Origin of the sequence: Idiomarina zobellii (assembly GCF_900100855.1) — a bacterium.
Taxonomy (GTDB): domain Bacteria; phylum Pseudomonadota; class Gammaproteobacteria; order Enterobacterales; family Alteromonadaceae; genus Idiomarina; species Idiomarina zobellii.
On sequence record NZ_FNCB01000006.1, the window covers coordinates 1 to 56,821 of the forward strand.

Below are 56,821 nucleotides of genomic sequence, written 5' to 3' on the forward strand. Positions count from 1 at the left end.
TAAGTGGGCGACACTCTCAGCGTATTTTAAATATCCGGATTATGTTCGGACCGTTATCTACACAACCAATGCCGTTGAGGCGGTACACCGCCAGTTCAGAAAACTGACCAAAACCAAAGGCGGTTTTAGCAATGAGAGTAGCTTGCTTAAGCTGCTGTACGCGGGTATGTTAAAAGCAACTGAGCGCTGGTCGCACCCGGTGCAGAACTGGAATCTGACACTGTCTCAGCTAACCATCCACTTTGAAGGTCGACTGGATGGCCACATAGATTTATGAAAACTTGGCTGACACAGAATATTGAACACTCTCGCAAATGCAATTCACATTTGGTCATGAGTATAGTCACTACTTATGCGGCCATTTAAAAGAAGCAGAAGTAGTATCCTTTTCGCTTAGAAACAAAGACCGTAATGTTGTTATATACAATCATGAGTTGGAGTTTGAGGCAGATTATTTTTCACTAAAAAATATTATTCATAATAAAAAGTCATTTACTAAAATATCTCACGGTGCTTTCTCTACCTTACTTTATCTGCATTTTGTTGAAGAGTGCTTGGAAGAGCTTCATATAAGAAAATTTTCAATTTCAAATACTCATCCAAGAGCTCGGGATAGGTTGTCCAGATTGCATGACCGACTTGGGGAAGATTCGCCATTAGATGATTCCATGATAGAGCATATGCTAAATGTATCTGAGCAATTAATGGAAATAATAAAAGTAACCAAGAAAGATCAAAGAGAAGATCTATTTACTTTTCATGGCTCAGTGTCAATGTCCAATTACGTAAATAGGCGTATTGTCGATCGTGTTGAAAACTAAAGGTAATTCTAACAAGGCAATTAAAAATCGCCCACAAAAGGCGTGGGCTGGACTCGCTAACGCTCGCCTTTTATTGCAGCGTTGTGCATATGGGTGAGCAATGAAAGCAAGAGAATGGTTGCAACGATCACGCGAGGCTAAAGATCCTATCGATGGATTCTCAAATGCTTGGCGCGCCTTCAATCATTTGTATTTCCGGTTAAACGGACAAAATGAAAGAGATAAGATTCGGCGTTATATCGAAGAGAGCGTTGATGAGGTGGTGGCTGAGCGCATACTAGAAGAGCATAAGGGTGAACTGGGTTACCTTACGGCTGTGCCTGTGATCGACATGCGCGGCAATGGTCGAGATACTGCCGGTAACATTGAAGAATTTCAGCGTGAAGGCGCAGCTGTCGGGAAACTTCAGGAGATTTTTATGATTATTTACCAAGTTAGGTGCAATCTTGAGCACGGCCAGAAATCACCGTCTAGGGAGCGAGATGTTGAGCTTTGCAGGTCGACGTTCCCGCTGATTGAACGCATCGTGGATGAAAATGCATAACTCAGCGCTCAAGTTCGCTCCCTGCGGGCGTTATGCACTTACAGAAAGTCGAGGATTGGATGGAAGACAAAACATGGATTGACTACTTAACAGCCATTGGCTCTGTTGCAACTCCTTTGCTTGTAATATTGCTTTCGGCTGTTGGCTGGAAATTTAAGGCAAGCGTTGAGCGAAAGATTGACCTTGAAAATAGGCTGCGTGATGACAGAATAGAAATTTACAACCAAATCTTGGAGCCATTTATCATCTTGCTTATGACAGATGCTGCCTGGGCCCAAGACAAGAGAAATAAAAATAAAGACAAAAATGAGTTTGCAATTAGCAAAATGTTAACTTTGGATTATCGAAAGCTAGGATTTAAGCTTTCTCTTATGGGAGCAGACCCTGTAGTCAAGTCCTATAACAATTTAATGCAATACTTCTATAACATGGAAGAAAAAAAGTCTGCCGAAAGCCCAAATTTTTTAAAAGAGATGCTAATTCTACTCGGTACTTTTTTGCTTGAAATACGGAAGAGTATGGGTAATGAGGCAACAAAGCTAGATCACTGGGATATGTGCGAATGGTGGATGTCTGACACGCGGAAAATCAAAGATGGAATTTACAACAATGTATAACCAATCAATTAAATTCGCTCCCTGCAGTCGTCGGACGTTCGTTCCTTGCGCCATTTATTGCGGGCGTTATGTGAAAGGGTGTCATCAGATATGAGCAACACCCAATTAGAACAAGCCGCCCAAGGTGAGGATTCGAACGAAAAAGATGATCGATTATACGAGGAGTTTTGCGAGTTCATCGAGGAATTCAAAGGTGAGAGTGATCGCGCCTGCGTAATATTAGGAGCATCAAAGCTGGATCAGATTTTGGGACTGATTCTGGAACGATTTCTTTTGCCTTGCCCAAATAGCCAAGATCAGATTTTCACTAACAATGGTCCGCTTGGAACCTTCAGTGCAAAGATAGACATGACATATAGGTTAGGCCTAATAGATTCTGAGGCTTGCCGTGCAATTCATATGGTTAGGAAAATACGAAACACATTTGCCCATGAAGTATATGGCGCGAGTCTTGCGAGTGGCAGTCATAAAGACCGAATTAAAGCACTGGTTCTGCCGGCTAAAGAAGACCACCATTTTAAGTGGCTTCGTGATAATTTCTTCAGCGGAGTGCCTGCTTCACGTGCAAATTTCTCGACCATGCTAGGCCTTTTAGTTGCGCGCCTCGAAGGGCTCGCCGATAAATTGGAGCCGGTTTCAACAGCGCAAATCCAGCATTTACTACCGCAATCACATAACAAGAAAATGCAGCCAGCGCAAAAAACGCGCGGCTGATTTGGGAGTTAATTGTACACGAGAAGTTGAATTTAGATGATTGAGCCTTGGATTCGGTACGAAGACCTAGAAGAAAAGAGACGTGGATATTATGTTGAATACAGCCCTGTTTTTACAGGGCAAGAGTTCGCAATACTAAAACTGAATCTTTACGATTCTAAGGTTGCAGATGATATAAAAAATATTGCTGAATCTGAGTTGGCGTATTGGGCATTAAAATATCATACGCCAATCATGCTGATGGTCTCGAACGTGACCGATGAAAATTGGACGACTAAGGAAAAGATCGGTCACGATTACTTGTTAGGGTACGCAAAATCTGGGAGAGTGGTAGCGTACTGGGATAAGTATCCTGAGTCTGAAGAGCCAGAATTTGATCTCTCAAAAGACTACTTAGCCAAGGTATACTCTGGGCTAAAATTATAGAGTGTCAACTATCTTGACCGACCGGTCAGGTTAATTGTCGCTTAATAGACTCTAATCGGGATAATCCAGATATTGACTCCTGCGGATTTAAGCAAGGCAACTATTGAGGCAATAACAAGTAATACATTTGATGAGTGTAGACGAGGATCAGTCCAAGAATACCGTGTCATGCAAAACGACTTTTGAATACTATGAAGTAGTAGTGGTCCTGGAAAATGTCTAAACGTTAGACTTTTAGACATTCAAGCTTGCCCAATGAGCTAAATGAATGAGTTGAAGAAAACTAATCTCAAGCGGTAGTTACAGCGGAAGTTAAGATCAAAATCGTCAAAACCGCCGTCGGATCAAAAACATCGATAAAACACATAACCACATGAAAATCTGAGGATTTTCGTCCGAAACCGTATATTAGAAAAACCACCAATACAGGACTCATAATCGGTTGGTCCCCAGTTCAAATCTGGGAGGGGCCACCATCCTGCACTTAAAAGCACTATGTTAAACAACTCCGACATTGATCTGCGTCGACCACATTGCCCTATAGTTATTTAATAACGCCTTAAAAGTAGTACCATGCCAGCACACTACTGAAAACTAGGTGAGTATAATGTCAGCTGATATAAATAGCCGTTATGGTCTAAACCCCGCGCACAGTGAAATTGTGAAAACAAGCGAGGTTGTAACTCCGTGTAAGGCGTTGGATATGGGCTGTTCTAATGGCCGTAATGCTTTGTATTTAAGCGAGCGTGGCTTCAATGTGACTGCAGTAGACAATAATCCTGACGCTATCAATATGCTACACCAAATTGTCAGTGAAGAAGGCATCGACAATATCGACGGGCGAGTCTACGACATTAACGATGCAGCTTTAGGCGACGACTATGGGCTTATCGCCTGCACGGTCACTTTAATGTTTCTGAACCCTATGCGTGTTGATGCAGTTATTGAAAATATGCAGTCGCATACCTTACCGGGTGGTTACAATTTAATTGTTTGTGCTATGAATACTAATGAGCACCCATGCCCGGTTCCTTTTCCTTTTACGTTTAAAACTGAGCAGTTGCGTGACGCCTATAAAGGGTGGGAGTTACTGAAGTACAACGAAGATCTTGGAACCATGCACAACGGAGCGCAACTTAAGTTTGCAACCATGCTAGCGCGTAAACCCAGCCAGTAAACTGCGCAAGGCTATTTTATTAAGGAGTTCTTATGAAATATTATCGGAAACTCGTTTCTGTCGGTTTGGCATTGACCGCAATTGGTTTGTCTTTAGCTGCTTTGGCGGCAGAGCCTGTCACTCCCAAGCTGACCGATAAGTTAAGTCGGTTATTGCAACAAGAAATGCGCTCGGTTCAGTCTGCAATGGCCACTATCCATGTTTCTATGGTGACCGGTGACCATAAACAGGTAGAAGCTCAGGCACAGCAAATACATGACAGCTTCATACTGAAACAGTCTTTAACTGAGCAGGACAAAAAAGATTTAATGGCAGCTGTTCCTGAGGGCTTCGTAACACTGGATAAAGACTTCCATCGACTGGCAGCTGGTTTGGCGGACGCAGCCAAAAACAAAGATACACAGAAGCAATACAAGCTTTATAACAAAATGACGGGTAGCTGTATTGCGTGTCATAGTCAGTATGTTTCTGATCGCTTTGATGGACTGACTGAACAGTAACTGTTGCGATGGTTGCTGTAGCCGAATAGTTTGCACTGACTCATGCCGTTGAGTTAATAGCCATTAAACTGCAACAAAAACCCGTCTAAAATGTAACAATCCTAAATCAACCAATCCTTATAGGTGTGAATGTGGCGAACCAATTAGTCAGGGAAACCGGCTTAGGTGGCGCATTAATCATTGGCCTAGGCTCTATTCTGGGTACCGGCGCCTATGTCAGCGTAGGACTCAGTGCGACCATAGCCGGCGATATGCTGGTTTGGGCAATTGTACTGGCAGCGATAACTGCACTGTTTAATGGATTGTCTTCTGCGCAGCTGGCAGCTGCCCACCCTGTCAGTGGCGGCACTTACGAGTATGGTTATCAGTTTTTGAATCCAGCCAGCGGTATCATTGCAGGCGGACTCTTCATTGTGGCGAAAAGCGCTTCGGCGGCAACGGCGGCATTGGCGGTGGCATGGTACATCAGTGCCAGTTTTGAGGTGTCAGAAATCACGGTAAAAGCGGTTGCCATAGGCCTCTTATTGCTGTTTACCGTATTTGTGTTATCTGGGGTGCGCAGAACCAACTGGCTGAATATGCTGTTAGTCACAGTCAGTATTATTGGCTTAATTGTATTTATTGGCGTCGCTTTAGGAATTGAGTCAGCAGCACCGGCAGTTGGTAATGAGTCGGTTTCAACTAGCCATTTGTCGCTTTTCCATGCGGCGGCTTTAATGTTCGTTGCATTTACCGGCTACGGACGCATAGCCACAATGGGGGAAGAAATAACCGAACCCAGACGCAATATTCCCAGGGCGGTGGTATTGACGTTAGCGGTGGTCAGCGCATTATACATTGCTGTTGGTTTGGCTATTCTGCATGTAGGGGGCCTTAATACATTTGAAGAGAGCCACTTCAATATCGCTAACCTAATCAGTGACTCTCCGTGGCAGTGGGTGGTGATTGTCGGCGGAATACTAGCTATGGGCGGCGTGGTTTTAAACTTATTACTCGGTGTCTCGCGTGTCATTTTAGCTATGGGACGCCGTGGTGACTTGCCTCGCGTTTTGGGCGGCCTCGATAAAGCCCAGAAATCGGCACCTGCTGCAACCTGGCTAACCTTCCTGATCATGGCCGTTATCGCTGGGTTTGGGGGGATAGAATCTGCCTGGACGTTAAGCGCATTTACCGTGCTTATTTACTATGGCATCACTAACGTTGCTGCCCTTAACGTCAGTAAAGAGCAGCGTTTTGTTCCTAAATTTGTGTCTGTGCTTGGGCTAATAAGCTGCTTCGGGCTTGTTGGGTTAGCGGCTATTGCTTAGCCGCTCTTTCAGCCCGAGCACGATGTAGCTTTTTGTAGCTGTCCAGCAGCTTCAAGTGACGGTCGATGCCTTCCAGTTGCATATTGGTTGGCGTCAGGCCGTAGAAGCGTGTGGTGCCTTGTACGGAGCCGATAACCGCTTCAATCACTTCTTCACTATACATACGGCCCAAGTTATAGCGATAATCATCCAGCTCTAGTTCGTCATCCAGCGTAATTTCCAGTACGGCTTCAATCGCACGATAAAACAGCACGCGCTCTGGTGTGTTGTCGTTATACTGCAGAAACATTTCAACGTACTCTTGAGCGTCTTCATGACGTTGCAGTGCCAGATAAATAAGCAACTTAAGCTCTAAAATAGTGAGCTGACCCCATTCGGTATTTTCATCAAACTCAATACCAATCAGCGTAATAATATCCATATAGTTATCGAGCTGGCTGTCTTCTAATCGCTCCACCAAGTCTTCCAGCTGCTCGTCTGACAGGCGGTGCAGGTTCAGAATGTCCTCACGGTACTGCAACGCGATATTGGTGTTATCCCAGACGAGATCTTCAACCGGATACACTTCGGAGTAACCCGGCACTAATATGCGGCAAACCGGAGCGCCAAGGTCTTCGTGCACCATAATGTAGGCTTCTTTGTCCAATTCCTTCAGAATACTGAACAAGGTATCGGCTTCTTCATCATTGGTTGGGGATGCAAAGTCCCACTCTACAAATTCAATGTCTGACTTGGCACTGAAAAAGCGCCAGGACACGACACCAGAGGAGTCAATAAAATGCTCTACATAGTTGTTTGGCTCGGACACCGCCATAGAATTAAAGGTTGGCGGTGGTAAGTCGTTCAGTCCTTCAAAGCTGCGACCTTGTAATAGCTCCGTTAAGCTGCGCTCTAATGCCACTTCAAAGCTCGGGTGCGCGCCAAAGGAAGCAAATACGCCGCCGGTACGTGGGTTCATCAGCGTCACACACATAACCGGGAATTGTCCGCCAAGTGAAGCGTCTTTTACCAATACCGGGTAGCCTTGCTCCTCAAGTGCATTGATACCGGCAACAATATCCGGGTATTTATTCAGAACGTCTTGTGGCACGTCGGGTAGAGTAATCTCATCTTCAATAATTTGCTTCTTAACAGCCCGCTCAAAAATCTCTGACAAGCACTGCACTTTAGCTTCCGCCAATGTATTGCCGGCGCTCATACCGTTACTTAAGTATAAGTTCTCAATGAGGTTTGACGGGAAATAGATAGTTTCTCTGTCGGAATGACGCACAAACGGTAGTGACACAATGCCTCGATCGACACGTCCTGAATTGGTGTCAATTAAGTGAGAGCCGCGTAGTTCGCCTTCAGGATCATAAAACTCGCGCGTTCGCTCATCGAGTATTTCGGCCGGTAGTTCATCATTTGGCCCGGGCTGAAACCATTTTTCTTGCGGGTAATGAACAAAGTCGGCATTGGCAATTTCTTCACCAAAATACTGGTCATTATAGAAAAAGTTGCAGCTTAAGCGCTCTATAAATTCACCCAACGCCGAGCATAATGCACTTTCTTTGCTGGCGCCTTTGCCGTTGGTAAAGCACATGTGCGACGCGGCGTCACGAATATGCAGTGACCAAACGTTTGGCACAATGTTGCGCCAGGAGGCCACCTCTATTTTCATGCCCAAGTCAGCTAACAGCTTGGTCATGTTGTTAATGGTGTCTTCTAAAGGCAGGTCTTTGCCTTCAATGTAGGTTTTCTCGTCACCGCTGGGGTCAATAGTGAGTAATGCCTGAGCGTCCTGCGTGATGCTTTCCACAGCTTCAACGTCAAACGCCAATTCGTTCTCAATAACCCGCTTAACCGCGCAGCGTTCAGCCGCACGAATAATGCCTTTGCGATCTTTCTCGTCGATGTCCGCCGGCAGCTCAACCTGAATTTTAAACAGCTGTTGATAGCGGTTTTCCGGGTCGACAACATTGTTCTGGGAAATGAGAATGTTCTCGGTTGGAATGTCGCGCGCATCACAATACAGGCGAATAAAGTGAGCCGCGCACATGACCGATGACGCTAAGAAATAGTCAAACGGCCCGGGTGCTGAACCATCGCCTTTATAACGAATGGGTTGGTCAGAAATGACGGTGAAGTCATCAAACTTCGCCTCAAGGCGCATGTTTTCGAGAAAACGAACATTGATTTCCATAGAGAGGGACTTTCGCTTGTAAATAGAAGAGCTGAGAAAGTGCGGGATTATCCCACACTTTCAGTCATTGATCATTATCGGCGTAGCCACTGCCATAGGCGGAGTTACTCAAAGTCGCTGGCGCTGTGACGCTCGCGTAATTGTTCGCTTTCTTCGCCCCAAACTTTGTTCACACGACGACCGCGTTTTACGGCCGGACGCTCGTTGATGCGCTTCGCCCAGGCCACCACGTTTTTGTACTCATGCGCTTGTAAAAATTCAGCAGCCTCGTAGACCTCGTTTAACACAAGCGCACCGTACCAGGGGAAAATTGCCATGTCGGCAATAGTGTAATCGTTGCCGGCAATATAGTCGTTGTCAGCCAGTTGCTTGTCGAGCACATCAAGCTGGCGCTTTACTTCCATTGTGTAGCGATTGATGGGGTACTCCAGTTTTTCCGGTGCATAGGCATAAAAATGGCCAAAACCACCACCTAACATAGGTGCACTGCCCATCTGCCAGAAGAGCCAGTTTAGGCACTCGGTACGTTTGGCAGGCTCATTGGGTAAAAACTCTCCAAACTTTTCCGCTAAATAGAGCAGTATTGAACCTGACTCGAATACGCGGGTTGCTGGCGTTGTGGAGTTGTCGAGCAGTGCCGGAATTTTTGAATTCGGGTTTATCTCTACAAAACCACTGCTGAACTGTTCACCCTCAGTAATATCGATAATATAGGCGTCGTATTCGGCAGCATCTATGCCTTTCTCCAACAGCTCTTCAAATAAAATTGTGACCTTCTGTCCGTTCGGGGTTGCCAGCGAATACAACTGATGCGGGTGCTTACCCACAGGTAATTCTTTGTCATACGTAGCGCCAGCCACAGGGCGATTAATACTGGCAAACTTGCCGCCACTTTCTTGCTCCCACTTCCACACTTTAGGTGGTTGGTAGTCATTTCCTGATACTGTATTTCCCATAAAGCCTCCAAAATAGCGTTTAAGTGACTGCCAGGCGCTCTGCGTAACGTGACTCTTTATACGCATCTGTTTGCATGACGTTTCGTATTTGCTCAACAGCGCTCCATACATCTTTATAGCTGTTATAAAGTGGCGCAAAGCCAAAACGAATAAAGTGCGGAGCTCGATAGTCCGCAATGACGCCCCTGTCTATCAGCGCCTGACACAGCTCGTAAGCATACGCGAACGAGTAACTCAGTTGGCTACCTCGCTCTTCAGCTGATGCCGGAGAAAGACGTTGTAGCTGGTCATTTAAACCGTATTGATTGATTAAGTCGTCAAACAATGTCGTTAATGTCACTGACTTTTTACGCACGGTTTGCAAATCTAGATCGTCAAACAGCTCCAATGCAGCATCGATTGCTGACATTGAAATAATTGATGGTGTACCAGCGAGGAACTGTTTTATGCCGCTTTTAGGTTGGTACTGTGGGTTAAATGCAAACGGGTTTTGATGACCAAACCAGCCGGTAATGGGTTGTTGTAATTTATTTTGCAAGGCGTTGTTTACGTAAACAAACGCCGGAGCACCTGGCCCACCATTGAGGTATTTATAGGTACAACCGACGGCCATATCGACGTTCCAGTTATCCAGGTGAACAGGCATAGCACCGGCACTGTGCGCTAAGTCAACAATAATAAGCGCACCATGCTGATGAGCCCTTTCGGTTAACGATTTAATGTCCAGCCGTTTACCGCTGCGGAAGTTCACTTCGGTGACCATAACGACAGCGGTTGAGTCGTCGATACTGCGAAGCAAATTATCTTCCTGAACGTCAACGAATTGGCAGCGCTGTTCACCCAGAAGCCCCTGCAACCCCTGAGCTATGTAAAGATCCGTAGGGAAATTGTCGTGGCTTGAAATGACTTTGTTGCGGCTGTTTGTGCCGTTAAAACTAAGCGCAGCGCTTAGCAGTTTGAATAAATTGACAGAAATAGAGTCGCAGCATATTACCTGACCTTCCGACGCGCCTATAATTGGCGCAATTTTTTCGCCAACTTGTTGAGGTAAATTGACCCAGTTATGTTGGTTCCAGCTGCTTATTAAGTCGTTACCCCATTGTTGCTCGGTAACCTCTTTGACCCTTTGTTTGACCCGTTTGGGTAGCGCACCGAGTGAATTGCCGTCCAGATAAATGGTGTTTTCAGGAAGGTGAAACTCATCACGATATTTGGCCAACGGGTCATTGCTATCTAAGACTTCTACATCAGTTACATTCATGGTTTCAATTCTTTGTTCAGCTGCTGAATAATGATTGTCCAGGTATCGGTTTTAGGGTGAATCATGTCGAAGTGGCCTGCGTCGTTTTTCGCTGGCCAATACTCAAAGAACTGAGAGGGGTGGGTGCCATAACTGTGTTTTTTAACGGAACTACCTGAGGAAAGTTCAAGCACCTCTGAAAAGGAGACTTGTTTAAGTTTCTCTGCTTGAGCGCTGAGAGCAAAAGAGCAAGTTAAAAAAATGGCCAGAACGATAAATATTAAGCGCTTCATTAAGTCATACCAATATTTTCTATTAATCAGTTTTAGGTGTTGTTGGAACCATACAAGTTTAAAATTTTAAGGGCAATAAAATACTTGATTGATTACTAAAGAGATTTAGTTGAGGCGAAAAATTGAGCAGATTCTATACTCAGTAATGAGCGGTTTAGACTGTTCAGGAGGTAATTATGTGTATTGGGTGAACCCACCGAGAAAAGAGAAAAGCTTAAACACCGAAGACAACTAAGTCATTAGTGAATATTCAAGGCTGACTTTAACCAAGCCAGCCTTGGGACTTATTGTTCTAATTGACGCTCAACGTCGGCTTTTAACTCTTTTCGCAAGCCCAGCATAAATACAACTTCGGTCACGACAAATAACGGACCGACGGCTAAGCCCATAATGTCATCAACAAAAGCCGGTTTGCGACCTTCGAAGTAATGGCCAATAAACTGGAATACCCAACCTACAACAAACAAGCCAATGGCCCAACTGAGCCATAGCTCAGTTGGCATAGCCGCAAAGTATCGGCCGGCAGCCAACGCAAACCATAGCAAAACCGTCATAAGCAGGCCTAACGGGATATCCAGCCGAACATAAAAAATAATCGACAGAAAAACGGCAATGCTGGCAGGCGTAATAATCATAAACTCCATGGGCAAAACTGGCCGCGAAAGCAGCGTTAAAATACCCACAACAATCATCGGAATACCAATTAAGTGTGTTGCAACGTTCTTACGGTTGCGGTGGTAAGCGGCGTATTGAGCTAAATGTTCTACAATTGTTTTCATAGCTTTTCGTTTAGGAAGAGATTCGTTTTAGATTGATACGCATCGTTACCATTGTCAATTAGCTGTCTACATACTAATGTGAGTTGACTTTATGGGTTGAGTCACCTATTCCCAACGAATCCAATGTTCGCTCAACCTGATGTTGGGCTTTACCAAACTCATAGCAGAACTTGTTGAAGGGCACTATCTCGGTGTCGATATGTTCGCTTAAAACCGACTCCTTTAGCGTTTTTTTTATTTCAGCAGGAGGAAGGTGTGCATTTTTTTTGTTATTTGCTAAAAAGAAGCTCATTTCATCTGCAATCATAATAGCAGTTAATAACTGTCTGTTTTCTTTCGACAAGGCTTTACTATTAAATACTTCGGGTGTGTGATGGTACTGAACGGCTATACCGATAACCCTTGGTAAATGAAGTTTTTTACAAGCGCTCAACCCGACTTCAGCATGAGTGTGTCCTGTTATTTCTTTTTCGACATCAATAAGCTCATTTGCTGTGTGCCAACCTTTTTCTTCTGTTTTGTCTATGGCGTGAGGTGCTAACTGCAATATGACAAAACGGCCAATGTCGTGAAGTAGACCCGCCATATATACTTGTTGAGGGTCGACATATTGGTGCTCTGATCTCTCGACTAAATAACTGGCGAACTGAGCTACTTGCAGTGAATGCTTCCAAAGTTCTCGGTGTTCTGCTTTGCGTGGCAGGAAAACCCGGGTCACTGACTGTGCAAAGAGAAGCTCAAATAAACGTTTGGCGCCGACGCGAGAGAGAGCGGCTTTAACACTGGAGACTTTTGTCGCTTCATGTTGCGCGAAAGCGGCAGAGTTGGCGTACCCTAGCAATGCGGTGGCAAGCGGCGGATCGGCTTGAGCGAGTTTTAAAACAATATCGTAAAAGTCTTTGCTATCAGGGTTGTACTTCATGAGTTCATAGACAACCACTGGCAGCATTGGCAGCTTTTCTATATTTTTGCGTATACTTTCAATATCGACATTATTAATGCTACTAAGACTCCGGTTTGAAGGTGATGTTGTCATAAACTCATTATTGACTATTCTGAGTGGTTGTAAACTGCGAAATTAATGTTGATTACCCCTGCGACAATATGTCTCAAAAATTCCAATAGAACTAAACAGTATAAACATATAACCTAAACGTAAAATTCAACTGAGAGGTTAACTATGTTCACTGTATCGCGTCTTATATCTGCAATAGTGTTTCTTAGTATATCAACATCCGCGTTTGCTAGTGAAGAAAATTACGAAGAGGCGGCGAAGCAGTTGCAACAGCGTTTAGGTAAGGTGCTTATGTCGACCATTCAGAAAGACGGTCATGTTGCTGCAATTTCTGTTTGTAACGAGCAGGCACCAGAAATTGCCAGTGCGGTGAGTGATGAACTAAACCTAAGCGTTGGACGTACATCTTTGAAAGTGAGAAACCCGCAGAATGAACCGACTAAAAAGCAAGAGCAGGTTCTAAAAGAGTTCGAGCGGTTATGGAACAAAACGAAAGAAAACGTACCGACTCAGCGCTACACGAATGAAGAGGGGCAAACGGTTTGGATGAAAGCCATCGTTATGCAGCCACAGTGTGCGGCGTGTCATGGCTCGAGCATTGAGCCTGAGCTAAGAAAAGTAATTACCGACAAGTACCCAAACGATAAAGCGACTGGATTCGAAGTTGGGAAGATTCGAGGCGCTTTTTTAGTTAGATCAAAAAATTAAAGCCAATAACCCTTGATATTGTAAGGTTATTGTTTAGAATGACTTAAATCCTTAGTTAGGAGATGATGTGATGGAACTTGACCCGCTGTTCCTCTCGCGAATTCAATTCGCATTTGTTGTGTCTTTCCATGCCATTTTCCCGGTATTTACTATCGGACTGGCGTCTTATATTGCACTCATTTACGGCCTTGCATTCAAAACCAATAACCCGAAATGGGAACGTTTAGGCGCGTTCTGGACGCAGGTTTTCGCTGTTGTTTTTGGCATGGGAGTTGTGTCAGGCATTGTCATGTCGTTTCAGTTTGGTACGAACTGGAGTAATTTCTCTCTGGCAACCGCAAACTTCCTGGGGCCTGTGCTTAGTTACGAGGTTGTGACAGCATTCTTCCTTGAAGCTGCGTTTCTAGGGGTATTGCTATTTGGTCGAGGCAAAGTGCCTAACGGTGTGCATTTCTTTGCGGCGTTGATGGTCTCTATTGGTACCTTTATTTCGTCATTCTGGATCCTCTCGGCTAACAGCTGGATGCAAACGCCTGCAGGGGTAGAGATTCGTGACGGTATCTACCATGTAGTCGATTGGTCGGCGGCCATCTTTAACGAGTCTTTCTGGTATCGATTTGCTCACATGGGCTTGGCTTCATTCTTGACCGGTGGTTTTGTGGTTGCAGGTGTTAGTGCCTGGTTCCTGATTCAAAAGCGGGACACGGAGTTACATCGTAAAGCATTATCGATGACGCTTTGGCTGCTATTATTCCTGACGCCACTACAAGTCTTTATTGGCGACCTGCACGGCTTAAATACGCTTGAGCATCAGCCAACTAAAGTGGCGGCGATGGAAGGTAACTGGGAAACGCAAAAAGGCGCGCCTTTGTTATTGTTTGCAATTCCAGATCAAGAGCAGCAAACCAACCACTTTGAAGTGGGCATTCCGAAAATGGCTAGCTTCATATTAACTCACGACTGGGACGGTGAAATTCCTGGTGTGAAAGAGCAGCCACCGGAGTTACAGCCAAATGTACCTATCGTATTCTGGTCCTTCCGGATTATGGTGGCTATGGGTTTGTTAATGGTGTTGGTTGCTGTTATTGGACTGTTCCTGCGACGTAACAAAGCCTATATGCATAAGCGTTGGTACTTACAAACACTGCGTTTAATGACGCTAAGTCCGTTTATTGCTGTATTGGCCGGCTGGTTCGTCACCGAGGTGGGTCGCGCGCCTTATTTGATTTATGGGCAAATGACGCACGCAGAGGGAGTTACTCCATCGTTAACGGGTGGGATGGCACTGTTTACTTTGATTGGGTACTTCTTAGTTTATGCGTTTGTTTTCGCTGCTGGCGCTTACTATCTGACGCGAGTTATTCGTACAGGTACAGAAGGTACCGAACAACACGATGATGAGAAACATCGTCCGAAACGCCCACTGTCTGCTGCTGAAGCAAGCTTTGATTAAGGATGTCAGTTATGAGTGAACCCGTTTTTGACTTAACCTATATTTGGGCTGCAATCATTGCCTTTGGTGTCATCATGTATGTACTGATGGACGGCTTTGACTTGGGGCAGGGTATCCTGTTTATGTTCGCACCGAGCGAACAAGGTAGAGATATTATGATGAATTCGGTTGCCCCTGTTTGGGACGGCAACGAAACCTGGTTAGTGCTTGGTGGAGCCGGGTTGTTGGCTGCTTTTCCTTTAGTCTATTCAATCTTCTTACCTGCACTTTATATTGGTGTGTTTTTACTTCTGGCAGGGCTCATTTTCCGTGGTGTAGCCTTTGAATTCAGGTTTAAAGCGCATTCGTCCAGGTACTTATGGAACTGGTCATTCGCTATTGGCTCCACCGTTGCAGCGTTTGCACAGGGCGCGGTAGTGGGCGCTTACATTCAAGGTTTTGAAACAGAGAATATGCGGTACGTTGGCGGTGCATTAGATTGGCTAACACCTTTCACTGTTTTGACCGGTGTAGGTTTGGTTGCGGGTTATGCACTGCTTGGTGCAACCTGGTTAGTGATGAAGTCAGAAGGAGCGACTCAAGATTGGGCTTACAAGCTTGTTAAACCACTATTGGCAGCTGTGTTAATCATTTTCCTTGTCATTAGCGTTTGGACTCCGTTTGTCGATGCATTTGTGGCTGAGCGCTGGTTTAGTGGCTTCTCTGCAATTTGGCTACTGCCTATACTCGGTTTACTCAGTGCATTCTGGATTTATCGGTCTGTTAGTCAGCGTCGCGAAGGCACGCCATTTATTGCGACCATGGCGCTATTTATCTTTACGTATTTAGGCTTGTTGGCAAGTAAATGGCCTTACGTAGTACCGCCGAATTATACTCTTGCGGATGCGGCGTCAGCACACGAGTCTCAGCTGTTTCTGTTAATAGGGCTGCTATTCGTTATTCCAATTGTACTGGTCTATACCGCTTGGACCTATTGGGTATTCCGAGGTAAGGTCAAAGCTGACCAGGGTTATCATTAGGAATGGTGAATGAACGCTGATTTTGCGTCTGCTTCAGCCTATTTAAAGCAGCTTGCTGCTTACGTAAAACGCCCCATTCAGTGGGCGTTTTTGTTAGGTTTATTAAAAACAGTGGCTGTCATCGGGCAGTTATCATTCCTGGCACTATTGGCCGAAAGATTATTTGTGAGTGGACACTCACTTTGGTCTCAGCCAATGCTATTGAGCGGGTTATCGCTCACCAGTTTGTTAAGAGCAACGCTGCCGCAAATACAGCAACAGTTTCTGCGCAGAGCGACATTATTGGCAAGCCAACAAGCTCGTCAGAAGCTTGCTGACGACTGGCAGCGAAAAGTGTTAGCGGGAAAGCCGTTAGCGGCAGCAGACGGTTCGTTGCAATTAGAGCCTATTGAATCTTTGAAGGGCTACTTCAGCCGCTATTTGGTGCAACAGTATTTGGTCGTCACCTCTCCGTTACTTATTTTACTGGTGTGCTTTTACTTAAACCCAGTTGTTGGTGCTTTACTCCTAATTTCAGGACCGATTATTCCGGTTTTTATGGCGCTTGTTGGTATAGGGGCTGAAAGGTTAAGCCAAAAACATGCACAACAAACGTTTGCGTTGAGCCGTGTATTTACTGACAAATTACGCAACCTAACGACGTTAAAGCTATTTGGTGCCGGTACTGCTGCTGTTAATGATGTCGCAGTAGCGGGCGAAGATTACCGCAAAGCCACTATGTCGACTCTTCGTATTGCGTTTTTATCGTCAGCTGTGCTGGAGTTTTTTTCCAGTGTGGCGATTGCCGGTGTTGCTTTGTATGTGGGCTTTGGTCTATTGGGTTATATCGACTGGTTAGGCGCTGACCAATTAACCTTATTTACAGGGCTCTTCGTTTTGCTGCTGGCGCCGGAATACTTTGCGCCACTTCGACAATTTGCGCAAAGTTACCACGATCGCGCGGCGGCTGTTGGTGCCGCGACCTTATTGTGCGAGTTAAATAAAGATAGCCTTACCGCTGAAGAAAGCTCTGGTACTAGTGATGATTTGCGCAAAGACACTCATCTTTATGCTTGGAATAACCTAAGCGTGACATTTGGCAGTAGCGGAGCTAATAAGCAATTAAAGTTTCCTGATAGCGAGATAGCGCGGGGGGAGCTTTGTGTAATAACAGGTGACTCAGGCAGCGGTAAAACGACGCTAGTCAAAGTTCTGTTGGGGCAGCTGCCGTTTCAGGGACAGTTATCTCAACAAGTCGAAAGTACTCACCAAATTGCCTATTTTGCTCAGCAACCATTCCTAACCGCAGGCAGCTTGCGTGCTAACCTCAACATATTCGAGCATCACAGTGACGCACAAATTTTCGAAGCATTAGCACAGGTGCGTCTTGATAAGCTTCTGGCAACGCTCCCTGAGGGACTTGGCACTAAGCTTTCAGAGCACGGGGTCGGACTATCTGGAGGTGAGCAGCGTCGGCTTGCGTTAGCACGTTGCCTATTATCTCAACGAGCTGTCATTATCGCCGATGAGCCGACGGAGAATCTTGACGAAGTGTCTGCGGAAGCTATTAGAAAGTGCTTACAGAGTTATGCCCATGATGGCAATACCGTCATTGTCGCAAGTCATGATCCATTACTTATTAAACGGGCTACGCAATTAATAAAGGTGTCGGCATGAATCACCGTGACTGGCAATATTTAAAGCCCTGGCTTAAGCAGCTTAAAAGTGTCCGGCTTCAGATTTTTATTGGCTTGGGGCTTGCGACAGCGACTGCGTTATTTGGTATTGGTCTATTGTCATTGTCTGGTTGGTTTATAACAGCCGCCGCTTTATATACTGCATTTGATATTTACACACCGGGGGCCGGAATTCGCTTTTTTGCTGTGACGCGTACTCTGAGCCGCTATGTAGAGCGTTTGATCAATCACGATGCTGTTTTAAAGCTACAAGCGCGCTGGCGTGTCGCGCTGTTCAAAAGACTACAAGGCCGTTCGCTGGCAAGCTTAGCCCCTTTGCGAGTTGCCGACGGCGTGCAATATTTAACGCGTAATTTGGATGCCATGGATAACCTGCTGTTAAGGCTTATGGCGCCGGTGTTGGTTTTCGTATTATCGTCGTGTCTGTTGATTCTCTTTTGGGGAATCTGTATTCCTTCGGCAGCGATAGCACTGGCAATAGCGGCATTGCTTGTGCTCTTTGTCAGTGTTCGAATGGCAAAGCAAACACGTGCTTTGGCAATGCAACAACTGCAATCAACACAGCGTTTGCGGCGGCAGTCGATGGCGTTTACTGAGTCAGCTACTGAGCTACTCGCATGGGGGGCGTATAAAACCCACCGGCAGGCGTTACTAAAGCAAGCCCAACGACAAGAGCAGCTCGACGACAAGCAGCTGGCAATTCAGCATAAAACATTATGGCTTGTCGAAATATTCTCTCACAGCGTCTTTTTGCTAGCGGTGATACTTTCAGGCTTTGCTTTTGAGACGGGTATGATAAGCAGCGCTGAAATGATTATGTTGGTGCTCTCAGCGCTAGCATGGCAAGAGATTGCAGCGGAGTTACCGTCTCAATGGGGAGGCTATGGAAAAACGGTAGCGGCAGCGAAACACTTGTTAGCTAATGAAACCTCAGTGCGGAAGCCAGTAAAGAGTCACAGCAGCAAGCCTCTGAAAAAAGCCGTTTCCTTGACGCTGGATAACATCAGTGTCAAACGAGGCAAGCGAGTCCTGATAAGGCCGGTATCGGCACAGTTTAAACCCGGTTATGTACATTGGCTGAATGGTCCGTCAGGCCTTGGTAAAAGCTCGTTAGCCGAAGCCATTATGGGGTGGCTGCCCTGTTTCACCGGAAAAATCACCTTATCGCAAGGGGCGGATGTAGATAACCATATCAGCTTTTTAACGCAAAGAACGGAAGTATTGGATGGGTCGATAAGAGAAAACCTGAACCTATCGCATCAACCTATCGGCGATGAAGAACTCTGGGCGGTATTGCAGTTAGTGGAACTGGATAATGTAGTAAGGGCCTTACCGGAATCACTGAATACCCTAGTTGGTGCCAGAGGCGTGATGCTATCAGGCGGTCAATTACGGAGACTTGTGTTAGCAAGAGTTTTATTACAAGGGCGTCCCATTATTTTGTTAGATGAGCCTTTTGCGGGGCTCGAGCGTCAACTGGCGAAAAGAATGCTGGAAAATATCGTTGCTGCCTACAAGGACAAAACGTGGATTATTATTAGCCACCTTGGGCCAAACGAACTTGATAACCCGAAAATTCCACAGGGGGAAACGGTAGTACTTAAACCGTTTTAACTAAAAAGCAGCGACTACCGGAGAGAATGAGTAGCCGCCACTAGGTTGGGAAAGGTTTATTTCTTTTCTTCGAAATTGCAGGCGTCAGGTGCGCTATGCGGTTCAGGTCGGTGACTGAGGTGTTTAGGCTTGGCTAGCCATTCCTTGCCTTTAAGCATGATATCCCAATATAGCCACGGCAACATTTTCTCTTTTAGGAACCAAGCCAAGCGAGTCGGTTTTGTGCCGTCAACTAACCAGGCTGGGAAGGTAGGTTGTAATTTTCCGCCATAACCAAATTCAGCCAATACGATTTTTCCGCGCTCTACCGTCAATGGACAAGAGCCATAGCCTTCGTAAACCGCCATTGCGGGTTTACCTGCAAGCGTCGACAGTACATTTTCGGCAACGACCGGGGCCTGTTTACGAACTGCTGCAGCGGTTTTCGCATTAGGTGCGTTAGCCACATCTCCAACGGCATAAATGTTGCCATACTGTTTGTGCTGCAGTGTTTCTGCACTGACATCGACCCATCCTACTTTATCGGCTAATGGGCTCTTGGCAATAACGTCAGGGGCTTTTTGCGGCGGACAAACATGTAACATATCGAATGACTTCTCTACTTCAGAGGTACGGCCGCTACTGTCAGTTACTGCAAACGTTGCTTTTTGATTGGGACCGTCTACAGCAATTAAATTATGCTGAAACTGTAAATTGATGCCATAGCTATCAACGTATTTTTGCAACGCCGGTACGTAGTCTTTGACGCCGAAAAGAGCTGCGCCTGCCGTGCAAAACTCAACATCAATGTCTTTTAGAAAGTTACTACGCTTCCATTCGTCGCAAGATAAATACATTGCTTTTTGTGGAGCTCCAGCACACTTTATCGGCATTGGCGGTTGCGTGAAAATGGCTTTACCCTTGCGGGTGGCCTGTACTAATTTCCAAGTGTACGGTGCAAGATCAAACCGATAGTTTGAAGTGACACCATGCAGCCCCAGACTTTCTTTTAATCCCGGAATTGCTTCCCAGTCTAGTTTGAGTCCGGTTGCTACAACCAGACTTTGATACGCAATTTGGTCACCATTTTCGAGGACGATGCGTTGCTGCTCAGGCAGGAACTGACTGACTGCGGTTTGGTACCACTTGGCGGCCTTCGGCATGATGTCGCGCATCTGTCGTTTGGTTTGCTCACGCTCAAAAACGCCACCGCCGACTAGGGTCCATCCAGGCTGGTAATAATGTGCTTCAGCCGGCTCAACAATAGCAATATCGGTTTGCGGTTGGCGCTTTAGAATACTAGCGGCAACTGACTGGCCACCGGCTCCGCCGCCAACGATGACCACTGTATGTTTGTTGACCGAAGGGGCGTTTGCTTGAGAAGTGTCAGCAGTGCTTTGCTCAAAGCGTTGCTGCATACGGGATTGCTGACCTGAGAGGTCGTAGCCTGCTTCTTGAGCTGTATCGAGTAACGTTTGTGGAGCTAGATGAGCAGCCTCTGCCAACGCCCACAAGGTACATGAACGAGTGCCGGTGCGGCAATAAGCGAGTACGGGGCCTTTGATATCGGCCATCAGCTTCGCAAACGCACTTACATCATCGTCGGTGATATTCCCGGAAACTACGGGTAAGTGTTTAAATGTTAGTCCATTTCTCTCAGCTGCCTGCTTAATTTTGTCGGCATTGATTTGATCGTCGCTTTCGTTATCAGGGCGATTGCAGACGATGGTTTTGAAACCCAGAGATGCAGCAACACCGACATCCTCGACAGAGATCTGTGGTGAAACACTGATAAACGGGCTGAGTTTACGACGTTCCATAACAAGACCTCATTTAGAATAGGTTAAGCGGAATTTTCAGGTAACGTTGGTCGTTATCTTCCGCTGGCGGCATTTGCCCTGCGCGCATGTTGACTTGTACTGAGGGGAGGATTAACCGGGGCATACCCAGTGTCGCGTCGCGCTCGGTACGCATTTTCACAAACTCTTCTTCGGTTTTTCCGCCACCGACATGAATGTTGTTTTGCTTCTCTTCTGCAACGGTTGTTTCAAAGGCATACTCATCGCGATCGGGGGCTTTGTAGTCGTGGCACATAAATAAGCGAGTGTTGCCCGGCAAAGCAAATACTTTCTGTATAGAGCGGTACAACGTGCGAGCGTCACCGCCAGGAAAGTCACAGCGCGCGGTGCCATAGTCGGGCATAAATAGGGTATCGCCAACGAACGCGGCGTCGCCGATGACATAGGTAAGGCAGGCCGGCGTATGACCCGGTGTATGTAGTACTCTTGCCTCAATATTACCGATATTAAAGGTATCTCCATCGGCAAACAGCCGGTCAAACTGACTACCGTCACGAGCAAACTCGGTACCCGCATTAAATGCTTTACCGAAAGTCTCCTGAACGGTCTTAATATGTTCTCCAATACCCAGTTTTGCACTGGTTTTCTCTTGCAAATAAGGAGCCGCAGATAAGTGGTCAGCGTGAACGTGGGTTTCTAAAATCCAGTCCACGGTAAGCTGCTTTTCTTTTACAAAAGCCAATATAGCCTCAGCTGACTCTGTGTTAGTGCGGCCTGCGGCGTAGTCAAAATCGAGTACGGAGTCAATGATAGCGCAGTGTTTAGATTCTGGATCCTGCACAACATAGCTGTATGTGTTTGTCGGTTCATCGAAAAAGTGAGTAACGACAGGATTCTTTGATGACATATATAAAGCCTCTTCAGTAATATATAACCAAAAGCAATATCTATATAACCAACACTAACTCCAAAGAGAGCAATGGGCAAATAACAATAAGTTATAGTTATCAATTCTATTAGAACAAAATTTTAAATCTAAAATAACGATTAAAGTAATCGTTTTTCAAATGGGCTGATCGCTTGAAGTAATTACTTTTTGTTATATGCTTATAACCAAACTCAAGCGAGGAGGTCATTATGACAAGCATCATTCGCAAAAGCCCATCGACAGGTGGAAGTTCTCCTGATGTATGGGGAATCTACGAAAAAGACACTGGATCTGTTCAGTATATCGTTGCAGATCCTAATACCAAAAAAGCGGCGCTTATTGACGTTGTTCAGAACTTCGATCCGCGCAGCGCAAAAACGTCATTTGAGAGCGCTGACGAAGTATTGGAGCTGGCGAAAGACAACGGTCTAACCATCGAATGGGTTTTAGATACGCACCCGCACGCTGACCACTTGATGGCATCAGCTTATTTAAAAGAGAAAACCGGTGCACCTAATGCTATTGGAGAGAAGACCTGTGAAATAGCAGAGCTATGGAGCGATTACTACAACGTATCAGGGCTCTTCGATCCGAAAAAGGATTTCGATCGGTTATTTAAAGAGGGGGATACCTTCAGCATTGGTGATCTTGAAGTCAAAGTCTGGTTATCACCGGGTCATACATTGGGTTCAATTACTTATATTGTGGGTGACGCCGCATTTGTGCATGACACATTTATGTATCCAGACAGTGGTACGTCACGCGCTGACTTTCCCGGTGGTTCTTCAAAAGATTTATGGGAATCATTGCAGCGTATCTTGAGCCTTCCCGAAGAGACACGCTTGTTTGTTGGGCATGACTACGGAAAAGGCGGACGCGAGGCTCAGTGGGAAGCCACTGTGGCGCAGCACAAACAAAGCAATGTGCATTTATCGGGTGATGTCAGCGAGCAGGAGTACCGAAAGGTACGAGACGAACGCGATGAAACCTTGGCGCTGCCAGACAGAATGTTACACGCTCTGCAAGTTAACTTGCGTGCAGGGCAATTACCACCTGCCGAGAAAGATGGACAGCATTACTTCAAAATTCCGGCGAATAAATTTTAATTAATTGAATTAACTAAATGACGACAATCGAAAGAGAGGAAATACTAATGAGTTTACGTATTGGCACTATCGCACCTAACTTTAAAATTGAAACAACCACAGGCCCCATCGACTTTCATGAATGGGCTAAAGGGTCTTGGACGTTTTTCTTCAGTCATCCGGCCGACTACACGCCAGTATGTACGACTGAAATGGGTCGCACTGCGCAGTTAGCTCCAGAGTTTGCTAAACGCAATGTTAAGCCACTAGGCCTTTCAACTGATACGGTTGAAGAGCACCTAGGTTGGATTAAAGATGTTAACGAAACACAAAATACTGTGCTTGAGTTTCCTATTGTTGCTGACAAAGACAAAGCAGTGGCTGAACTGTATGACATGATTCATCCGGATGAAGATGACAATGCGGCTATCCGCTCGGTTTACATTATTGACCCGGATATGAAAATTCGCCTGACGATGACTTACCCAATGACTGTAGGTCGTAATTTCGCCGAAATCTTGCGTGTAATCGATGCACTGCAAACAACGGATAGTCAAGAAGTGGCTTGCCCTGCAGATTGGGAGCCCGGTAAACCGGTTATTATTCGTCCAAGTGTTTCTGACGAAGATGCAAAAGCGAAATTCCCGCAAGGCTGGGAGACACTGCGTCCTTATCTACGCTTGACGGACCTTAAGTAATTTCTGCGGGTTAGCAAGTAATTTACAGGTTAAAGGTCGCGTACTAAGCGCGGCCTTTTTTGTTTTAATTCTTTTTTGTTATAATCATATTTCAAATAAGAATATGAGGTAAAAAAATGCTGCTAGCGATTTTAGGTGCTGTGATTATTGGTTTGAGTTTAGGCCTATTTGGCTCCGGGGGCTCAATACTAACTGTTCCTGTGCTGATGTACTTAGTGGGTATGCCCGCAGGTGAATCAATTGCCTCGTCATTATTAATTGTTGCCGGCATCAGTTTGTTTGGCTCAATTTCCTACATAAGACGGAAAAACGTAAGCTGGCGCCACTTCTGGGTATTTGGTATTCCCGGGATGATAGGTACATACGGTGGTGCGTGGATAGGCACATTAGTTGATAGCCGCTGGCAGTTACTTGTCTTTTCTCTATTAATGATAGTTGCAGCATTACTTATGTGGCGCAGTAAGCCTAAGCCTCCTGGCCAGGTTACTGAAATGAACTATGCCAAAGTAACGCTTGAGGGCTTAGTGGTGGGTGTGATAACCGGTTTTGTTGGGGTCGGCGGAGGCTTTCTCATTGTACCCGCACTGGTTCTTTTAGCCGGACTATCAATGCCTGTGGCAATTGGTACAAGTTTGTTAATTATCGTCATTAAGTCTATTGCCGGCTTCTTTAAATATTATGCAGTCATGTCAGCTAACGACGTCGAGTTTAACTGGTTTATTATTTCTATAATGATAGCCGGCGGAATTCTCGGGAGTATTTTTGGCTCTAAAATCGGCCGTAGCTTACCCAAAGAAAAGCTCCAGAAAGGATTTACTGTGTTTCTTGTGCTAATGGGCATTTTTGTGATTACCAAGTCGGTGATTTAAAAAGAAAACTGAGATATTTTCGTTGCTCAAAAGTTTACGAGCCGTTAACCTTTAACCTTTAGTTTTGTCTAAAGCGAATAGGGGATTGTCAGTGGCTTTTGATTACGGCTCCATAGATCTAGGGCTTAAAAACCCATTTAAAACAGAGGGACTTGTCACCGCCTTGCGTGGCGGTATACAGCTAGTCGCGGCTGTCTTTTTGCTGGTATCGGCGGCCGGCTCAGTCAAAGAAGACGCGCTTACCGGTTGGGTTCTGGCTATATTCGGTGTACTGCTGCTGATTGCTGGCATAAAAGTCATCAGTGGCGGTATTATGGCCATGCTTCGCTATTTTGTAGGCCGTAACCACCCAACGTCTCTGGCTCGAAACTTTAGTAAGTCGGAGCGCAGTACCTCACAAGAAGAAATGCCTTATGTTGGCTATACCGATCGGGGCTTGGAAGAAATGCTTATGGGTCGTAAAAATGCGACCTTTGTAGAGCCTAAAGGACTGTTGGCGCGCATTGCCCATACGGTTTTTCCTAAGCTGCTATTTATGCCATACCCCGTGCGTAATATGGCGCAGCGTTTGCTTGGCGCCTGGGTTCGTACTATTACCGCCATGATCGCATTCGGTTTTGCTGCGTTTGTGTCTTTGGCAGGTTTCGCCGGAGAGGCTGGGGAACTCGCCTTTCCGGTTTATACCGTATTGCTGACGCTTTATTTAATTCAAGTATGGCGCAAGGCGGGAACATCAATTTCACGAAATGCAGAGCAGTCCATTGACTCAATGGGCGCAGGAGCTTTGGCAAAAACGGTTGTTTTCTCACTGCTACTGCCGGTTGTCGTGGGGCTCGTATTTTCCTGGTGGATGTCTTCTGAAAGCGTGACAGCCTCAGAAGTGGAAGTTTGGTTTTCTGCGTTGCCTTCGTTTCATGCGGGGCTTTATCTAACAGGCATCGCATTGGGTGCATTAATATCTACTGCCATTTCAGTTTTGCTACTTAAAAAGCGCCTTGCAAAAGCCAACCCGGTATCAGAAGTATCAGAGCTGCGGGAAAACTGGCAGGAGTCAGTGCACCCGAAGGAAATATTTATCAACCTCGACAACCTGGTCATGGCGAATCGCCGTTACAAAGAAGTGCCGAATCGTGTCTATCGTGAACTGAACCCTAGCTTGCAAGAGCAAGTAGATGGTAAGGGCGCATTTAATGGTGAGATGATCCAGGAAATACAGCCAAAAGTGAAAGATATGGAATTGGGTGCATCGTTTGGTCAGTTCCGTTTTATAAGTCTGCTGCTGGGCAATTTGCTGTTTGTTGGCGGTATTATTGCAACCTTTCTCTTGGCTTATGAAGTGACAGAAGTTGCTGCCTTCTTGCGAGGCATTGACTATCAAGTGAATACATCTGCTGAGCTTTTAGCATTCGCGACTGTGGCGGTTGGAGCCATTCATGTTTTTTTAATTGGTTATTTGTTGAAGGCCTTTGCCCACTTGCTGGCGAATGTAGCACACCTATTCTTCGCGGAGATCCAGTTTGAGTCGTTACTTATTTATTTTAAGTGTGAAGGTACATTCACCGAGTCTAAAATATCAACCGGAACCGGTATTCACGACAGCACACGCTCTGAAAATACGCTGGTTAGAAGCAGTATTACCCCTTGGGTTATTGTTTCCCGATTAGTAACGACGACCTTTGCTGCTACCGGTATGAGAAACCTCGAGCACCCGCGGCATATTCTGGAAATGCACAGAGCCGATGCGGAGCTCGAGAGTATACGAAACGATGTGATAGACTTTTTGAAAGACAGAGAGTCAATAGCGTCGCTGACGAGCAAGCGTGACTTGGGTAATGCGTCGCAAATTCATCAGCTTAATGAGCAGACTCGCGCGATTCCAGGCTCTCAAGAACGTTTAGATGAGAAGCAGCAAACGTCTGATGAGGAAGCCGCCGGTTACCTCCGACAGGAAGAAGACTTAAATAACGACAGGCCGTAACGGGAGAAGTATGTCGCAAAACACCATAGCCGAAAACAAGAAACGTCACGACTTAAGTGGTCATAGCGAGGTTTGGCTGTTCGGCTATGGGTCGTTGATTTACAAGGTCGACTTTCCTTACTTAGAGCGCGCACCGGCTTACATTGAAGGTTGGTCGCGACGTTTTTGGCAGGGGTCACACGACCACCGTGGTACGCCGGAAGCACCGGGGCGCGTTTTGACATTAATCGAAACGCCGGGAGAAAAGTGTACGGGTATGGCCTACAAAGTAACGCCCGATGTGTTTGAGCACTTAGATCATCGTGAGAAAAACGGTTATTTACGCTTTACCACACCCATGACGTTTCGAGACGGCAGCCAGCATGAAGGGCTTGTCTATATTGCAACCGAGGACAACGAAGCCTTCTTAGGGCCTGCCAGCAGTAAAGAGTTGGCTGAGCATATCGGGCAGGCGTCAGGCCCAAGCGGTCCAAACAGTGAGTATTTGGTGAAGCTACAGCTCGCGCTTGAACAGTTAGATGTTCACGACCCGCATGTTTACGACATTTACCAAGATTTAATAAATAGTTAGGGAATATCACCATGCGTGAGTCTATTGAAAGGCGTTCGTTCATACTGGCTTTGGCGCTTGTCAATGTTGTGTTTGCCTTGGTACTGAAACCGTTCTGGGGAGCTATATTTTGGGCTTGCGCAGTGGCGGTTATATTCTTTCCTCTTCAGGAAAAACTGAAAAGTATTTTTGGCGAGAAGCCAAACCGAGCGGCCTTAAGTACGCTGATGGTGGCCTTGTTCATTGTTGTATTACCGGTGTTAGGCATTGCTTATTCGTTTGTTCAGGAAGGTCTGAGCTTTTATCAAAAGCTTGACTCAGGCAAGGTCAACCCGGGTGAGTTTTTCGAAGAAATTAGAACCGCATTTCCTTTTATTAATGACTTACTGGCTCAGTTCGATATTACGCCAGCCGACGTTAGAGAGCGCCTGTCATCATTCGCTGTGACGGCAAGCCGAATGTTCGCGGAGCAAGCTTTAAGTATTGGTCAAAATACGTTTGCTTTTATTATGAGTGTCGCACTTATGCTGTATTTGACCTTCTTTTTGCTTCGCGACGGTAAGCAGTTGCTGTATGTCTTGATGAAGGCATTGCCACTGGGTGACGAACGTGAACGCCAATTGTTTCAAAAGTTCGCCGAAGTGACTCGTGCGACAGTAAAAGGAAACATTGTCGTTGCTATGGTGCAAGGTGCGTTAGGTGGCCTTATATTTTGGTTGTTAGATATTCCCGGCCCGATTTTATGGGGTGTGGTTATGGCGTTCTTGTCGCTAATACCTGCAGTGGGAGCAAGCTTGGTGTGGTTGCCGGTATCGATTTACCTCTTTGCGACGGGAAGTTGGGTTGCTGGCTCTATACTAGTAGCCTACGGCGCAGTGGTCATTGGTCTGGCCGACAATGTACTGCGTCCTCTTTTAGTGGGACGTGATACCAAACTGCCGGATTATTTAGTGTTGTTTTCAACGCTGGGCGGTATTGCATTATTTGGTATTACCGGCTTCGTTTTAGGGCCTCTCATTGCCGCGCTATTCTTGGTGTTTTGGCAGCTGTTTATGTCCGAGTTTAATACCACCGATGTCTATGAAGACGATAAACCGCAGCGTTAAAGCTGCGGTCTTAAATAACCGTCGAGCTGACCTTTAGGCGATAATACCCACTGCCAAAGCTGAATGTCGCGAGCGCGGAAAGCACCGGCGCAAGACAGCAGATAATATTTCCACATGCGATAAAACTCATCATCAAACTGGCTTTTAAGCTGCGGCCAGGCCGCATCAAAGTTCTCAAACCAAGCCATGAGCGTTTTATCGTAATACGCCCCAAAGTTATGAAGATCTTCGCAGACAAACTTCTGTTCCAGCGCTTGTCCAATTTGAGAAATAGAAGGAATTTCGCCGTTGGGGAAAATGTATTTGCTTATCCATGGGTCTGCCGCCGTATCACTGACGTTTTTACCAATAGTGTGAAGCAGAAAAAGTCCGTCAGGCTTGGTGCAGCGTAATGCCACATCCATATAGTCGTCGTAGTTTTTCTGCCCAACGTGCTCAAACATGCCCAAGCTAATGACTCGGTCAAACTGCTCGTTTAAGTCACGGTAGTCCTGTAAACGGAACTCGACAGGTAGCCCCTCACAGCGTTTCTCGCCCAGCGCCACCTGCTCTTTGGAAATGGTGACGCCCACACATTTCACACCATAGTTTTCAGCAGCGTATTTCATGAAGCTACCCCAGCCGCAACCAATATCCAGCACCGTCATGCCTGGTTTCAGCCCTAGCTTTTGGCAGCATAGCTCTAGCTTGTCACGTTGTGCGTCGTTTACGTTATCCGCTTTTTCCCAGTAACCGCAGGTATAGACCATGTTGTCATCAAGCATGGCTTGATACAGGTCGTTGCCCATGTCGTAGTGGTGTTGTCCGACTTTCCAGGCACGCGACTTGTCCTGTAAGTTAAATAAGCGGCTTTTCAGAGAGTGAAAAATGAGCCGGGCAGGGTTTACTTCGTCCTGAATGCCAGAGCGCAGCAGCTTAAAAAAGAACTGATCCAATGACTCGGCGTCCCACAGCCGAGCCATATAAGACTCACCAAGTCCCAGGTTGCCACGCGAAAGAGCCTCATCAAAAACAGACTCGTCATGAACTTGCATATCCCAGGCGCGGTTTCCGTTAATGCGAATATCGGCCTGGGCTAATAATTCCTCAACATATGCCTTAGAGGTTGCCATAACATTTGGTCCATTCTTTCCAGAAATGTCGCATTAACTTAACAGGAAGCTATAACCCTGACAATGAGTAGTCACTGTCCTTCCGGAGAGCGAATAAATTCAGGGTAAGCCTCCACGCCGCAGTCCACTTTATCTAAGCCCGCATACTCTTGTTCTTTGGTGACCCTTATTCCGATTGTGAATTTCAGTAACCCCCAAAGGACAAAGCTCGTTAAAAAGCCCCAGGCCAGAATGACGGATGCTCCTATCAACTGGTTAAGCAGAGTTGCCCCCGAGTCACTGATTGGAACGACCAGGGTACCGAATATTCCCACCACCCCGTGAACTGAAATAGCCCCAACAGGGTCATCGATATGCAGTTTGTCCAGAAAAATAATGGATAGCACAACCAGTATTCCTGCCGTAAAGCCAACAATGGCCGCCAGCCAACTTGGTGGAGTAACGGGTTGTGCTGTTATAGCAACTAAGCCTGCGAGGGCGCCATTTAGAATCATCGTGAGGTCAGCCTTTTTAAAAAAGACTTTGGTAAACAAATAGGCCGCGACCGTTCCTCCCGCTGCTGATATGTTGGTATTCACAAAGGCGGAAGCAATAGCATTGGCATCCGCGGTAGAGCTTAATGCAAGCTGAGAGCCGCCATTAAAGCCGAACCATCCGAACCATAAAACCAGAGTTCCCAAAGTGGCCAGTGGCATATTAGCGCCTGGAATGGCCATTACGGCACCTGATTTAGAATATTTGCCCAAGCGTGGACCAAGTAATAGAACAGCGGCAAAAGCGGCGGATGCTCCGGTTAGGTGAACAATACTTGAACCGGCAAAATCAACGAAGCCAAGTTCTGACAGGAAACCGCCACCCCAGCTCCATGCGCCCTGGATTGGGTAAATAAAGGCGCTTAATGCAACACAAAAAAGTAAAAAACTATTGAGTTTCATGCGCTCTGCAACAACGCCCGAAACAATAGACATTGCGGTGGCAACAAACACCATTTGGAAAAAGAAGCCGGCGTCAGCTGCGTGGGCTGTTGGCGCGGCATCTGGGTACATGATGGCATAACCAATAAACAAATAGCTGAGGCAGGCTAACGCATATAGGGTGATATTCTTAGTCAGTATCTCTGTCGTGTTTTTAGCTCTGACCAAACCGGCTTCAAGCATAGAGAAGCCCGCCGCCATCCACATAACAAAGGCGCCGGAGATTAATAAAAAGAAAGTGTCTAAAACATAAGGCAGTTGCGCTAAGTGCTGTTGAGATTCCATGAGTGCTTCCTCTATAAAGCTTGTTCGTTCGTTTCTCCAGTGCGAATGCGTATGCAATGCTCTAAAGGGGTGACAAAAATTTTCCCATCGCCAATGGCGCCGGTCTGCGCCGCTGACTGAATGACTTCTAACGCTCGCTCTAGCTGCGCGTCACTAACCGCAATTTCGATACGAATTTTAGGGAGAAAATCAACGGTGTATTCGGCGCCTCGGTAAAGTTCGGTGTGTCCTTTTTGACGACCAACACCTCTGACTTCCGATACGGTTAGTCCTTGGCAGCCTATCTCGAATAAAGACTCCTTCACGTCGTCCAATTTAAACGGCTTAATTAATGCGATAATCATTTTCATGGGCTTTACCTTGTTAATGCAGTGTTAACTTTGCCTTTCACGAACCATGCCAAAAAACAAAGTGTTGATTTTTAAGGTTAAATTTCTTTTTAAGAGCTTATTAAAGCGGAAACTTGCACTAAGCGGGTGCATTGCACCAAAAAGTCCTATTGATGCGGTGTGCTCAGAAGAGATACTATTTACCAACACTATTGAATGATTAAAGGGTTTAGCCATGCTGGTAGGTGAACGTCAGAGTGACTTAATTGGGCAGACCGATCTCTTACGTATTCCGTCATTATCGGATTTGACGGGGTGCGACATATTCCTGAAGTGCGAGTTTCAAAACCCGGGCGGCTCTATTAAAGACCGTGCGGCAAAGCAGCTTATTGAAGATGCCATGGAACGTGGCGAGCTGAAGCCGGGAATGACCGTTGTTGAGGGTACTGCGGGTAACACTGGCATTGGTTTGGCTGTCGTTGCTAAAGCTTACGGGCTAAACATGCTGGCGGTGATGCCCAATGACCAGACTCCGGAAAAAGAGCGAATGATACGCTTGCATGGCGGTGAGTTGATGGCAGTGGACCCGGTACCTTTTAAAAATGAAAACCACTTTTATCATACGGCGCGTCGTTTAGCAGAAGAGCGCGATGATTGCTGGTGGGCGAATCAGTTTGAAAATACCAGTAACGCACGGGCGCATTACCTGCACACCGCGCCTGAAATTTGGGAACAAATGAACGGTAATATCGACGTTTTTGTGTCGGTGGCAGGTACGGGCGGTACTATTGGCGGTAATTCTAAGTTTTTCAAAGAGCAGGACTCGACCATTGATGTGTGGCTGGCAGACCCTGACGGCTCTGGCATTTATGAGTTTCTGAAAACCGGCGAATATGTGTCACATGGCGGTTCGATGACTGAGGGTATCGGTATTATGCGTTTGGTCGACAATTTTAAGCAGGCAAAAATAGACCATGCGGTTAACTTGCCGGATCAGGATTTAGTGACTATCTCCCGTTACGTACGCGACCATGACGGCATTGTACTCGGCAGCAGCTCTGCACTGAATGTTGCGGCTGCTTTAGCTGCAGCTCTGAAAAAAGGGGCTGGACAACGTATTGTGACTTTCGCCTGTGACTTAGGTGAACGTTCAGCCAGTAAATTGTATAACCCGGAATACCTTCGAGGCCGCGAGTTGAGCCCTGAACCGGAGGCGATAGACGCATTGTTTGAGCGCTATCGTTCATTGGGCGATAAGGTATTAAATGTGAGCTGGAATAATGACTAAAATACTTGTCTATGCGGTAAGTTTTCTGGGCGTTATTGTCTCTTCGGCAACGGCAGAAGTTCTGCCGCAGCAAGGGTCACTGTCCGATCTGAAAATACCGCAGTTCATAGACATTGCACACCGGGGAGCATCGGGGTATGTGCCCGAGCACTCGCAAGCCAGCACCGTTATGGCGCATGCAATGGGCGCAGACTATATTGAGCAAGACATACAGTTAACCCGTGACAGTGTGCCTGTTGTGCTGCATGACGAAGTGCTGGACTACATTACTGATGTTTCCCAGGTATTTCCGGAAAAGCACCGCCCCGATGGTCATTATTATGTGGTGGATTTTTCCCTTGCTGAGTTAAAACAGCTGTCAATAACGCCACGGCATAAGGACTATGAGCTGGTATATCCTAAGCGCTTCGCAAATACTGAGGTTCGCTTTCCTATTCAAACCCTGGACGAGCAACTCAAATTAATTCATGAACTGAACCGGAGTCGCGAAGAAAACACAGGTATATACGTTGAGATAAAGTCGCCGCGTTGGTACCAGCAACAGGGATATGATGCAACGGCTGCGGTTATGTCGGTACTCGCTCAAAATGGTTATCACGACACTATGGCGACCCCAATTTATTTGCAGTCGTTCGACCCGGAAGTGCTACGCCGATTGAAACGTGAGTTTAACTGGGAGCAACCGCTTATACAGCTTATTGGTGATAACGACTGGGGCATGAGCGATGTGGATTACAGCTCCATGCGTACCAGTGCCGGACTGGAAGCAGTGAAGTCTTATGCCGAGGGCATTGGTCTTTGGTTGAGTCACGCACTGGAAGGCGTCAAAGAGGGGCAGCCCCAATGGTCAACAGTGTTAGACACGGCCGACAAAAAAGGTCTGGATGTTCATGTGTATACCTTGCGCGCGGATGACTTACCTGAAGGCGTAGAGTCTCACTCACAATTGCGACAGTGGCTGAGAGCCGCCGGTGTTGAAGGAGCGTTTACGGACTTTCCGGATCAAAAGTAAAGCGCATTTTTAAGCCATCAGAGCTGTCATCGTAATAGTTCGCGAGAACATCAATAGTTTCAAAGCCGCAGTCCTGATACCAGGATATTGCGGCTTTATTGTCTGATTTAACCTCCAATGAAAGAGCTTTCGCCTGGCTTTTTCGAGCGCATGAAATAAGCTCATCCATAAGCTTCTGGCCAATACCTTTGCCGCGCGCTTCTGGCGCTACGGCAATGGAGTAGAGCCGCCACACCGAGCTGTTTTTACGGGTCAGTACCAACGCATAACCAAGCAGTCTGTTTCCGCCTCGGGCTACCCAGCAGTAAGCCGTTGCAGAGCTCATTAAGTGCTTAAAGCTACGACGACTAATGCAACTGTAATTAAAGGTCGCGCGTTCCAGCCGGACTAAGTTGTCCAGGTCTGAAAGTTGAGCGCGTTCGACATTGACATTCACTGTGAGTTACCTGATCTTACTTGCGCTCGTCGAGCCTGCGGTTAAAGTCCGCCATAATTAGGCGGTAAAGTTCGTATCCCAGGTGTAGATCTTCCACACCGTATTCAATGGACGGGTTATCGTTAATCTCTATTACCACGGGGCCGTGCTCGGTTTGTTTAATATCGACACCGTATAGACCGTCACCAATAAGCCGGGTTGCCTGTAATGCCAGGCGAACCACATCTTTAGGTGCCTGATGCACCCCCAGCGTTGTAAACGAGCCGCTTTTAGCGCGAGAAGATGACTCTTTATGGTTATATATTTGCCAATGGTTACGCACCATAAAATACTGGCAGGCATAAATAGGCCGGTTATTCAGTACGCCGATACGCCAGTCGTAGTCCGTTTTAATAAACTCTTGTGCCAGCAAAATAGTCGACTGCTTAAATAATGATTCCGCAGTCGCTTGTAATTGCTCGAGGTTTTCTGCCTTCTCGACACCGATAGAAAATGAACCGTCAGGAATTTTTAAAACCACCGGGTAGCCTAAAGAGTCACCAATAGCTTTATAGTCGATGTCGGATTGACTCAGTAATAATTTAGTTTTTGGTGTGGCTACTTTGTGTTTGTCTAACAGCTCTTTTAAAAACACCTTATTAGCGCACTGAACAATAGCGTCAGGGTGGTCTATCACCACCATACCGTTGGCTTCTGCCTTTTTAGCAAAGTGGTAGGTGTAATGGTTAATTCGCGTGGTTTCTCTTATAAATAACGCGTCAAACTCCAGCAAACGGTTGAAGTCGTCTGCGGTTATTAACTCGGCGTCGATATCCGCTTCTTTTGCCGCCTTAATAAACTGGCTTAAAGCGCGTTTGTCAGAGGTAGGAATCGCCTCATCCGGGTTGTGTAATATGGCCAGATCAAAGCGCAGCTCCTTACGAGAGCGAGCTTTACGCCAAACTCGTTTACTGAACTGATCCAAAGCATTACCGAAAAAGCTTTGCTCGTTGTCGTCTAACTGGTTTAGGGCACCTGCCTGCAAAGCTGAAATATGCCAGCGACCATTAAACTCAAGCTGTACTCGTAATATTGGGCATGGATAGCGCTCGAAAATCTGCCGGGCAAAGTTTGTCAGCGCTTTTTCTTCGCACATACCTAAACAAATAAGTAAGGACAACGATTTCTTGTCGGACTGTTGCAGGTAACGCAGAAGTGATCGGTCGGTCGCATTAATGAGTAACTGATAGTGTGAAAAGTTGTTCACATCGTTAATAGTGGCAACTGACGGAATGACTTTTTGGCCGCGGGCTTCCGCTAATAGGCTGACATAGTAGCCGGTCGACAAGTAAGACAGGTCGTTACAAAGATTTAAAATACTTTGACGCGAATTCGAGTGAGTGGTTTGCAAGTACTCACTTGCGCTAAGTAAGCTTTGGCTAGGGTAATATGGCTGCCAATCGACCATGTCGTCAATAATGACGTGAGCCTGAGTTTGCATGATGTCCTGATATAAAAAGTGTAAAACCCACGAGTTTATTTGCTTATTAAAAGCAACTGACACTATATTAGAAAGATAACGGATAACAAGCAGATTTTATTGTTTTTTTGCTTTGAAAGGAGTCAGATAAATGCTGACAATTTTGGCTAAGCTGCTAAAGGCGTTGAACTCGGAAACGAGCCCATGGGCGCTGGCGTTAGCAGTCGTTTTAGGAATGTTCATTGGTCTGACGCCGCTGTGGCGGATCCATAACCTCATTATTATTCTTGCGGCCCTTATTTTTCGGGTGAATTTAAGCTTATTCCTGGTTTCTTTCGGTGTGTTCTCGGGTATTGCCTACCTGTTGGATCCGGTGTTCCACGACATTGGCCTGAGTATTCTGAATGCTTCAAGCTGGCAGGGTATCTACGAAGCCGCTTATGCCAGTGCGGTAGGGCGGTTGTCTATGTTTAACCACACCATAACCATGGGTAGTATCATTTTCAGCTTGTTGGCAGCGCCTTTTGTTGCCGCTATTAGCTATTTTGTCGTGGCAAATTATCGTAAGCGTATTCAAAAAGCCTTTATGAAACTGAAAGTTGTGCAAGTCATTAAAGGCAGTCGGTTCTGGCAAATTTATACGAGTCTAAGGGGGTAACCATGAAACGAGGTATTATTCGTTGGCCTGGGCTGGCCGTATTTGCTGGATTTGTGCTGCTGTTGGTGGCTATTTCCTGGTTATTTCTGGACTCTATTATAAAAGTCACTTTGGAGCATACACTCGGGCGCTTAAATGGCGCTGAAGTTAATATTGAGCAGGTTGAGCACAGCTGGTCGCCACTGGCGTTACGCATAAAAGGTGTGCAAGTGACAAATCCTCAGCAACCAACGTATAACCGGGTGCAAGTGGGGGAAGCGTCTGCCGATATCAGTCCGACAGAACTCATTTTGGGGCGCACTCTTATTGAACAGCTGACCATGACTGGTATAAGAGTCAATCAAGAGCGTGATAGTGAAGGCGAGGTGTACGTTCTGCCGTCAGAAGATGACATGAAGCAGTGGGCCGGCCAGTCCTGGGAAGACTTAAAAATGTCACTGCCGTCGACCGATGAGATTATGGCTCAGGTAAACCTTCGTACTGACAAAGTTATTGAAGAGTCAAAAGCGGCGTATGAGAAGCAGAAGCAGCAAGTTATCGCGGCGAAAGACGCTTTGCCGAGTGAAGATAAAATTAAAGAGTACGAGCAAAAGATAAAAGAAATAACCGAAGGCGATGTTAAAGACTTAGGAGCTATTGCAGCGCGCAAAGAGGCCTTAGACGAACTTAAAGAGTCTATTCGTAAAGACAAGGAGGCTATAGCAAACTTCCGGGACAGAGTGTCAGAAGCGAAAGACGTACTGCAAACACAAGTCACAGAGCTGAAAAACGCGCCGGGCAATGACATTGATAGAATTAAGTCGTTTTTTAGTATGGACGGGCAGGGCTTACAGAACGTGACCGGACTGCTATTGGGTGAACAGGCGAAGCAATGGAGTCAATACTTGTTGCTGGCCTACGAGCAACTGGGACCCATGCTGGCGCGTTCAGACAATTCAGAAACCGTTAAGCCAGTCCGTGGCGAAGGCCAGAGCATTTCTTTTGCTGAGGAAGACGCACCACCGGAATTTCTGATTAAAAAGGCGCGCACTGAGTTTATGGTGGCGGGCACCGTCATTGATGTTGACTGGCAGAATATTACTCATCAGCACAATTTACTGGGGCAGCCAACGACCTACCAGGCGCGTGCTGATAACAGTGAACTCTGGAAGGCGTTTAACTTAAACGGCGAACTCTCGCTCTCAGACTTGGGTATTGATGCTAAGCAACAATGGCAGTTAAAAGGTGCGCAGTTACAGAACCTTGGATTGAGTGAAAGTGCGGAGCTGAGCGCCCAAATTGTCTCCTCATTGCTAGACAGTGACGGCACTATTTTAGTCAGAGAAAACAAGCTTGATGGTAACGCCATGGTCAGAATGCTGAATCTGGACATGGATGCCAGCGGCTCCAGCAAACTGACCAATGCTATTGCCAGTGCGCTTAGCCAGTTACAGCGTTTGGACATTGCGACCAACATTACGGGCGATATTCAGAGTCCTTCGTTGAGTTTTGACTCGGACCTGGATGATCAACTGGGCAGTTTACTGGCTGATACCGCTATGTCAGAGGCTGACGGCAAACTGGCAGACATTAAAGCAGACTTAACGGCGAAAGTGTCTGATCAGTTAGGTGGTCAGGAAGAGCTGCTACAAAGCCTGACGCAATGGAACAGCGAATCAGGTGAGAAAGACCAGAAACTGGAAGAGTTACTGAAGTCTAAAATTGAAGACAGTCTGAAAGATAAGCTTAAGGGCCGCCTGTTTGGCGACTCTTAAGCTTAAGAAACCATGCGTTAAATCATAAACAGGCCAATAGCGATAGCTAGCCCAATAAAAGGGACAACCACGGTTACCGCAGCTATTGGCCAATATGCGGCGCCGTGAGTTTCCTTACAGATAGCGCGAATGGTTGTAACGATATAGCCATTATGAGGCAGTGAATCTAAGGCTCCGGAAGAAATTGAGACAATTCGATGAAGCTGTTCAGGGTTAACGCCGGCCTCTAAATAGTGAGGCCCCACTTCTGGAAGCGCTATGGCCTGTCCTCCGGAAGCTGAACCCGTCAGTCCCGCAATCACACTGACCGCTACTGCTGCCCCCACCAGCTCATTGCCGGGTAATCCTGTCATTGCTGTAACAGCCTGTTCAAACGCTGGCGTTATTTTAGCGACGCTACCAAAGCCAACAACAGCGGCGGTATTACCAATCGCGAGAAGAGCTCCTACGGTTGCCTCATTAATGGCATTCTGTGGTCGGTGAAAATGCTTGATGTTAATAATGACCAATGACAAAACGCCACCCAGCAACGCCAGTATTAAAGCGTTTTGCTGAAACTCTTCGTGGAAGAAGAATGAGATACTGAGTACCACCAAAAGCGGAATAAGAGATTTCAACGGGGAAGGTAAGTCACGGACAATTGTTTCGGGGTCATCGGGGCGACTTTCAAAGCACTCTCCATTAGCAACAGCCTTGTTTATCATTTTCTTGAGCCACCAGTAGCCCATAACAGCCATTAAACACGCAACCACCAAGCTAACTTCCCAGGCCGCATACGGGGAAGTCCCTAAATACTTGATAGGTATCCAGTTCTGTATCTCCGGGGAACCAGCCGAGGTCATTGTGAAAGTAACAGAACCGAAGGTAAGTGCAGCCGGGATAAATCGGCGTGGAAGATTTGCGTCTTTAAAAAGGCTTAAAGCCATTGGATAAACTGAAAAAGCAACAATAAACACACTCACTCCGCCGTAAGTTAGCACTGCGCAGGCGAGAACAACCGCTAGTACCGCTTGTTTACGACCGAGTTTATCGATAATAGACTTGGCCAAGCTGTCTGCAGCACCAGTGTCCTCCATAAACTTACCGAACATTGAGCCTAGTAAGAACATAAAAAACCAAGATGCTATGAATCCAGAAAAGCCATCCATATAAGTCGTTACAAAATTAGCATCTCCGGCAAGCACGCTGACGTTACTGGTCACTGCAACGCCCAGCGCACATAATGGGGCACTAATGAATAAGTTCACCCCACGCAGGGTAAGCACGATAAGTAAGGTTAACCCTCCAATTAAACCAATCATACTTAGCATAGTTTTTCCTTATTATTTTTTGCTAGTAATGATCCTGATGGTCACGAAACACTGTCAATGACCATTGATATTTAATAGCGCCTAAGCGCATGACTAATGTTGCTGACATACCGGCGGCGAGCGCAATAAGTGGTTGGAATGGCACCAGTAACACATATACCGTAGCGCCAACCAGACAGGTCGTAGCGTAAAGTTCGCCTTTTAGCACCATAGGTATGTCGCGCGCTAAAACGTCGCGAAGCATGCCGCCGAAACACGCCGATATTGTACCCATAATAACGGCAATAAATGGGGAGAAGCCTGCGGCTAGTGTCTTTTCGGCGCCCATGGCTGCGAAAAAGGCTAACCCGAAAGCATCGGCTATTTGTAGCGTTGTCATGGGTATGTAGGCTTTAAATCTTAACCACACAATGGTGAGTAATGCAGCGGTTAAAATGGTGTACAGATAAACTTCATCGTGCGTCCAGAACACCGGCAAGCCAAGTATTAAGTCCCGAATCGTTCCACCGCCAATAGCAGTCGCAGAAGCGAGAACAATGACACCAAAGCCGTCCATTTTCTTACGAAACGCTAATAATGTGCCAGCTATCGCAAAAACAGCGACACCAGCCTGATCTGTCCAGTAGAATATCTGTTCCATGTGCGGTATAAAAGGTCAAAATGTTAAGGCTTAGTTTGTCATTAACCTTTGCTGATTCCCAGCACAAATTATGCCGTCTTACACACAGTCAAGCTAAGGATTAGCGTCAATGAGTGTTACCCAGTGCACCACAAAACATGCGGTTGATGAACTGGTAGAGTCATACCAGCGCGTGCCTATGCTCATTATAGCCACGCACCCGAACCGGGAGCGTATTGGTGAGCGAGCGGCATTGCTCGACTTGCACCTATCAGGAACGGACTACTTAAGTCGTGTAAAACCTGAGTTTGCGAAAAATGGTAATGCCGGCCGCGCATTGCTCGATGAATATGTGAGCCGCTCGCCTATTATCTTTGAGGCCACTGACAGTGGTGGCATCAAGTTGCGTGCGCACAGCACTAAAACCGTTCTGACATTAGCCGGCCGCCGCCCTCAGGACGAGTATCTGGTGAGTGAGGACGAACTGGATAACGGTGTCGTACTCGGACTTAACCATCGTATTGTGCTGTTGTTTAAACGCCTTCCGTTAAAAGACACGACAGTTGACGACAGCCATACGCTAATGGGTATTAGCGCAGATATTCAGGCAATACGTCACCGAGTTGAGCATCTGGCGACGTTGTCCGTACCTGTTATTATTCGTGGTGCTATTGGTGTTGGTAAGCAACAAGCCGCGTATGCCATTCATAAAGAACAATTTGGCGATGATAAGCCTTTCATTTCAGTGAATTTAGCCGCCATTCACGATGCGGTCGCTGAAACAGAGTTATTTGGGGTGGTCAGAAATGCTAAGCATCAGCCGGGTTATTTCGAGCAGGCGGCTGGCGGCACTATTGTGTTGGAAGATATCGAAGACGCGTCAGACAACATACACCAACTACTGAGCCGCGCATTGCAGAGCCAAAGTGTCATGCCTAAAGGTAGCACTAAAGCCATACCTATTGAATGTCGCATTATAATAACCAGCCATCAGGAGAGTAGTGCCGTTGATGAGTCGTCGATGGTGTCGATGTTGTTTGAAAAGCTGGCGCCGTATCAGCTATTTATGCCGCCATTAGTGCAGCGTAAAGAAGATATTGGCCTGCTCTTTAACGCATTTGTTCGTGAGCAATGGCGCAAGTTGTATCCTGAAAAAGCGGATCAATTTGTCATACCGGGCGAGTTGATGAAACAGCTGATGACTTTTACCTGGCCGGGTAATGTTCGTCAGCTTCGAAATGTCGCGAGGCAGGTTGTTATCGACAGCCGAGATCAAGAGCAAATGTATTTAGACCCGCAATTGTTGTCTTTATTGAAGCCTCAGTCACCTCAGACGGGTTCGGCAGAGTCTGTGCCTAAACAACGCCGGCCGAACAGTGTGAGTCGGGGAGAACTTACAGGCGCTCTGGAAAGCTGCCAATTTGAACTCCAGGCTGTTGCCAAAAAGCTGAATATCTCAAGGGCGTCGGTTTATCAGTTAATCCAGCGCTTTGACGGTCTTCAGACAGCGCAGGATCTCAGCGAATCGGAAATTAAAGACAGCTACGCAAAACACCGGGGTGATACCGAAAAAATGATGTGGGAACTACGTGTCTCACAGATAGGCTTGAGACGGCGTTTAAAAAGCTTAGGTTATGACATTTGATTCTACTGAGAGTTGAAAAACTTTCTGTTAAGATACGCTGTCTGTAAATTACGAATTGTATTTTGGTTGCTTTGTCCCCATATCTCTGGAGAAGCAATCATAACGAATAATAATTTAACGTTAATTTGAGGGAAACTTATGGACTTTTTTATTAGCTCAGCTTATGCCCAGGACGCTGGTGGACAAAGTGGTGGCGGTATGGAGCTTATCTTCATGCTGGTCATGTTCGCTTTGATTTTCTACTTCATGATTTACCGCCCACAAGCAAAGCGCGTGAAAAAACACAAAGAATTAATGGGCTCTTTGAGCAAAGGTGACGAAGTTCTGACTCAAGGTGGGTTAGTTGGGAAAATCACCAAAGTGAGCGACGAAAAAGACTTTGTTGTTATCGCGTTGACTGACGAGTTAGAAGTGACCATTCAAAAAGGTGCTGTTACTTCTGTTCTTCCTAAGGGAACCATGAAATCACTGTAATGTGATAAAGAAATAAGCAGGGGCACGACGTGTTAAACAAATACCCGTTGTGGAAAAACTTGCTGGTTATCTTTGTTGTATTAGTGGCAGCGCTTTATGCGCTGCCAAATATTTATGGCGAAGACCCAGCGGTGCAAATTTCCGCAGATAGAAACGCAACCATTGATGCAAGCACTATGGACCGCGTGCGCAACACGCTGGACAGTGTTGGCATTGAACCCAAAAGCGTGTCATTAGAGAATGAACAACTGTTGGTTCGTTTGAACTCAGACAACGAGCAGTTAAAGGCCAGAGAAACCATTCTTGATAGCTTGGGTGACGACTATATTGTCGCACTTAACCTCGCACCGGCAACACCCGAGTGGCTGAAAAGCTTAGGTGCCCAACCAATGAAACTCGGCCTCGATTTACGTGGTGGTGTCCACTTCTTAATGGAAATCGATATGGACGAAGCAATGTCCAAAATTGTCGATGGCATGAAAGACACCGTAAGAGCTGAGCTGCGTGAAGAGCGTATCCGTTATAGCGCCGTTCGAGTTGACGACACAGCCGTTGAAGTCGAGCTTCGTAACGACGAAGCGTATCAGCAGGCAGCCCAATACCTTGATAACCGTTATCAAGGTTATGTACTTGTTGAAGACGAAGAAAATCGTACTCTGCGCTTAGAAATGAGCGAACAGAAGATTGTCGAAACGCGCGACTACGCAGTTGACCAAAATATTACCATTATGCGTAACCGTGTGAACGAGCTTGGCGTCGCCGAGCCGGTCATTCAACGCCAGGGCTCCAATCGCATTGTTGTTGAGTTACCTGGTGTTCAGGACACTGCCCGGGCAAAAGAAATTCTCGGCGCGACAGCAACGCTGGAATTTCGCATGGTCGACACTGAAAACGATGTCCGTGATGCGCAAAATGGCCGCGTGCCTTTTGGTAGTGAATTATTGCCAATGCGAGATGGTCCACAGCAACTGCTTAAAGAAGACGTTATTTTAACGGGTGACCACATTGTTAATGCTGGCGTTGGCTACGACGAATATAACCGTCCTCAGGTAAATATAACGCTAGACGGTGCTGGTGGTAACAAAATGTCGTTGGCAACAAAGGACAATGTCGGTAAGCCAATGGCAACGGTCTTTATTGAGTATGAAGCAACTGAAGAGCGCGACTCGGAAGGCAACCTGCAATTCACGAAAAGTGCTGAGGTTATCAACGTCGCGACCGTACAGTCTCGTCTTGGAAGTAGCTTCCGTATTACCGGTGTTGGTGCTAACGAAGCGCAAAACCTGGCGCTGCTGCTTCGCGCCGGTGCTCTTATTGCGCCTATTCAAATTGTTGAAGAGCGAACCGTTGGTCCAAGCCTGGGTCAGCAAAACATCGATTCAGGTATACAGGCTATTTTCTGGGGCTTCGTTTTAGTGTTGGCCTTTATGGTCGTGTATTACAAGAAGTTTGGTCTGGTCGCAAATGCGGCATTGGCAACCAACTTAATTTTAATTATTGGCGTTATGTCGATGATACCAGGAGCGACACTGACCTTGCCGGGTATGGCAGGTATTGTCTTAACCGTTGGTATGGCGGTCGATGCGAACGTACTTATTTTTGAGCGTATACGTGAAGAAATAAAAGCGAAGCGCAGTCCGCAACAGGCTATTCATCATGGTTATGACAGTGCTCTGTCGACCATAGCCGATGCCAACGTCACGACATTAATTGCCGCACTTATTCTGTTCGCTATTGGTAACGGGCCTATTAAAGGCTTCGCTATTACTCTAGCAATCGGCATTATTACATCCATGTTTACAGCCATTGTCGGTACGCGTGCCATTGTTAACTCCGTTTGGGGTGGCAAGCGCTTATCGAAGCTGTCGATATAAGGGAGGTACAGGAATATGATTAATTCAGAAGAACGACTTCCCTTTATGCGCTTCCGGGGTATTGCCGGAATCATCAGTGCATTATTGGTTATTGCGTCTATCGTGTCATTGTCGGTAAACAAACTGAACTTTGGTCTCGATTTTACCGGTGGTACTTTGTTGGAAGTTGGCTTTGAAGAGCCTGCGGACCTCAACCGAGTACGTAGCTCGTTAGAAAGCGAAGGCTTCGGCGATGCTGTTGTTCAGAATTACGGAACGCAGGAAGATATTCTTATTCGCCTGGAACCCCGTGCTGACGTAAAAGCCGAAGAGCTTGGTTCAAATATCCTCGAAGCACTGCGTGCAGAGTTCGATAAGACAGTTGAAATGCGCCGTATTGAATTCGTTGGCCCCAATGTTGGTGACGAGTTCATTGAGCAGGGCGGTTTAGCTATGCTGACAGCGCTAATCTGTATTTTGCTTTACATTGCGATGCGCTTTGAATGGCGTTTAGCGGTCGGCGCAGTCGCTGCGTTGGCGCACGATGTGACTCTTACACTTGGATTGTTCTCAGTGTTAGGCCTTGAGTTTGACTTAACGGTACTGGCAGCGCTTCTTGCGGTTATAGGTTACTCCATTAACGATACCGTTGTAGTGTGTGACCGTATACGTGAAACGTTCCGTAAGTACGCTAAGTTAACGCCTATTCAAACTGTGAACCGGGCACTGACTGACACATTAAGCCGTACTTTGGTCACGTCCATTACCACTATTTTGGTGTTGCTGACGTTGTTCTTCTTAGGCGGTCCATTAATTCACGGTTTCGCAACAGCGTTGTTATTCGGTGTGGTTATCGGTACCTACTCGTCAATTTACATTGCAAGTACCGTCGCCTTAGCCTTTGGTGTAAGCCGAGAAGACTTAATGCCTCCGGAAGTTGAAAAAGAAGGTGCAGACCAGGATCCTCTTCAATAAGAGGGTCCTGAGTTAACATTACAGGAGATTAGAGCATGCTAGCCGTTGTTTCACCTGCTAAAAATCTAGACTATGACAGTGACTTGCCGAAGTTAGACGTCACCCAGCCAAGAATGCTGGACCAGGCAGAGGCCTTGGTTAAAGTCTGTCGCAAATTAAGTCCACAAGACTTAGGCTCGCTAATGAAAATTAGTGATAAGTTAGCCGGGCTTAACGCTGCGCGATTTGAAGAGTGGCAACGGCCGTTCACGGAAGAAAATGCTCGTCCTGCAATGTATGCGTTTAACGGAGATGTCTACACGGGTTTAGAGGCAGCTTCGTTAGATGCTGAGGCAGTGAATAATGCGCAGCAGCATTTACGCATATTGTCAGGGCTATATGGTGTATTAAGACCTCTTGACTTAATGCAGCCATACCGCCTGGAAATGGGCACGAAGCTGCAAACCGAGAAAGGCAAAAACCTTTATGAATTTTGGGGTGAGTCGATAACAGAACAGCTCAATAAAGACCTGGACGCTATCGACAGCTCAATCTTAGTTAACTTGGCATCGAACGAGTATTTTTCTGCGGTAAAACCAAAAGCGCTGAACGCAGACATTGTAACGCCGGTGTTTAAAGACGAAAAAAATGGTCAATACAAAGTCATTAGCTTCTATGCTAAGAAAGCAAGAGGCATGATGGCGCGCTTTATTGTGAACCAAAAGCCACAATCTGTGTCTGATCTTAAAGAGTTTGATGCGGCCGGATACAGCTACAACGAAGACCTGTCAAAAGGTAATGAGTTGGTGTTTTGCCGGGCAGAGCAAAAATAAGGAGCCCTGAATGAGTGAAGACAAAGTAGAAAACTCTCCGGCAACAGAAGATGCCAGCCGGAAAACAACCTGGGCCGTTGTTATTGTCATTGTGGTTGCGGTCATTGCTGCTGTTATTTGGTGGTGGTTGCCCTCGGAAAAGCCACAGCAGCAAGAAAAGGTTGTTGTGGAGCAGTCAACCTCAACAGAGGTAGAAGCAGAGTCATACGAACCTGAAGAGCCTGCAGAACAAGAGCCGGAAACTTTACCCGAACCCGTAGAGCCAGAGCCTGAACCGGTTGAACAAACCGAAGAAGACCCCGAGCCTGAACAAATAGCACTACCAGAGCTTAACAACAGTACGCCGACGGTTTTACAGGAGCTGGACTCAAGCGATATTAACATTCGTCCGCTGAAAAGCTCTCAGCTTATCCGCGACGCTGTCGTATTAGCCGACAATATTAGTAATGGCAGTATTGTTCGAGACCGCACTATTGTGCAGCGCCCGGATGGTCGTTTTAGCGTTATAGAAGTGGATGGTGAGCTTTATATTGATGAGAGTTCCTACCGTCGTTACGACGCACTAGTCGACTGGTTCGTTAGTCTGGACGCCTACGCATTAGCTGACAACTACGAGCTCTTTAAGCCTTTAGTTCAGGAAGCGTATGCGGAAATTGGTTACCCGGATTCAAACTTTGATGACACCCTAATCGAAGCTATCGATGTGCTGCTGTCGACACCAGTGCCGGAAGGTTTGGTCGAGGTGAACGCTGACAGCGTCATGTATACTTATGCGGATGATGCTTATGAAGCGTTACCGGCAGCCCAAAAGCAATTGTTGCGCATGGGGCCGGACAATATCGAGCGTATTAAACAAAAACTTAGAGAAATCCAAAGGGCACTGCAGTAGTTTATGAAAAGTAACGATCAGCTTCCTGAATTTGTAAAAGGCGAATTTCCTGTCAGAGATAATCGTTTCTTGCGCTGGGTTGGCCGTGTTGGAATGCGTCTCATGGGAGGCTGGAAAATTAACGGAAGTATGCCAGCGGTTAAAAAGGCGATTCTTCCTGTGGCGCCACATACGTCAAACTGGGACTTCCCGGTTGGCGCGTTCGTTATGCTTGCTATGGGACTTAAACTGAATTACCTGGGTAAGAATAGCCTGTTCCGCTTTCCTATAAAAACGCTGATGACCAAGCTGGGAGGCATTCCTGTAGATAGAAGTGCCGCTAATGGGGTAGTTGGCAGCATGGTCGAGCAGTTTCGTAGCAAGGACGAGCTTATTCTGGTTATCACCCCGGAGGGTACGCGTAAAAAAGTCACTGAATGGAAAAAGGGCTTTTTGCACATGGCGAAGCAAGCAAAAGTACCGGTTATACCAATTGCATTCGACTTTGCCCGTAAAGCCATTGATATTGGCCCAGCGTTAATGATCACCGACGAAATTGAAAAAGAACTACTTCGTGTGAAGTCGTTTTTTGCGCATGCGCAGGGCAAACGGAGTGAAGCATCGTGCTAAGGACCTTTGTTGCAGTCATTACAAGTGCTCTTTTGCTGGTCGTAATGCCAGTAAAAGCCGGCGACTTTTGGCAGCAGCAATGGACAGTGCCCGGTGAAACAGAAAGCAATAATTTAACCATTCGGCCGCTAAGAGAATCCGACAAGGCACGTTTTTTCCATGCTTATATGACCTCGCAAAAGTGGCTTTACAAAAAGCTTGGCTGGTCGTGGCCTTCAGAGAAAAGCACACTCGAGCAAAACAGTACAATGGTGAACTACCATCTGGAACAGGCAGCCGAAAAAACGGCGTTTACCTACATTGTGATTGATAAGTCAGACAGCTCTATTGTCGGCGCTGTGTACATGGTTCCGGTAGCGCCCGAGCGGCAGGAGCAAAGTGGTATTTCAAGAAATGCTTATAACGCTGAAGTCAGTTGGTGGTTACTAGAAAGCGCAGTCGACAACAACCTTCACAACGACCTTTTCTCGTTACTAACACGTTGGCTCGGTGAGAGTTGGCCTTGGCGGCAGGTCATGTTTCCTGTTTCAGACAATAATGCTACTGCCTTGCAGCTGCTGGAAAGCAGCGAGGCGCGCTACATTGGCAGAAACCTCGATACACAAGAAAAGTATTTCTCATACGCAATTTCACGCAAATAATTCCTCGTTGTGCTATGATCGCGCGCAATTCGCTATTGAGTATAAAAGACAGGTTAATTAAGGAAGACTTATGCAGGTAATTGAAGGCGGTATCAATGCGGCTGGCAAAAAATTTGCCATTATCGTATCTCGCTTCAACCATTTCGTTGTTGAAAGCTTACTGGACGGTGCTGTTCAAACATTAAAGCATTATGGCGAAGTGGCGGACGACGACATTACTGTGGTACGTGTTCCTGGTGCCTATGAAATTCCGGTTACCGCAAAACGTCTGGCGCAATCGGGTAAATACGATGCCATTATCGCTGTCGGTGCAGTGATTCGCGGCGGTACGCCTCATTTTGAGTTTGTCGCAGGCGAGTGCAATAGCGGGCTGGGTCGTGTTGCAACCGAATTTGGATTACCGGTAGCCTTTGGTGTTATTACCACAGACTCATTAGAGCAAGCTATTGAACGAAGCGGCTCTAAAGCGGGTAACAAAGGTTCCGAAGCCGCTTTAAGCGCGCTCGAAATGGTCAACGTACTGGATAAAATCTGAAGATGAAACCTGCAGCACGAAGAAAAGCACGAAAGTTAGCGGTTCAGGCTATTTACTCCTGGCAGTTGTCGCAAAACAGTTTTAGCGATATAGAAGCTCAGTTTTTAACAGATACGGACACCGATAAAGTCGACGTAGATTACTTTCTTGAGCTAGTGCGAGGCGTTGGCGGTCATTACCGTTCGCTCGACGAGTCTTTGAAGCCATTTTTGGCACGTCCGATAAACGAGCTTGATCCTATCGAGCTGGCGGTTCTGCGTATTGCGGCTTACGAGTTAAGCGAACGCATGGATGTTCCGTACAAAGTTGCCATTAACGAAGCGATTGAACTTGCCAAGTCATTTGGCGCTGACGAAAGCCATCGTTTTGTGAATGGTGTTCTGGACAAAGCGGTAGATACCTTACGACCCGCACGAAAATAGTTATGCCTAACGACGAGTTTTCTCTCATTAACGATTATTTTGCAAATCGCTCCGCTCGTCGGAGCGATGTTGTAATAGGCATTGGCGACGACGGCGCTGTCGTTAAACCCATGCCCGAGCACGATATCGTTGTGGTTACTGACACCTTAGTTGAAGGTGTACATTTCGACAAAACCACGCCGCCAAGAGCCATCGGCCACAAAGCTGTTGCCGTCAATTTAAGCGACCTGGCGGCAATGGGGGCGCAACCAAGTTGGGTGAGCTTAGCGCTGACGTGCCCCAATACTAACCAAGATTGGTGGACAGAGTTCAGTAGCGGCCTTGATGAAATCTGCCGTTACTATGACTGCCAGCTTATCGGTGGTGACACAACCAAAGGCCCTTTAACGATAACTGTTACTGCTCATGGGCAGTTGCCTTCAGGAACTGCAATTAGCCGAAGCGGAGCAAAGCCCGGCGACTGGGTTTACGTGAGTGGCTCACTTGGTGATGCTGGACTTGGCTTACAAGTCACACAGAATAAAGTCAGCACAACAGGCCGCCACTTGCAGCACGTTATTGAGAAGTTACATTACCCAACGCCTCGTGTGGCAATGGGGCAGGTACTTCGGGGCGTTGCAACGTCTTGCATTGACGTCTCTGATGGCCTGATAGCCGATTTAGGGCATTTACTGAATCAGGCACAAGTTTCCGCGCAAATCGATTTAGAAAAATTACCCCTGTCATTGGCACTTACCGAAACATTAAACGCCAATGAAGCCCTGGCTATGGCGTTAACAGCCGGTGACGACTACGAGCTATGTTTTACATTGCCTGAAGAGCACCGTGGTCGCATGGAAACGCTGACATCGCATTTAAAGACCAAGCCCGTTTGTATCGGCCGGATAATGAAAGGTGCTGAAGCAAAAATTAACATGCACTACGAAGGCGAGCCGTGGGAACTTCCGCAAGGCTATAAAAGCTTTAACCACTTTGCCGAAGAAGAAATAGTCAAAGAAGGCGAGTAAATCATGCCGAAACTGAATTGGTTTAACCCCATCCACTGGCTCTCCCTTGGTTTCGGCACAGGGTTAGCCCCAAAAGCCCCCGGCACCTTCGGCACACTCGTCGGCATACCCGTTGTCTACCTAATTTCCCAGCTTACGTGGCAGTGGCAACTCATCGCCCTGATACTGGCTACAATTATCGGTATCTTTCTGTGCCAATACACCGCCAAAGCCATGGGCGAGCACGACCATCCATCCATCGTATGGGACGAAATAGTCGGCTACGGCTTCGCCATGTTTGCATTACCTTTTGAAGCAACCTGGCTCATCGCCGCCTTTATTTTATTCCGCCTTTTCGACATCTGGAAACCCGGCCCCATCGGTTGGTCCGACAGAAAGCTCACCGGCGGCACCGGCATAATGATGGACGACGTCCTGGCCGGCATCCTAACCACCGCCATCTTGCATGGCGTAGGCCTGATAATTTAGAGAAATAGCTCTTTCGGAAGCGCTGAGGCTCCAGAACATCCTTTTGAGGACGCCCGTGAATACATCCCTGTAGGGCTTGAGCAGCGCCATTCATGGCGCTGCACACCTCAATAGGATGTCCCGGAACCTTTGAGTGCGCTCCCTTCGATCTATTTCTCTAAATTATCAGGCCTAGATGTATGCAAGAAGGGGAGGTTGAGCACTTGTAAGCGTTAAAAGCATAGAGCTTCCCCCTGGCGGAGTGTCGAAGGCCATGGATGGCCTTCGTCAAGCGTTCATGGATGAACTTGTAGCGTCTCCGCCAGGGGGAAGCTTTATGCTCAAGCGAAGCAAGTGAACAACCTCCCCTCAGCGCTCGCTTTTCCGCGATCTAGAAAAAGCGGGCTTTGACTTGGGCTTCTATGCCTTTGGCGTCGAGGTTGAGTTCGGTGCGGATTTCGGCTTGGGAGCCATGTTTAATGAACTCGTCGGGGAGTCCTAGCTGCAGGACAGGAATAGACAAGCCTTTGTCGGCGAGATATTCCAGTACAGCACTGCCAGCGCCACCGGCTGTTACGTTTTCTTCAACGGTGACTAAACTGTCGTGTTTGGCAACGGTGTCTTCAATGGCTTGGGTATCCAGAGGCTTCACAAAGCGCATATCAATAACACTGGCGTTTAATGCGTCTGCTGCTTGCTGAACTTCGGGCAATAGTGTGCCAAAGTTCAGGAATGCTATTTTTTCACCTTCGCGGACGGTTCTGGCTTTGCCTATTTCTAGTGGCTTGGGGTCTCTCAATTCGAGCCCGACACCGGCTCCGCGTGGATACCTTACTGAAGCAGGCCCTTTATACTGATAACCGGTGGTTAGCATATCCAGGCATTCTTGCTCGTCACTAGGCGTCATTATGACCATATTCGGTATGCAGCGCATGTAACTAATATCGAAAGCGCCCTGGTGGGTTGGGCCGTCGGCACCAACAATACCGGCGCGGTCAATAGCAAATAACACATCTAAGTTCTGTAGCGCCACGTCGTGAATTAACTGGTCGTAACCGCGCTGTAAGAACGTGGAGTAAATAGCGACAACAGGTTTCATACCAGCTATGGCTAAACCAGCGGCGTAGGTGACACTATGCTGCTCAGCTATGGCGACATCAAAATATTGTTCAGGGTAGGCCTGTGAAAATTCGACCATCCCGGAGCCTTCCCGCATAGCGGGTGTTATTGCCATTAAGGACTTATCATTTTGAGCCGTGCTACACAGCCATTGGCCAAAAATATCGGAGTAGTTAGGCACTCCCGGTGCCTTTTGTGGCAGCTCTGATGACTTAGGGTCAAACTTGGGCACGCCGTGGTAACCAATAGGATCTTTCTCAGCGGGCTTATAGCCTTTGCCTTTTTGCGTCACTATATGCAGTAACTGAGGACCTTTCAGGTCTTTCATATTACGTAGGGTGTCTACCAGCGCATTAACATCGTGACCGTCAATGGGGCCTATATAGTTAAAGCCAAGCTCTTCGAAAATTGTGCCTGGCGCCATCATGCCCTTCATATGCTCTTCGGCACGGCTGGCGAAATGACGAATATGAGGCAGTGGACTTAGCAGCTTCTTGCCGCTCTCGCGTAATGAGGTATAAAAACGGCCAGACAGTAAGCGCGCGAAATGATGGTTCAGCGCACCGACATTCTCTGAAATTGACATGTCATTGTCGTTCAGAATAACCAGCATATCGGGTTTTATGTCACCCGCATGGTTCATTGCTTCAAAGGCCATACCGGCGGTCATGGCGCCGTCACCAATAATGGACACCACTTTCTGCTCACGTTTTTGACGCTGCGCGGCAACGGCTAAACCTAAAGCCGCGGATATTGATGTACTCGAATGCCCAACAGAAAGCACGTCATAGTCGCTTTCTTCGCGCCATGGGAAAGGGTGCAAACCGTCTTTTTGGCGAATGGTATGCAGCTGTTCTTTGCGACCGGTCAGAATTTTGTGCGGATATGCCTGGTGGCCAACGTCCCAAACTAACTTGTCATTTGGCGTGTGATAAACGTAGTGCAGAGCAACAGTAAGCTCAACAGTTCCCAGGCCAGAGGCCAGGTGACCACTGCTTTGACTGACTGAGGTCAGCAAAAACTGACGCACTTCAGCGCATAAATCGGTCAGTTGACCCGGCGCAAGCTCGCGCAAATCAGCTGGAGAATTAATTTTATCGAGTAACGGGTAATTTTGTATCATTCGCTCAGTGATCCCGCTTCAGCAGGACGTCAGAAAATTGTTCGAGTTTTGCCGTATTGTAAGGGATATCGGCGAGTGACAGTAGTGCTTTCTCATGCAATGAGCTTAAGTATTTTTGAGCACCTTCGACGCCTAATAGCTGAACATAAGTCGACTTGTCCGCCGCTGTGTCCGAGCCCTGCGGTTTGCCCAGTAGCTCTGTGTTGCCAATAACGTCGAGAATATCATCCTGAACCTGAAATGCGAGCCCCAAATGGGTCGCAAACTCTTCAAAATGAGGCTGCCATTTTAGTGCTTCCTCTTCACCACACAGCACGCCTATTGTCGCCGCAGCTTCAATTAAAGCACCGGTTTTATGTCTGTGCATGTGTTCAAGTTCGTGTTCGCTTACCTGTTGACCGGTGGCTTGTAAGTCAATTGCCTGGCCGGCACACATTCCGGCACTGCCACTCGCACGAGCCAATGCATTCACCATAGACAACTGACGCTCGGCCTTCAACCCACCTAACGGCCATTCTGACAATAATTCGAAAGCCAGGGTTTGCAGAGAATCGCCCGCCAAAATAGCGGTCGCTTCGTCAAACGCAATGTGGCAAGTGGGTTGGCCGCGCCTGAGTTCATCGTTGTCCATGGCGGGCAGGTCGTCGTGAATCAGTGAGTAGGCATGAATCAGCTCAATAGCACCGGCAGCCGTCAAAGCGGCTTGTTTATCGCCACGGCAAATTTCGGCAATAGTCATTAGTAAATAAGGACGGACACGCTTGCCGCCCAGTAGCACGCCATGCTCCATCGCCCGCCTAAGCGTTTCATTAATAGAGTGACGCGCCAGCTGCTGTTTTAAAAATGCGTCGACTTGCTCGCGCACATCAGCCGTTAACGCATTAATGCTCACATCACGTCTCCGTTATCTTTATCGGCAGAGACTTCCTGAGCAGCCATGAGTGTCGTCACTTTTTGCTCAGCCTGTTGCAGCTGTTGTTGACTGGTGCGAGCCAGCTGAATGGCCTTCTCAAACTTTTCCAGCGACTTTTCCAGTGGCAGCTCACCATGCTCAAGCTCATTAACTAATGACTCAAGCTCTTCTAATGCTTGCTCAAACGAAGGGGCTTTTTGTTGTTCTGACATAATGCTTCTTGCGCAATTGTTGTGTGTTAGGACTAATTATCCGATAAAGAATCCCGAATGTCAGCCGATGATCTCATTATTCCTGTGTAACATAACAAGAAGATGCTTGTCAGAGCAGCGCTATTGTTTAAGAATGGAGCGTAGCTGGAATGGCAAAACGTGAATTGGGGAGGAGAACTGAGTGGATATTGCAACGCTCATAGGAATCATCGGCGCCATTGGCTTCGTGGTTGTGGCGATGATTTTAGGGGGAGACATTGGGCTATTTCTTGATACTCGCTCATTTTTTATTGTTTTTGGCGGCTCCCTGTTTATTACGCTCGCAAACTTCTCGCTTAGCCAGTTCCTGGGCACCGGCAAAGTTGTCGTAAAAGCCTTCTTTTTCAAAATTGAACACCCGCAAGAGCTTATCGACACTGCGGTTGAAATGGCTGATGCTGCCCGTAAAGGTGGTTTTTTAGCACTGGAAGAAGCCGAAATCCCCAATAAATTCTTCCGTAAAGGTGTCGACATGCTGGTCGACGGCCACGACGCAGAAGTTGTCAGAACAACTCTTTCGAAAGACATAAAAATGAGCTTTGCGCGTCATGAAGAGGGCGCTCGAGTCTTTAAAATTCTCAGTGATGTAGCACCAGCCATGGGTATGATAGGTACGTTGATTGGCCTGGTGGCTATGCTGTCCAACATGGATGACCCTAAAGCCATTGGTCCGGCAATGGCTGTTGCCTTGCTGACAACGCTGTATGGTGCGTTTCTGGCTAACGTTATTGCTATTCCAATTGCTAACAAGCTAATACTGCGTGCCGAGCAGGAAAAGCTGAATCAGCAGCTGGTTCTGGATGCTATTTTGGGTATTCAGGACGGTCAGAACCCGCGCGTTATTGAAGGTATTCTGCGTAATTACCTGGCTGAGTCGAAGCGTATCGGCGATGGGGACGAGGAAGAGTAATAATGGCCTCTGAAACAGTAAGAGACGAAGAAGAAGAGTGCGACTGTCCACCACAGGGACTTCCCATGTGGATGGCGACGTTCGCCGACTTGATGACACTGTTAATGTGCTTCTTCGTCTTGCTGTTGGCGTTCTCAGAAATGGACGTGCTGAAGTTTAAGCAAATAGCGGGCTCAATGAAGTACGCACTTGGCGTGCAGAATAAAATTGAAGTGAAAGACATTCCTAAAGGCACTAGCGTTATTGCTCAGGAGTTCCGTCCGGGGCGTCCTGAACCAACACCTATAGAAACCATTCAGCAGCAAACCGTTGAAATGACCCAGCAAATGCTGGAGTTTCAGGAAGGTCAGTCCGATTTTGCCGGCGGTCAGCAAACCGAGCGAGGCGGTCAGGAAGCGGACAGTCAGGAAGACGAAAAACAGGCGGAGTCAGAAAACACTGAAGCCATGACTCAGGTGTCTAAAGAGCTGATGCGACGCATTGAGCAACAGCTCGAAAATGAAATTAAAGCAGGCACCATTGAGTTAGAGCAGCATGGTCAGCAAATCATTATTCGTATCCGTGAGCAGGGCTCCTTCCCGGAAGGTTCCGCTTTCTTGCAGCCGCAGTTCCGGCCAATTATTCAGGAAGTAGCGACTGCGCTTAAAGAAATTCCGGGTGAAATCACTATTTCAGGACACAGTGACAACGAGCAAGTAGTGTCAGAAATTTACTCCTCACGTTGGGACCTGTCTAGCAAACGGGCGGTTGCAGTCGCCGAAGAAATGCTAAAAGTCGATGACTTTAGCGAAGACCGTATGGTGGTTATGGGCTACTCAGACACCAAACCGCTGGTGCCTAACAACTCTGAAGAAAACCGTCGCCGTAACCGCCGGGTTGAAATATCGGTGATGCAGGGTAAAGCGGCAGAGTCAGAGCAGCAGGTTGACGTTATAGACTAAGCGCTGGTTTCTGGCGCTTAGGACACGTATAATTGCCGACTTTCCCCAACGTCTAATGATATTGCTATGAAGTTTGTTGTTCGTCTGCACGCCGAAATTACCATCAAAAGCGCATCCGTAAGAAAACGCCACGGTAAGGTGTTAACCAATAACTTGCGCAAAATTTTGGCGCCGATACATCCGTCCATTTATGTGAAGTGGCTTTGGGATCGCATTGAAGTAGCAGCGGATACCGACAGCAATGATGCGCGCGACGCCATACGCGAAGCGCTCAGACATACTCCGGGCATTTCATGGTTTGCCGAAGTTATCGAGCAGCCGTTAACGACTTTTGACGACATTGCTGATTTAGTGGGTGAGCATTGGAATAAGCGGCTGCAAGGTAAAAGCTTTGCGGTGCGTGTAAAGCGGCAGGGTAAACATGAGTTCAATTCTCAGCAACTTGAGCGTTACATCGGCGGATATTTATTAAAACATTCAGAAAACTCCCGTGTTCAGTTAACCCGACCTGACGAAGAAGTGCAGTTGCAAATTACCAATCAGGTGGTTCATTTAATTGGTGAACGTATCGACGGCCTGGGCGGCTTTCCTATTCCAACGCAGGAAACGGTGCTGTCCTTGCTCAGTGGCGGCTTTGATTCGGGCGTTGCCAGTTATGAGTTTATTCGCCGAGGCGCACGTACTCATTTCTGCTTTTTCAACTTAGGGGGTGACGCTCACGAAGTAGCGGTGCGTCAAATTGCCTATTTCCTTTGGAAAAAATACAGCTCATCGCACCCTATTAAGTTTATTAGTGTCGACTTTGCACCTATTGTCGATGACATTTTAACGAATGTCGATAATGGCCAAATGGGGGTTGTACTAAAACGTCAAATGCTAAGAGCGGCTGCCCGGGTTGCGCACTATGTAAAAGCCCAGGCTTTAGTCACTGGAGAGGCTATAGGCCAGGTGTCGAGCCAGACATTGTCAAATTTACGCATCATTGATCAGGCGACACCGGCACTGGTGCTACGCCCGCTAATTACCAAAGACAAACAGGAAATTGTCGATGAAGCGAAGAAAATAGGCACCGAGCCGTTAGCTAAGTCAATTCCTGAATATTGTGGGGTTATTTCGAATAAGCCGACGGTTAAAGCTGTGCCTGAAGTTATCGAGGCGGAAGAATCGAAGTTGAACCAGGATTTGTTAGAGCAGGTCGTGCGTGCATCTAATGTGTTGAGTATGCAGGATATTGCTGAGCAAACTGAAAACGAATTGAAAATGCCGGACACTACAGCGGAACTCAATAAACAGAGTGTCATCATAGATATTCGTAATGACGATGAAATTGAAGCTGCGCCATTGAACGTTAATGCAGAGGTCATCGAAATTCCGTTTTTTAAACTAGCCACGAAGTTTCCTGAATTGGATCAAAACCGTGACTATTTGCTTTACTGTGATCAGGGAATTATGAGTCGTATGCAGGCGTTGCTATTGCACGAAAATGGCTTTACCAACGTATCTGTTTATAAGCCTGACTAAAGAGACGTATTTATGCTGGCAAGAGTGCTGTTTTTTATTCTGTTAACCGTCACCACGGTGGCGTTTTTATGGCAATTCCCAACGACTGGCGCCCAAAGTATACCTAACTTAGATAAAGCGGTTCATTTTGGAATATTTTTCGTGCTGGCAATGACCTTTCACAAAGCCTTCGCCTTATCTGCACGATTGTCGCTGTTATTTTTAGCCTGCTACGGCTTGGCTATTGAAGTCGCGCAAAGCTATGCACCAGGGCGCGGTGCCGATGTCTATGACTGGATAGCCGACGCTTGCGGTGTTATTGCTTACTTTGGCTTACACCATGTATTAAAAAAGTCGCGCTCTTAACGCGACTTTTTAGGTTTTTTCGACTTAACCGGCTTTTTCCCTTTCGTATCTTTCTTCGCCTTTTTCTTAGGCTTAGACCTTTTCGTCGACGGGAATTTGTATTGAGGACGAAGCCCCTCA

At 46.9% G+C, this 56,821-nt stretch carries 59 protein-coding genes (1 of these 59 cut by a window edge); 40 read left to right on the plus strand and 19 right to left on the minus strand.

Annotated features, from left to right (window positions below; translation table 11 throughout):
• The 9 genes from BLT32_RS07085 to BLT32_RS07125 form a co-directional block, all read left to right on the plus strand.
• A partial coding sequence (locus BLT32_RS07085) for a transposase (protein WP_143020949.1) occupies positions 1–277 on the plus strand: 277 nt, incomplete at its 5' end.
• Between the two features lie 37 nt (positions 278–314).
• Complete coding sequence (locus tag BLT32_RS07090) at positions 315–821, plus strand: phage exclusion protein Lit family protein (RefSeq protein WP_053953665.1); 507 nt, start codon at positions 315–317, stop codon at positions 819–821.
• 100 nt (positions 822–921) lie between these two features.
• A complete protein-coding gene (locus BLT32_RS07095) occupies positions 922–1,365 on the plus strand; it encodes a hypothetical protein (RefSeq protein WP_053953666.1) in 444 nt (147 codons plus the stop codon).
• A 59-nt stretch (positions 1,366–1,424) separates the two neighbouring features.
• Positions 1,425–1,982 (plus strand): hypothetical protein, encoded by a 558-nt coding sequence (locus BLT32_RS07100; RefSeq protein ID WP_053953755.1) that lies wholly within the window; start codon positions 1,425–1,427, stop codon positions 1,980–1,982.
• Between the two features lie 90 nt (positions 1,983–2,072).
• A complete protein-coding gene (locus BLT32_RS07105; protein ID WP_053953667.1) occupies positions 2,073–2,696 on the plus strand; it encodes a hypothetical protein in 624 nt (207 codons plus the stop codon).
• 36 nt (positions 2,697–2,732) lie between these two features.
• Positions 2,733–3,122, plus strand: coding sequence for a hypothetical protein (locus BLT32_RS07110; protein ID WP_053953668.1), 390 nt, complete (start codon positions 2,733–2,735; stop codon positions 3,120–3,122).
• A 607-nt stretch (positions 3,123–3,729) separates the two neighbouring features.
• Positions 3,730–4,299 (plus strand): tellurite resistance methyltransferase TehB, encoded by a 570-nt coding sequence (gene tehB, locus BLT32_RS07115; RefSeq protein ID WP_053953669.1) that lies wholly within the window; start codon positions 3,730–3,732, stop codon positions 4,297–4,299.
• Positions 4,300–4,331: 32 nt separating this feature from the next.
• Positions 4,332–4,799, plus strand: a complete 468-nt coding sequence (locus BLT32_RS07120; RefSeq protein WP_053953670.1) for a cytochrome c — start codon at positions 4,332–4,334, stop codon at positions 4,797–4,799.
• A 131-nt stretch (positions 4,800–4,930) separates the two neighbouring features.
• Complete coding sequence (locus BLT32_RS07125; RefSeq protein WP_053953671.1) at positions 4,931–6,106, plus strand: APC family permease; 1,176 nt, start codon at positions 4,931–4,933, stop codon at positions 6,104–6,106.
• Here BLT32_RS07125 and BLT32_RS07130 read toward each other — a convergent pair.
• The 6 genes from BLT32_RS07130 to BLT32_RS07155 all read right to left on the minus strand — a co-directional run bounded on the left by BLT32_RS07130 (position 6,096) and on the right by BLT32_RS07155 (position 12,592).
• The gene (locus BLT32_RS07130; RefSeq protein WP_053953672.1) at positions 6,096–8,288 is read right to left on the minus strand and encodes an OsmC domain/YcaO domain-containing protein; all 2,193 of its coding nucleotides are present in this window, start codon (positions 8,286–8,288) and stop codon (positions 6,096–6,098) included. The two genes, BLT32_RS07125 and BLT32_RS07130, sit on opposite strands and share 11 nt — an antisense overlap.
• Before the next feature lie 104 nt (positions 8,289–8,392).
• Entirely contained in the window at positions 8,393–9,244 is an 852-nt protein-coding gene (gene yghU, locus BLT32_RS07135) for a glutathione-dependent disulfide-bond oxidoreductase (protein WP_053953673.1), read from the minus strand.
• Positions 9,245–9,263: 19 nt separating this feature from the next.
• Positions 9,264–10,505 carry a kynureninase gene (kynU, locus tag BLT32_RS07140; RefSeq protein WP_053953674.1) on the minus strand — a complete coding sequence of 414 codons (1,242 nt, stop codon included), beginning with the start codon at positions 10,503–10,505 and terminating at the stop codon, positions 9,264–9,266.
• The gene (locus BLT32_RS07145) at positions 10,502–10,777 is read right to left on the minus strand and encodes a hypothetical protein (protein ID WP_053953675.1); all 276 of its coding nucleotides are present in this window, start codon (positions 10,775–10,777) and stop codon (positions 10,502–10,504) included. The genes kynU and BLT32_RS07145 overlap by 4 nt, the downstream gene beginning before the upstream one ends.
• 284 nt (positions 10,778–11,061) lie before the next feature.
• Positions 11,062–11,556, minus strand: a complete 495-nt coding sequence (locus BLT32_RS07150; RefSeq protein ID WP_053953676.1) for an Mpo1 family 2-hydroxy fatty acid dioxygenase — start codon at positions 11,554–11,556, stop codon at positions 11,062–11,064.
• A gap of 73 nt (positions 11,557–11,629) precedes the next feature.
• Positions 11,630–12,592, minus strand: a complete 963-nt coding sequence (locus BLT32_RS07155; RefSeq protein ID WP_053953677.1) for an HDOD domain-containing protein — start codon at positions 12,590–12,592, stop codon at positions 11,630–11,632.
• Positions 12,593–12,736: 144 nt separating this feature from the next.
• On the opposite strand from BLT32_RS07155, the gene BLT32_RS07160 reads away from it, so the two are divergent.
• The 5 genes from BLT32_RS07160 to BLT32_RS07180 all read left to right on the plus strand — a co-directional run bounded on the left by BLT32_RS07160 (position 12,737) and on the right by BLT32_RS07180 (position 19,041).
• Positions 12,737–13,279, plus strand: coding sequence for a Tll0287-like domain-containing protein (locus tag BLT32_RS07160; protein ID WP_053953678.1), 543 nt, complete (start codon positions 12,737–12,739; stop codon positions 13,277–13,279).
• A 70-nt stretch (positions 13,280–13,349) separates the two neighbouring features.
• The gene (locus tag BLT32_RS07165) at positions 13,350–14,732 is read left to right on the plus strand and encodes a cytochrome ubiquinol oxidase subunit I (RefSeq protein ID WP_053953679.1); all 1,383 of its coding nucleotides are present in this window, start codon (positions 13,350–13,352) and stop codon (positions 14,730–14,732) included.
• Between the two features lie 11 nt (positions 14,733–14,743).
• Positions 14,744–15,751: a cytochrome d ubiquinol oxidase subunit II gene (gene cydB / locus BLT32_RS07170; protein ID WP_053953756.1), complete on the plus strand. Its 1,008-nt coding sequence runs from the start codon at positions 14,744–14,746 to the stop codon at positions 15,749–15,751.
• A gap of 9 nt (positions 15,752–15,760) precedes the next feature.
• Positions 15,761–17,407: an ABC transporter ATP-binding protein/permease gene (locus BLT32_RS07175; protein ID WP_053953680.1), complete on the plus strand. Its 1,647-nt coding sequence runs from the start codon at positions 15,761–15,763 to the stop codon at positions 17,405–17,407.
• Positions 17,404–19,041, plus strand: coding sequence for an amino acid ABC transporter ATP-binding/permease protein (locus tag BLT32_RS07180; protein ID WP_053953681.1), 1,638 nt, complete (start codon positions 17,404–17,406; stop codon positions 19,039–19,041). The genes BLT32_RS07175 and BLT32_RS07180 overlap by 4 nt, the downstream gene beginning before the upstream one ends.
• Positions 19,042–19,097: 56 nt before the next feature.
• Here BLT32_RS07180 and BLT32_RS07185 read toward each other — a convergent pair whose 3' ends face one another.
• Positions 19,098–20,840, minus strand: coding sequence for a bifunctional protein tyrosine phosphatase family protein/NAD(P)/FAD-dependent oxidoreductase (locus BLT32_RS07185; protein WP_053953682.1), 1,743 nt, complete (start codon positions 20,838–20,840; stop codon positions 19,098–19,100).
• Between the two features lie 13 nt (positions 20,841–20,853).
• Entirely contained in the window at positions 20,854–21,726 is an 873-nt protein-coding gene (locus BLT32_RS07190; protein WP_053953683.1) for an MBL fold metallo-hydrolase, read from the minus strand.
• A 230-nt stretch (positions 21,727–21,956) separates the two neighbouring features.
• On the opposite strand from BLT32_RS07190, the gene BLT32_RS07195 reads away from it, so the two are divergent.
• The 6 genes from BLT32_RS07195 (at position 21,957) to BLT32_RS07220 (ending at position 28,033) form a co-directional block, all read left to right on the plus strand.
• Positions 21,957–22,853: an MBL fold metallo-hydrolase gene (locus BLT32_RS07195; RefSeq protein ID WP_053953684.1), complete on the plus strand. Its 897-nt coding sequence runs from the start codon at positions 21,957–21,959 to the stop codon at positions 22,851–22,853.
• A 47-nt stretch (positions 22,854–22,900) separates the two neighbouring features.
• The gene (locus BLT32_RS07200) at positions 22,901–23,530 is read left to right on the plus strand and encodes a peroxiredoxin (protein ID WP_053953685.1); all 630 of its coding nucleotides are present in this window, start codon (positions 22,901–22,903) and stop codon (positions 23,528–23,530) included.
• 116 nt (positions 23,531–23,646) lie between these two features.
• Positions 23,647–24,399 carry a sulfite exporter TauE/SafE family protein gene (locus BLT32_RS07205; protein ID WP_176764949.1) on the plus strand — a complete coding sequence of 251 codons (753 nt, stop codon included), beginning with the start codon at positions 23,647–23,649 and terminating at the stop codon, positions 24,397–24,399.
• Positions 24,400–24,490: 91 nt separating this feature from the next.
• Positions 24,491–26,377 (plus strand): hypothetical protein, encoded by a 1,887-nt coding sequence (locus tag BLT32_RS07210; RefSeq protein ID WP_053953686.1) that lies wholly within the window; start codon positions 24,491–24,493, stop codon positions 26,375–26,377.
• A gap of 10 nt (positions 26,378–26,387) precedes the next feature.
• Positions 26,388–26,948, plus strand: coding sequence for a gamma-glutamylcyclotransferase (locus BLT32_RS07215; protein WP_053953687.1), 561 nt, complete (start codon positions 26,388–26,390; stop codon positions 26,946–26,948).
• 11 nt (positions 26,949–26,959) lie between these two features.
• On the plus strand, positions 26,960–28,033 hold the full coding sequence (locus BLT32_RS07220) for an AI-2E family transporter (protein ID WP_053953688.1): 1,074 nt from the start codon (positions 26,960–26,962) through the stop codon (positions 28,031–28,033).
• Here BLT32_RS07220 and cfa read toward each other — a convergent pair.
• From cfa to BLT32_RS07235, 3 genes are all read right to left on the minus strand, one after another.
• Positions 28,030–29,145 (minus strand): cyclopropane fatty acyl phospholipid synthase, encoded by a 1,116-nt coding sequence (gene cfa / locus BLT32_RS07225; RefSeq protein ID WP_053953689.1) that lies wholly within the window; start codon positions 29,143–29,145, stop codon positions 28,030–28,032. The two genes, BLT32_RS07220 and cfa, sit on opposite strands and share 4 nt — an antisense overlap.
• A 71-nt stretch (positions 29,146–29,216) precedes the next feature.
• Positions 29,217–30,404, minus strand: a complete 1,188-nt coding sequence (locus BLT32_RS07230) for an ammonium transporter family protein (protein ID WP_053953690.1) — start codon at positions 30,402–30,404, stop codon at positions 29,217–29,219.
• 11 nt (positions 30,405–30,415) lie between these two features.
• Complete coding sequence (locus tag BLT32_RS07235; RefSeq protein ID WP_053953691.1) at positions 30,416–30,754, minus strand: P-II family nitrogen regulator; 339 nt, start codon at positions 30,752–30,754, stop codon at positions 30,416–30,418.
• A gap of 214 nt (positions 30,755–30,968) precedes the next feature.
• Here BLT32_RS07235 and BLT32_RS07240 point away from each other — a divergent pair, with 214 nt between their 5' ends.
• Entirely contained in the window at positions 30,969–32,021 is a 1,053-nt protein-coding gene (locus BLT32_RS07240) for a cysteine synthase A (protein WP_053953692.1), read from the plus strand.
• Positions 32,014–33,033, plus strand: a complete 1,020-nt coding sequence (gene glpQ / locus BLT32_RS07245) for a glycerophosphodiester phosphodiesterase (protein ID WP_053953693.1) — start codon at positions 32,014–32,016, stop codon at positions 33,031–33,033. The genes BLT32_RS07240 and glpQ overlap by 8 nt, the downstream gene beginning before the upstream one ends.
• On the opposite strand, the gene rimI is transcribed toward glpQ, so the two are convergent.
• Together rimI and BLT32_RS07255 are read right to left on the minus strand one after the other, a co-directional pair.
• Entirely contained in the window at positions 33,008–33,469 is a 462-nt protein-coding gene (rimI, locus tag BLT32_RS07250; RefSeq protein WP_053953694.1) for a ribosomal protein S18-alanine N-acetyltransferase, read from the minus strand. The two genes, glpQ and rimI, sit on opposite strands and share 26 nt — an antisense overlap.
• A 16-nt stretch (positions 33,470–33,485) precedes the next feature.
• A complete protein-coding gene (locus BLT32_RS07255; RefSeq protein ID WP_053953695.1) occupies positions 33,486–34,949 on the minus strand; it encodes a RimK family ATP-grasp domain-containing protein in 1,464 nt (487 codons plus the stop codon).
• A gap of 130 nt (positions 34,950–35,079) precedes the next feature.
• On the opposite strand from BLT32_RS07255, the gene BLT32_RS07260 reads away from it, so the two are divergent.
• Positions 35,080–35,586: a DUF2062 domain-containing protein gene (locus tag BLT32_RS07260; protein WP_053953696.1), complete on the plus strand. Its 507-nt coding sequence runs from the start codon at positions 35,080–35,082 to the stop codon at positions 35,584–35,586.
• A gap of 2 nt (positions 35,587–35,588) precedes the next feature.
• On the plus strand, positions 35,589–37,340 hold the full coding sequence (locus BLT32_RS07265) for a TIGR03545 family protein (protein WP_053953697.1): 1,752 nt from the start codon (positions 35,589–35,591) through the stop codon (positions 37,338–37,340).
• Between the two features lie 17 nt (positions 37,341–37,357).
• On the opposite strand, the gene BLT32_RS07270 is transcribed toward BLT32_RS07265, so the two are convergent.
• Together BLT32_RS07270 and BLT32_RS07275 are read right to left on the minus strand one after the other, a co-directional pair.
• Positions 37,358–38,650, minus strand: a complete 1,293-nt coding sequence (locus BLT32_RS07270) for a GntP family permease (RefSeq protein WP_053953698.1) — start codon at positions 38,648–38,650, stop codon at positions 37,358–37,360.
• Positions 38,651–38,672: 22 nt separating this feature from the next.
• On the minus strand, positions 38,673–39,290 hold the full coding sequence (locus tag BLT32_RS07275) for a trimeric intracellular cation channel family protein (RefSeq protein WP_053953699.1): 618 nt from the start codon (positions 39,288–39,290) through the stop codon (positions 38,673–38,675).
• Between the two features lie 109 nt (positions 39,291–39,399).
• On the opposite strand from BLT32_RS07275, the gene BLT32_RS07280 reads away from it, so the two are divergent.
• From BLT32_RS07280 to BLT32_RS07335, 12 genes are all read left to right on the plus strand, one after another.
• Positions 39,400–40,914, plus strand: a complete 1,515-nt coding sequence (locus tag BLT32_RS07280; RefSeq protein WP_053953700.1) for a sigma-54-dependent transcriptional regulator — start codon at positions 39,400–39,402, stop codon at positions 40,912–40,914.
• A 138-nt stretch (positions 40,915–41,052) separates the two neighbouring features.
• Positions 41,053–41,388, plus strand: coding sequence for a preprotein translocase subunit YajC (yajC, locus tag BLT32_RS07285; RefSeq protein WP_053953701.1), 336 nt, complete (start codon positions 41,053–41,055; stop codon positions 41,386–41,388).
• Between the two features lie 29 nt (positions 41,389–41,417).
• The gene (gene secD, locus BLT32_RS07290; RefSeq protein WP_053953702.1) at positions 41,418–43,262 is read left to right on the plus strand and encodes a protein translocase subunit SecD; all 1,845 of its coding nucleotides are present in this window, start codon (positions 41,418–41,420) and stop codon (positions 43,260–43,262) included.
• A 15-nt stretch (positions 43,263–43,277) separates the two neighbouring features.
• Entirely contained in the window at positions 43,278–44,216 is a 939-nt protein-coding gene (gene secF, locus BLT32_RS07295) for a protein translocase subunit SecF (RefSeq protein WP_053953703.1), read from the plus strand.
• Positions 44,217–44,251: 35 nt separating this feature from the next.
• The gene (yaaA, locus tag BLT32_RS07300) at positions 44,252–45,028 is read left to right on the plus strand and encodes a peroxide stress protein YaaA (RefSeq protein WP_053953704.1); all 777 of its coding nucleotides are present in this window, start codon (positions 44,252–44,254) and stop codon (positions 45,026–45,028) included.
• Positions 45,029–45,038: 10 nt separating this feature from the next.
• Entirely contained in the window at positions 45,039–45,917 is an 879-nt protein-coding gene (locus BLT32_RS07305; RefSeq protein WP_053953705.1) for a DUF3014 domain-containing protein, read from the plus strand.
• Positions 45,918–45,920: 3 nt separating this feature from the next.
• Positions 45,921–46,526: a lysophospholipid acyltransferase family protein gene (locus BLT32_RS07310; RefSeq protein WP_053953706.1), complete on the plus strand. Its 606-nt coding sequence runs from the start codon at positions 45,921–45,923 to the stop codon at positions 46,524–46,526.
• A 44-nt stretch (positions 46,527–46,570) separates the two neighbouring features.
• The gene (locus tag BLT32_RS07315) at positions 46,571–47,167 is read left to right on the plus strand and encodes a GNAT family N-acetyltransferase (protein ID WP_053953758.1); all 597 of its coding nucleotides are present in this window, start codon (positions 46,571–46,573) and stop codon (positions 47,165–47,167) included.
• 70 nt (positions 47,168–47,237) lie between these two features.
• On the plus strand, positions 47,238–47,702 hold the full coding sequence (ribH, locus tag BLT32_RS07320; protein ID WP_053953707.1) for a 6,7-dimethyl-8-ribityllumazine synthase: 465 nt from the start codon (positions 47,238–47,240) through the stop codon (positions 47,700–47,702).
• Positions 47,703–47,704: 2 nt separating this feature from the next.
• A complete protein-coding gene (nusB, locus tag BLT32_RS07325) occupies positions 47,705–48,124 on the plus strand; it encodes a transcription antitermination factor NusB (RefSeq protein ID WP_053953708.1) in 420 nt (139 codons plus the stop codon).
• Positions 48,125–48,126: 2 nt separating this feature from the next.
• Positions 48,127–49,131, plus strand: a complete 1,005-nt coding sequence (gene thiL / locus BLT32_RS07330) for a thiamine-phosphate kinase (RefSeq protein WP_053953709.1) — start codon at positions 48,127–48,129, stop codon at positions 49,129–49,131.
• 3 nt (positions 49,132–49,134) lie between these two features.
• Positions 49,135–49,599 carry a phosphatidylglycerophosphatase A family protein gene (locus BLT32_RS07335; protein ID WP_053953710.1) on the plus strand — a complete coding sequence of 155 codons (465 nt, stop codon included), beginning with the start codon at positions 49,135–49,137 and terminating at the stop codon, positions 49,597–49,599.
• A gap of 370 nt (positions 49,600–49,969) precedes the next feature.
• Here the strand turns inward: BLT32_RS07335 and dxs are convergent, their stop codons facing one another.
• From dxs to BLT32_RS07350, 3 genes are read right to left on the minus strand one after another with little or no spacing between them, the layout of a single operon-like run.
• A complete protein-coding gene (dxs, locus tag BLT32_RS07340; RefSeq protein ID WP_053953711.1) occupies positions 49,970–51,820 on the minus strand; it encodes a 1-deoxy-D-xylulose-5-phosphate synthase in 1,851 nt (616 codons plus the stop codon).
• Positions 51,821–51,824: 4 nt separating this feature from the next.
• Positions 51,825–52,712: a farnesyl diphosphate synthase gene (locus BLT32_RS07345; RefSeq protein WP_053953712.1), complete on the minus strand. Its 888-nt coding sequence runs from the start codon at positions 52,710–52,712 to the stop codon at positions 51,825–51,827.
• Entirely contained in the window at positions 52,709–52,945 is a 237-nt protein-coding gene (locus BLT32_RS07350; protein ID WP_053953713.1) for an exodeoxyribonuclease VII small subunit, read from the minus strand. Before BLT32_RS07350 ends, BLT32_RS07345 begins: the two co-directional genes overlap by 4 nt.
• Before the next feature lie 181 nt (positions 52,946–53,126).
• Here BLT32_RS07350 and pomA point away from each other — a divergent pair, with 181 nt between their 5' ends.
• From pomA to BLT32_RS07370, 4 genes are all read left to right on the plus strand, one after another.
• Positions 53,127–53,894, plus strand: a complete 768-nt coding sequence (gene pomA, locus BLT32_RS07355; protein ID WP_053953714.1) for a flagellar motor protein PomA — start codon at positions 53,127–53,129, stop codon at positions 53,892–53,894.
• A 2-nt stretch (positions 53,895–53,896) separates the two neighbouring features.
• Positions 53,897–54,835, plus strand: a complete 939-nt coding sequence (locus BLT32_RS07360) for a flagellar motor protein MotB (RefSeq protein ID WP_053953715.1) — start codon at positions 53,897–53,899, stop codon at positions 54,833–54,835.
• 66 nt (positions 54,836–54,901) lie between these two features.
• On the plus strand, positions 54,902–56,356 hold the full coding sequence (gene thiI, locus BLT32_RS07365) for a tRNA uracil 4-sulfurtransferase ThiI (RefSeq protein WP_053953716.1): 1,455 nt from the start codon (positions 54,902–54,904) through the stop codon (positions 56,354–56,356).
• A 12-nt stretch (positions 56,357–56,368) separates the two neighbouring features.
• Positions 56,369–56,701, plus strand: coding sequence for a VanZ family protein (locus BLT32_RS07370; RefSeq protein ID WP_053953717.1), 333 nt, complete (start codon positions 56,369–56,371; stop codon positions 56,699–56,701).
• Here BLT32_RS07370 and srmB read toward each other — a convergent pair.
• Positions 56,698–56,821, minus strand: the final stretch of a protein-coding gene (gene srmB / locus BLT32_RS07375; protein WP_053953718.1) for an ATP-dependent RNA helicase SrmB. It continues 1,130 nt past the right edge of the window; only the last 124 of its 1,254 coding nucleotides appear in the window; the start codon falls outside the window, past its right edge — the gene reads right to left on this strand; its stop codon occupies positions 56,698–56,700. The two genes, BLT32_RS07370 and srmB, sit on opposite strands and share 4 nt — an antisense overlap.

Bases quoted from the DNA above. Each gene is read 5' to 3' on its own strand.
- BLT32_RS07090 (WP_053953665.1), top strand. From the start codon at position 315: ATGCAATTCACATTTGGTCATGAGTATAGTCACTACTTATGCGGCCAT.
- BLT32_RS07095 (WP_053953666.1), top strand. From the start codon at position 922: ATGAAAGCAAGAGAATGGTTGCAACGATCACGCGAGGCTAAAGATCCT.
- BLT32_RS07100 (WP_053953755.1), top strand. From the start codon at position 1,425: ATGGAAGACAAAACATGGATTGACTACTTAACAGCCATTGGCTCTGTT.
- BLT32_RS07105 (WP_053953667.1), top strand. From the start codon at position 2,073: ATGAGCAACACCCAATTAGAACAAGCCGCCCAAGGTGAGGATTCGAAC.
- BLT32_RS07110 (WP_053953668.1), top strand. From the start codon at position 2,733: ATGATTGAGCCTTGGATTCGGTACGAAGACCTAGAAGAAAAGAGACGT.
- tehB (WP_053953669.1), top strand. From the start codon at position 3,730: ATGTCAGCTGATATAAATAGCCGTTATGGTCTAAACCCCGCGCACAGT.
- BLT32_RS07120 (WP_053953670.1), top strand. From the start codon at position 4,332: ATGAAATATTATCGGAAACTCGTTTCTGTCGGTTTGGCATTGACCGCA.
- BLT32_RS07130 (WP_053953672.1), bottom strand. From the start codon at position 8,288: ATGGAAATCAATGTTCGTTTTCTCGAAAACATGCGCCTTGAGGCGAAG.
- yghU (WP_053953673.1), bottom strand. From the start codon at position 9,244: ATGGGAAATACAGTATCAGGAAATGACTACCAACCACCTAAAGTGTGG.
- kynU (WP_053953674.1), bottom strand. From the start codon at position 10,505: ATGAATGTAACTGATGTAGAAGTCTTAGATAGCAATGACCCGTTGGCC.
- BLT32_RS07145 (WP_053953675.1), bottom strand. From the start codon at position 10,777: ATGAAGCGCTTAATATTTATCGTTCTGGCCATTTTTTTAACTTGCTCT.
- BLT32_RS07150 (WP_053953676.1), bottom strand. From the start codon at position 11,556: ATGAAAACAATTGTAGAACATTTAGCTCAATACGCCGCTTACCACCGC.
- BLT32_RS07155 (WP_053953677.1), bottom strand. From the start codon at position 12,592: ATGACAACATCACCTTCAAACCGGAGTCTTAGTAGCATTAATAATGTC.
- BLT32_RS07160 (WP_053953678.1), top strand. From the start codon at position 12,737: ATGTTCACTGTATCGCGTCTTATATCTGCAATAGTGTTTCTTAGTATA.
- BLT32_RS07165 (WP_053953679.1), top strand. From the start codon at position 13,350: ATGGAACTTGACCCGCTGTTCCTCTCGCGAATTCAATTCGCATTTGTT.
- cydB (WP_053953756.1), top strand. From the start codon at position 14,744: ATGAGTGAACCCGTTTTTGACTTAACCTATATTTGGGCTGCAATCATT.
- BLT32_RS07175 (WP_053953680.1), top strand. From the start codon at position 15,761: ATGAACGCTGATTTTGCGTCTGCTTCAGCCTATTTAAAGCAGCTTGCT.
- BLT32_RS07180 (WP_053953681.1), top strand. From the start codon at position 17,404: ATGAATCACCGTGACTGGCAATATTTAAAGCCCTGGCTTAAGCAGCTT.
- BLT32_RS07185 (WP_053953682.1), bottom strand. From the start codon at position 20,840: ATGGAACGTCGTAAACTCAGCCCGTTTATCAGTGTTTCACCACAGATC.
- BLT32_RS07190 (WP_053953683.1), bottom strand. From the start codon at position 21,726: ATGTCATCAAAGAATCCTGTCGTTACTCACTTTTTCGATGAACCGACA.
- BLT32_RS07195 (WP_053953684.1), top strand. From the start codon at position 21,957: ATGACAAGCATCATTCGCAAAAGCCCATCGACAGGTGGAAGTTCTCCT.
- BLT32_RS07200 (WP_053953685.1), top strand. From the start codon at position 22,901: ATGAGTTTACGTATTGGCACTATCGCACCTAACTTTAAAATTGAAACA.
- BLT32_RS07205 (WP_176764949.1), top strand. From the start codon at position 23,647: ATGCTGCTAGCGATTTTAGGTGCTGTGATTATTGGTTTGAGTTTAGGC.
- BLT32_RS07215 (WP_053953687.1), top strand. From the start codon at position 26,388: ATGTCGCAAAACACCATAGCCGAAAACAAGAAACGTCACGACTTAAGT.
- BLT32_RS07220 (WP_053953688.1), top strand. From the start codon at position 26,960: ATGCGTGAGTCTATTGAAAGGCGTTCGTTCATACTGGCTTTGGCGCTT.
- cfa (WP_053953689.1), bottom strand. From the start codon at position 29,145: ATGGCAACCTCTAAGGCATATGTTGAGGAATTATTAGCCCAGGCCGAT.
- BLT32_RS07230 (WP_053953690.1), bottom strand. From the start codon at position 30,404: ATGGAATCTCAACAGCACTTAGCGCAACTGCCTTATGTTTTAGACACT.
- BLT32_RS07235 (WP_053953691.1), bottom strand. From the start codon at position 30,754: ATGAAAATGATTATCGCATTAATTAAGCCGTTTAAATTGGACGACGTG.
- BLT32_RS07240 (WP_053953692.1), top strand. From the start codon at position 30,969: ATGCTGGTAGGTGAACGTCAGAGTGACTTAATTGGGCAGACCGATCTC.
- glpQ (WP_053953693.1), top strand. From the start codon at position 32,014: ATGACTAAAATACTTGTCTATGCGGTAAGTTTTCTGGGCGTTATTGTC.
- BLT32_RS07255 (WP_053953695.1), bottom strand. From the start codon at position 34,949: ATGCAAACTCAGGCTCACGTCATTATTGACGACATGGTCGATTGGCAG.
- BLT32_RS07260 (WP_053953696.1), top strand. From the start codon at position 35,080: ATGCTGACAATTTTGGCTAAGCTGCTAAAGGCGTTGAACTCGGAAACG.
- BLT32_RS07265 (WP_053953697.1), top strand. From the start codon at position 35,589: ATGAAACGAGGTATTATTCGTTGGCCTGGGCTGGCCGTATTTGCTGGA.
- BLT32_RS07270 (WP_053953698.1), bottom strand. From the start codon at position 38,650: ATGCTAAGTATGATTGGTTTAATTGGAGGGTTAACCTTACTTATCGTG.
- BLT32_RS07275 (WP_053953699.1), bottom strand. From the start codon at position 39,290: ATGGAACAGATATTCTACTGGACAGATCAGGCTGGTGTCGCTGTTTTT.
- BLT32_RS07280 (WP_053953700.1), top strand. From the start codon at position 39,400: ATGAGTGTTACCCAGTGCACCACAAAACATGCGGTTGATGAACTGGTA.
- yajC (WP_053953701.1), top strand. From the start codon at position 41,053: ATGGACTTTTTTATTAGCTCAGCTTATGCCCAGGACGCTGGTGGACAA.
- secF (WP_053953703.1), top strand. From the start codon at position 43,278: ATGATTAATTCAGAAGAACGACTTCCCTTTATGCGCTTCCGGGGTATT.
- yaaA (WP_053953704.1), top strand. From the start codon at position 44,252: ATGCTAGCCGTTGTTTCACCTGCTAAAAATCTAGACTATGACAGTGAC.
- BLT32_RS07305 (WP_053953705.1), top strand. From the start codon at position 45,039: ATGAGTGAAGACAAAGTAGAAAACTCTCCGGCAACAGAAGATGCCAGC.
- BLT32_RS07310 (WP_053953706.1), top strand. From the start codon at position 45,921: ATGAAAAGTAACGATCAGCTTCCTGAATTTGTAAAAGGCGAATTTCCT.
- BLT32_RS07315 (WP_053953758.1), top strand. From the start codon at position 46,571: ATGCCAGTAAAAGCCGGCGACTTTTGGCAGCAGCAATGGACAGTGCCC.
- ribH (WP_053953707.1), top strand. From the start codon at position 47,238: ATGCAGGTAATTGAAGGCGGTATCAATGCGGCTGGCAAAAAATTTGCC.
- nusB (WP_053953708.1), top strand. From the start codon at position 47,705: ATGAAACCTGCAGCACGAAGAAAAGCACGAAAGTTAGCGGTTCAGGCT.
- thiL (WP_053953709.1), top strand. From the start codon at position 48,127: ATGCCTAACGACGAGTTTTCTCTCATTAACGATTATTTTGCAAATCGC.
- BLT32_RS07335 (WP_053953710.1), top strand. From the start codon at position 49,135: ATGCCGAAACTGAATTGGTTTAACCCCATCCACTGGCTCTCCCTTGGT.
- dxs (WP_053953711.1), bottom strand. From the start codon at position 51,820: ATGATACAAAATTACCCGTTACTCGATAAAATTAATTCTCCAGCTGAT.
- BLT32_RS07350 (WP_053953713.1), bottom strand. From the start codon at position 52,945: ATGTCAGAACAACAAAAAGCCCCTTCGTTTGAGCAAGCATTAGAAGAG.
- BLT32_RS07360 (WP_053953715.1), top strand. From the start codon at position 53,897: ATGGCCTCTGAAACAGTAAGAGACGAAGAAGAAGAGTGCGACTGTCCA.
- thiI (WP_053953716.1), top strand. From the start codon at position 54,902: ATGAAGTTTGTTGTTCGTCTGCACGCCGAAATTACCATCAAAAGCGCA.
- BLT32_RS07370 (WP_053953717.1), top strand. From the start codon at position 56,369: ATGCTGGCAAGAGTGCTGTTTTTTATTCTGTTAACCGTCACCACGGTG.